General features: G+C 60.2%; 60 protein-coding genes and 2 pseudogenes (1 of these 62 running past the window's edge). 47 read left to right on the forward strand and 15 right to left on the reverse strand.

Annotated features, from left to right (window positions below):
• From NKI95_RS24265 to NKI95_RS24280, 4 genes and pseudogenes are all read left to right on the forward strand, one after another.
• The coding region (locus NKI95_RS24265) for a transporter substrate-binding domain-containing protein (protein WP_352719758.1) at positions 1-754 on the forward strand (754 nt) is incomplete at its 5' end.
• Between the two features lie 69 nt (positions 755-823).
• Positions 824-1540 carry an amino acid ABC transporter permease gene (locus tag NKI95_RS24270; RefSeq protein WP_352719760.1) on the forward strand — a complete coding sequence of 239 codons (717 nt, stop codon included), beginning with the start codon at positions 824-826 and terminating at the stop codon, positions 1538-1540.
• An 18-nt stretch (positions 1541-1558) separates the two neighbouring features.
• Positions 1559-2251 (forward strand): amino acid ABC transporter permease, encoded by a 693-nt coding sequence (locus NKI95_RS24275; RefSeq protein WP_352464095.1) that lies wholly within the window; start codon positions 1559-1561, stop codon positions 2249-2251.
• A gap of 180 nt (positions 2252-2431) precedes the next feature.
• A pseudogene (locus NKI95_RS24280) lies at positions 2432-2738 on the forward strand (hypothetical protein); the annotation flags it as partial.
• A 315-nt stretch (positions 2739-3053) separates the two neighbouring features.
• Here the strand turns inward: NKI95_RS24280 and NKI95_RS24285 are convergent.
• From NKI95_RS24285 to blh, 5 genes are read right to left on the reverse strand one after another with little or no spacing between them, the layout of a single operon-like run.
• Positions 3054-3836, reverse strand: coding sequence for a sulfite exporter TauE/SafE family protein (locus NKI95_RS24285; protein ID WP_352464093.1), 783 nt, complete (start codon positions 3834-3836; stop codon positions 3054-3056).
• Positions 3833-4240: a DUF6691 family protein gene (locus NKI95_RS24290; RefSeq protein ID WP_352516579.1), complete on the reverse strand. Its 408-nt coding sequence runs from the start codon at positions 4238-4240 to the stop codon at positions 3833-3835. Before NKI95_RS24290 ends, NKI95_RS24285 begins: the two co-directional genes overlap by 4 nt.
• A gap of 20 nt (positions 4241-4260) precedes the next feature.
• Entirely contained in the window at positions 4261-4671 is a 411-nt protein-coding gene (locus NKI95_RS24295) for a YeeE/YedE family protein (RefSeq protein WP_352464092.1), read from the reverse strand.
• A complete protein-coding gene (gene bigR / locus NKI95_RS24300; protein ID WP_352719939.1) occupies positions 4668-4979 on the reverse strand; it encodes a sulfite-sensing transcriptional repressor BigR in 312 nt (103 codons plus the stop codon). The genes NKI95_RS24295 and bigR overlap by 4 nt, the downstream gene beginning before the upstream one ends.
• Positions 4980-5005: 26 nt before the next feature.
• Complete coding sequence (gene blh / locus NKI95_RS24305; protein WP_352719762.1) at positions 5006-6301, reverse strand: bifunctional sulfur transferase/dioxygenase Blh; 1296 nt, start codon at positions 6299-6301, stop codon at positions 5006-5008.
• 696 nt (positions 6302-6997) lie between these two features.
• Between blh and NKI95_RS24310 the strand changes: the two genes are divergently transcribed.
• The 4 genes from NKI95_RS24310 to NKI95_RS24325 all read left to right on the forward strand — a co-directional run bounded on the left by NKI95_RS24310 (position 6998) and on the right by NKI95_RS24325 (position 10339).
• Positions 6998-7966: a helix-turn-helix domain-containing protein gene (locus NKI95_RS24310; protein ID WP_352464088.1), complete on the forward strand. Its 969-nt coding sequence runs from the start codon at positions 6998-7000 to the stop codon at positions 7964-7966.
• A 144-nt stretch (positions 7967-8110) separates the two neighbouring features.
• Positions 8111-9628 (forward strand): aldehyde dehydrogenase, encoded by a 1518-nt coding sequence (gene adh / locus NKI95_RS24315; RefSeq protein WP_352719764.1) that lies wholly within the window; start codon positions 8111-8113, stop codon positions 9626-9628.
• Between the two features lie 65 nt (positions 9629-9693).
• A complete protein-coding gene (locus NKI95_RS24320) occupies positions 9694-10032 on the forward strand; it encodes a DUF779 domain-containing protein (RefSeq protein ID WP_352719766.1) in 339 nt (112 codons plus the stop codon).
• A gap of 91 nt (positions 10033-10123) precedes the next feature.
• Entirely contained in the window at positions 10124-10339 is a 216-nt protein-coding gene (locus NKI95_RS24325; RefSeq protein ID WP_352719768.1) for a DUF1858 domain-containing protein, read from the forward strand.
• Here the strand turns inward: NKI95_RS24325 and NKI95_RS24330 are convergent.
• The gene (locus tag NKI95_RS24330; RefSeq protein WP_352719770.1) at positions 10336-11040 is read right to left on the reverse strand and encodes a Crp/Fnr family transcriptional regulator; all 705 of its coding nucleotides are present in this window, start codon (positions 11038-11040) and stop codon (positions 10336-10338) included. The genes NKI95_RS24325 and NKI95_RS24330 overlap by 4 nt on opposite strands.
• A gap of 252 nt (positions 11041-11292) precedes the next feature.
• Here NKI95_RS24330 and NKI95_RS24335 point away from each other — a divergent pair, with 252 nt between their 5' ends.
• From NKI95_RS24335 to NKI95_RS24360, 6 genes are all read left to right on the forward strand, one after another.
• Entirely contained in the window at positions 11293-12495 is a 1203-nt protein-coding gene (locus tag NKI95_RS24335; RefSeq protein ID WP_352719772.1) for an NnrS family protein, read from the forward strand.
• Positions 12496-12644: 149 nt separating this feature from the next.
• On the forward strand, positions 12645-13091 hold the full coding sequence (locus NKI95_RS24340) for a pseudoazurin (protein WP_352719774.1): 447 nt from the start codon (positions 12645-12647) through the stop codon (positions 13089-13091).
• A gap of 249 nt (positions 13092-13340) precedes the next feature.
• On the forward strand, positions 13341-14444 hold the full coding sequence (nirK, locus tag NKI95_RS24345) for a copper-containing nitrite reductase (protein WP_352719776.1): 1104 nt from the start codon (positions 13341-13343) through the stop codon (positions 14442-14444).
• A gap of 73 nt (positions 14445-14517) precedes the next feature.
• Positions 14518-15387: an SUMF1/EgtB/PvdO family nonheme iron enzyme gene (locus NKI95_RS24350; protein ID WP_352719778.1), complete on the forward strand. Its 870-nt coding sequence runs from the start codon at positions 14518-14520 to the stop codon at positions 15385-15387.
• Between the two features lie 39 nt (positions 15388-15426).
• On the forward strand, positions 15427-15906 hold the full coding sequence (locus tag NKI95_RS24355; RefSeq protein ID WP_352719781.1) for a group III truncated hemoglobin: 480 nt from the start codon (positions 15427-15429) through the stop codon (positions 15904-15906).
• A 44-nt stretch (positions 15907-15950) separates the two neighbouring features.
• Positions 15951-16382 (forward strand): potassium channel family protein, encoded by a 432-nt coding sequence (locus NKI95_RS24360; protein ID WP_352719783.1) that lies wholly within the window; start codon positions 15951-15953, stop codon positions 16380-16382.
• Positions 16383-16394: 12 nt separating this feature from the next.
• Here NKI95_RS24360 and hemN read toward each other — a convergent pair whose 3' ends face one another.
• Entirely contained in the window at positions 16395-17744 is a 1350-nt protein-coding gene (hemN, locus tag NKI95_RS24365; RefSeq protein ID WP_352719786.1) for an oxygen-independent coproporphyrinogen III oxidase, read from the reverse strand.
• A 154-nt stretch (positions 17745-17898) separates the two neighbouring features.
• On the opposite strand from hemN, the gene NKI95_RS24370 reads away from it, so the two are divergent.
• Entirely contained in the window at positions 17899-18627 is a 729-nt protein-coding gene (locus NKI95_RS24370; RefSeq protein ID WP_352719788.1) for a Crp/Fnr family transcriptional regulator, read from the forward strand.
• On the opposite strand, the gene NKI95_RS34495 is transcribed toward NKI95_RS24370, so the two are convergent.
• Positions 18624-19040 carry a hemerythrin domain-containing protein gene (locus NKI95_RS34495; RefSeq protein ID WP_502909239.1) on the reverse strand — a complete coding sequence of 139 codons (417 nt, stop codon included), beginning with the start codon at positions 19038-19040 and terminating at the stop codon, positions 18624-18626. The genes NKI95_RS24370 and NKI95_RS34495 overlap by 4 nt on opposite strands.
• 241 nt (positions 19041-19281) lie before the next feature.
• Here NKI95_RS34495 and ccoN point away from each other — a divergent pair, with 241 nt between their 5' ends.
• The 8 genes from ccoN (at position 19282) to ccoS (ending at position 27364) form a co-directional block, all read left to right on the forward strand.
• Entirely contained in the window at positions 19282-20892 is a 1611-nt protein-coding gene (gene ccoN / locus NKI95_RS24380; protein ID WP_352719792.1) for a cytochrome-c oxidase, cbb3-type subunit I, read from the forward strand.
• Positions 20893-20903: 11 nt separating this feature from the next.
• Entirely contained in the window at positions 20904-21635 is a 732-nt protein-coding gene (ccoO, locus tag NKI95_RS24385; protein WP_352464066.1) for a cytochrome-c oxidase, cbb3-type subunit II, read from the forward strand.
• 11 nt (positions 21636-21646) lie between these two features.
• Positions 21647-21796 carry a cbb3-type cytochrome c oxidase subunit 3 gene (locus NKI95_RS24390; RefSeq protein ID WP_352719794.1) on the forward strand — a complete coding sequence of 50 codons (150 nt, stop codon included), beginning with the start codon at positions 21647-21649 and terminating at the stop codon, positions 21794-21796.
• Positions 21797-21798: 2 nt separating this feature from the next.
• A complete protein-coding gene (ccoP, locus tag NKI95_RS24395) occupies positions 21799-22662 on the forward strand; it encodes a cytochrome-c oxidase, cbb3-type subunit III (RefSeq protein ID WP_352719796.1) in 864 nt (287 codons plus the stop codon).
• Between the two features lie 217 nt (positions 22663-22879).
• Positions 22880-24439, forward strand: a complete 1560-nt coding sequence (gene ccoG / locus NKI95_RS24400; RefSeq protein WP_352719798.1) for a cytochrome c oxidase accessory protein CcoG — start codon at positions 22880-22882, stop codon at positions 24437-24439.
• On the forward strand, positions 24436-24933 hold the full coding sequence (locus NKI95_RS24405) for a FixH family protein (protein WP_352464062.1): 498 nt from the start codon (positions 24436-24438) through the stop codon (positions 24931-24933). Before ccoG ends, NKI95_RS24405 begins: the two co-directional genes overlap by 4 nt.
• Positions 24930-27212 carry a cation-translocating P-type ATPase gene (locus NKI95_RS24410; RefSeq protein ID WP_352464061.1) on the forward strand — a complete coding sequence of 761 codons (2283 nt, stop codon included), beginning with the start codon at positions 24930-24932 and terminating at the stop codon, positions 27210-27212. Before NKI95_RS24405 ends, NKI95_RS24410 begins: the two co-directional genes overlap by 4 nt.
• Positions 27209-27364, forward strand: a complete 156-nt coding sequence (ccoS, locus tag NKI95_RS24415) for a cbb3-type cytochrome oxidase assembly protein CcoS (protein WP_292656569.1) — start codon at positions 27209-27211, stop codon at positions 27362-27364. The genes NKI95_RS24410 and ccoS overlap by 4 nt, the downstream gene beginning before the upstream one ends.
• 219 nt (positions 27365-27583) lie before the next feature.
• Here ccoS and NKI95_RS24420 read toward each other — a convergent pair whose 3' ends face one another.
• The 3 genes from NKI95_RS24420 to NKI95_RS24430 all read right to left on the reverse strand — a co-directional run bounded on the left by NKI95_RS24420 (position 27584) and on the right by NKI95_RS24430 (position 28778).
• Positions 27584-27853, reverse strand: coding sequence for a DUF6455 family protein (locus tag NKI95_RS24420; RefSeq protein ID WP_292656670.1), 270 nt, complete (start codon positions 27851-27853; stop codon positions 27584-27586).
• 134 nt (positions 27854-27987) lie between these two features.
• On the reverse strand, positions 27988-28470 hold the full coding sequence (locus NKI95_RS24425) for a universal stress protein (protein WP_352464060.1): 483 nt from the start codon (positions 28468-28470) through the stop codon (positions 27988-27990).
• On the reverse strand, positions 28467-28778 hold the full coding sequence (locus NKI95_RS24430; RefSeq protein ID WP_352719801.1) for a hypothetical protein: 312 nt from the start codon (positions 28776-28778) through the stop codon (positions 28467-28469). The genes NKI95_RS24425 and NKI95_RS24430 overlap by 4 nt, the downstream gene beginning before the upstream one ends.
• A 295-nt stretch (positions 28779-29073) precedes the next feature.
• On the opposite strand from NKI95_RS24430, the gene NKI95_RS24435 reads away from it, so the two are divergent.
• The 7 genes from NKI95_RS24435 to NKI95_RS24465 all read left to right on the forward strand — a co-directional run bounded on the left by NKI95_RS24435 (position 29074) and on the right by NKI95_RS24465 (position 35532).
• Entirely contained in the window at positions 29074-30561 is a 1488-nt protein-coding gene (locus tag NKI95_RS24435; protein WP_352719942.1) for a PAS domain S-box protein, read from the forward strand.
• Positions 30551-31165 (forward strand): response regulator FixJ, encoded by a 615-nt coding sequence (gene fixJ, locus NKI95_RS24440; RefSeq protein WP_352719803.1) that lies wholly within the window; start codon positions 30551-30553, stop codon positions 31163-31165. The genes NKI95_RS24435 and fixJ overlap by 11 nt, the downstream gene beginning before the upstream one ends.
• A gap of 494 nt (positions 31166-31659) precedes the next feature.
• Positions 31660-32106, forward strand: coding sequence for a pyridoxamine 5'-phosphate oxidase family protein (locus tag NKI95_RS24445; protein WP_352719805.1), 447 nt, complete (start codon positions 31660-31662; stop codon positions 32104-32106).
• 162 nt (positions 32107-32268) lie between these two features.
• Positions 32269-32718, forward strand: coding sequence for a thioredoxin TrxC (trxC, locus tag NKI95_RS24450; protein ID WP_352719807.1), 450 nt, complete (start codon positions 32269-32271; stop codon positions 32716-32718).
• A gap of 2 nt (positions 32719-32720) precedes the next feature.
• Positions 32721-33977, forward strand: a complete 1257-nt coding sequence (locus tag NKI95_RS24455) for an MgtC/SapB family protein (protein ID WP_352719809.1) — start codon at positions 32721-32723, stop codon at positions 33975-33977.
• Between the two features lie 154 nt (positions 33978-34131).
• A complete protein-coding gene (locus NKI95_RS24460) occupies positions 34132-34722 on the forward strand; it encodes an NAD(P)H-dependent oxidoreductase (protein ID WP_352719811.1) in 591 nt (196 codons plus the stop codon).
• A gap of 363 nt (positions 34723-35085) precedes the next feature.
• Positions 35086-35532 (forward strand): pyridoxamine 5'-phosphate oxidase family protein, encoded by a 447-nt coding sequence (locus tag NKI95_RS24465; RefSeq protein WP_352719944.1) that lies wholly within the window; start codon positions 35086-35088, stop codon positions 35530-35532.
• A gap of 219 nt (positions 35533-35751) precedes the next feature.
• Here NKI95_RS24465 and NKI95_RS24470 read toward each other — a convergent pair.
• Positions 35752-35922: pseudogene (locus tag NKI95_RS24470) on the reverse strand (glucoamylase family protein); the annotation flags it as partial.
• A 24-nt stretch (positions 35923-35946) separates the two neighbouring features.
• Between NKI95_RS24470 and NKI95_RS24475 the strand changes: the two are divergent.
• Both NKI95_RS24475 and NKI95_RS24480 read left to right on the forward strand, forming a co-directional pair.
• The gene (locus tag NKI95_RS24475; protein WP_502908397.1) at positions 35947-36207 is read left to right on the forward strand and encodes an FtsX-like permease family protein; all 261 of its coding nucleotides are present in this window, start codon (positions 35947-35949) and stop codon (positions 36205-36207) included.
• A 3-nt stretch (positions 36208-36210) separates the two neighbouring features.
• A complete protein-coding gene (locus tag NKI95_RS24480) occupies positions 36211-37737 on the forward strand; it encodes an efflux RND transporter periplasmic adaptor subunit (RefSeq protein WP_352719815.1) in 1527 nt (508 codons plus the stop codon).
• A gap of 47 nt (positions 37738-37784) precedes the next feature.
• Here the strand turns inward: NKI95_RS24480 and NKI95_RS24485 are convergent, their stop codons facing one another.
• Together NKI95_RS24485 and NKI95_RS24490 are read right to left on the reverse strand one after the other, a co-directional pair.
• On the reverse strand, positions 37785-38171 hold the full coding sequence (locus NKI95_RS24485) for a hypothetical protein (RefSeq protein WP_352719817.1): 387 nt from the start codon (positions 38169-38171) through the stop codon (positions 37785-37787).
• Positions 38172-38570: 399 nt separating this feature from the next.
• Complete coding sequence (locus NKI95_RS24490) at positions 38571-38780, reverse strand: hypothetical protein (RefSeq protein ID WP_352719819.1); 210 nt, start codon at positions 38778-38780, stop codon at positions 38571-38573.
• Positions 38781-39026: 246 nt separating this feature from the next.
• Between NKI95_RS24490 and NKI95_RS24495 the strand changes: the two genes are divergently transcribed.
• Positions 39027-39674, forward strand: a complete 648-nt coding sequence (locus NKI95_RS24495; protein WP_352719821.1) for a helix-turn-helix domain-containing protein — start codon at positions 39027-39029, stop codon at positions 39672-39674.
• Positions 39675-40368: 694 nt separating this feature from the next.
• On the opposite strand, the gene NKI95_RS24500 is transcribed toward NKI95_RS24495, so the two are convergent.
• Positions 40369-40551 carry a hypothetical protein gene (locus NKI95_RS24500; RefSeq protein WP_352719823.1) on the reverse strand — a complete coding sequence of 61 codons (183 nt, stop codon included), beginning with the start codon at positions 40549-40551 and terminating at the stop codon, positions 40369-40371.
• 336 nt (positions 40552-40887) lie between these two features.
• On the opposite strand from NKI95_RS24500, the gene NKI95_RS24505 reads away from it, so the two are divergent.
• The 14 genes from NKI95_RS24505 to NKI95_RS24570 form a co-directional block, all read left to right on the forward strand.
• A complete protein-coding gene (locus NKI95_RS24505) occupies positions 40888-41436 on the forward strand; it encodes a hypothetical protein (RefSeq protein ID WP_352719825.1) in 549 nt (182 codons plus the stop codon).
• A 122-nt stretch (positions 41437-41558) separates the two neighbouring features.
• Entirely contained in the window at positions 41559-44984 is a 3426-nt protein-coding gene (locus NKI95_RS24510; RefSeq protein WP_352719827.1) for an acyl-[ACP]--phospholipid O-acyltransferase, read from the forward strand.
• A 397-nt stretch (positions 44985-45381) separates the two neighbouring features.
• Positions 45382-45624, forward strand: coding sequence for a hypothetical protein (locus NKI95_RS24515; protein ID WP_352719829.1), 243 nt, complete (start codon positions 45382-45384; stop codon positions 45622-45624).
• A 431-nt stretch (positions 45625-46055) separates the two neighbouring features.
• Positions 46056-46256: a hypothetical protein gene (locus NKI95_RS24520; protein ID WP_352719831.1), complete on the forward strand. Its 201-nt coding sequence runs from the start codon at positions 46056-46058 to the stop codon at positions 46254-46256.
• Positions 46253-46468: a hypothetical protein gene (locus NKI95_RS24525; protein ID WP_352719833.1), complete on the forward strand. Its 216-nt coding sequence runs from the start codon at positions 46253-46255 to the stop codon at positions 46466-46468. Before NKI95_RS24520 ends, NKI95_RS24525 begins: the two co-directional genes overlap by 4 nt.
• A gap of 760 nt (positions 46469-47228) precedes the next feature.
• The gene (locus tag NKI95_RS24530; protein ID WP_352719835.1) at positions 47229-48344 is read left to right on the forward strand and encodes a Fic family protein; all 1116 of its coding nucleotides are present in this window, start codon (positions 47229-47231) and stop codon (positions 48342-48344) included.
• Entirely contained in the window at positions 48328-48522 is a 195-nt protein-coding gene (locus NKI95_RS24535) for a hypothetical protein (RefSeq protein ID WP_352719838.1), read from the forward strand. Before NKI95_RS24530 ends, NKI95_RS24535 begins: the two co-directional genes overlap by 17 nt.
• 21 nt (positions 48523-48543) lie before the next feature.
• Positions 48544-48849, forward strand: coding sequence for a type II toxin-antitoxin system TacA family antitoxin (locus NKI95_RS24540; protein ID WP_352592712.1), 306 nt, complete (start codon positions 48544-48546; stop codon positions 48847-48849).
• A 23-nt stretch (positions 48850-48872) separates the two neighbouring features.
• A complete protein-coding gene (locus NKI95_RS24545) occupies positions 48873-49373 on the forward strand; it encodes a GNAT family N-acetyltransferase (protein ID WP_352719840.1) in 501 nt (166 codons plus the stop codon).
• Between the two features lie 545 nt (positions 49374-49918).
• Complete coding sequence (locus NKI95_RS24550) at positions 49919-50965, forward strand: NAD(P)-dependent alcohol dehydrogenase (protein WP_352719842.1); 1047 nt, start codon at positions 49919-49921, stop codon at positions 50963-50965.
• A gap of 343 nt (positions 50966-51308) precedes the next feature.
• Positions 51309-52220, forward strand: coding sequence for a carbohydrate ABC transporter permease (locus NKI95_RS24555; RefSeq protein ID WP_352719844.1), 912 nt, complete (start codon positions 51309-51311; stop codon positions 52218-52220).
• Positions 52220-53119 carry a carbohydrate ABC transporter permease gene (locus tag NKI95_RS24560; protein ID WP_031212286.1) on the forward strand — a complete coding sequence of 300 codons (900 nt, stop codon included), beginning with the start codon at positions 52220-52222 and terminating at the stop codon, positions 53117-53119. Before NKI95_RS24555 ends, NKI95_RS24560 begins: the two co-directional genes overlap by 1 nt.
• A gap of 47 nt (positions 53120-53166) precedes the next feature.
• Positions 53167-54696: an ABC transporter substrate-binding protein gene (locus NKI95_RS24565; RefSeq protein ID WP_352450630.1), complete on the forward strand. Its 1530-nt coding sequence runs from the start codon at positions 53167-53169 to the stop codon at positions 54694-54696.
• Between the two features lie 65 nt (positions 54697-54761).
• Positions 54762-55907 carry the 5' portion of a xylulokinase gene (locus NKI95_RS24570; protein WP_352719847.1) on the forward strand. 384 nt of this gene lie beyond the right edge of the window, so 1146 of the gene's 1530 nt are visible here — the first part of the coding sequence; its start codon is at positions 54762-54764; the stop codon falls past the right edge of the window.

Raw genomic sequence — 55907 nt, forward strand, 5'->3', positions numbered from 1 at the left:
AACCGCAGGGATCAGCTATGGTCAGACCGTTCGCACGATCAAGATCGCGACGTCTGCCGAATCCAAGCCGCTGGCATGGGGCGCGATCGGCGTCGAGCCGCAAGGCTATGAGCCCGATCTTCTGAGAGCGATCAACGCAAAGCTCCCGCAGTACAAGTTTGAAATGGAAGGTGTTTCGGATATCGCGCAGGAAACCGGCCTGGCCACGGGCAAATACGACATCGCGGTCGGTGGCTACTACAAGTCGCCTGAGCGCGCCAAGCAGTTCTTCATTCCGGAAAACCCCATGGGCGCCAGCCTGATGAAGATCTATAGCAAAAAAGGCAGCGGCATAAAGGAAATGAAGGACCTGGTCGGCAAGAGGATCGTTCCGACCACGGCCGGCGGTGGAACATACAAGTTCATTATGAACTGGCAAAAAGAAAATCCACAATACAAGCTTGATGTAACGGCATCTAGCGCCGGTATTCCCTATCCGAACCGACTGGACGAAGTTCAGAACGGCAAATTCGACGCGCTTGTTCTGCCTTCGAATCTCGGTGAGCAGACCGTCATCGAGGAAAAGAAGCTCGATATTGTGGCGTCCGATCCGGTCTTCAGCAACAACACCTACATGCTGATTCACAGGTCGGACGAAAACAAGGTTTTAGCCGACGACGTGAACAAGGTTCTCAAGGAATTAAAAGACGATGGCACGATCGAAAAACTCTCGCAGAAATGGTTCGGCGAGGACATCGTCAAATACATGAAGTAACAGGACATTTCCCCAAAGATGTAGCGATAGCCAGCGGTAAGGCTGAATTGAAAGAAGGAGCGTTTCAAAGTGGATGTTTCTGCTATGATTCCCGAGCTGCTCTCGGCGTTGCCGCTAACGCTCGCCATCACCTTTACCGCTATGGTCGTGGGCTTTTGCTTGGCTCTCGTCGCGACAACACTCCGGGTTCGGAGGATACCGGTGATCAGTCATCTGACTGACCTCTACGTGTCCTATGCCCGGAGTGTTCCCGTCGTCCTGCAGTTGTTCGTCGCGTTCTACGGGCTGCCCTTGTTGGTAATCCTGTTCGGCGCCGAGGATTTTATTTCTGCAACGATCGCTGCGATGGTGGGGCTGAGCCTCTATCATGGAGGGTATCTGTCGGAAGTCATGCGACCTGCATACCTGGCCGTCGATCGCGGCCAGCATGATGCGGCCGACAGTCTGGGATATACCTTCCGACAGAAGATCACCCGCGTAGTCGGCCCGCAAGCGGTGCACTTCGCATTGCCGGGCTATGGAAACTCCATCATCTACCTGATCCATAACGTTGCGCTGGTCATGTACATCGGGGCTGCGGACGTAATGGCGACCGCGCACTTGATCATGGAGCGCGACTATAACCAGTACCAGTTCGAAACCTACCTGGTGCTGGCGGTCATCTATTCGCTGATGTGCCTTGTCGCGTGGCTCATCGTGCGCTTCTTCGAGCTCCGCTCACCAATGCAAGCGCCAGAGGCGACGACAACAGCTCAGATCAAGAACGCGGCCGTCGCGAGCGTGTGACGAAAGGGTAATCCGACCATGTTTGATACCGAAATTCTGCTCCAGGACTCGCAGGAAATTCTGGGCGCCGTACCCGTGACGCTCGGCATGGCTTTCACGATTTTCATCCTGTCCACGATCGTCGGCAGCCTTTTTGCGCTCGTCGAATATAGGCGGATCCCCGTGCTGCGAGAGCTCATCATGGCCTATAAGGTCGTCTTCAAGGGCGTTCCGATGGTGATCGTGATTTTCCTCGCCTATTTCGGTCTGCCCCCGGCACTCCAGTTCCTGCTCTCGTTGCTCGGGATCAACTTCAACGCCCACGAAACGCCCAATTGGGTAATCCTTGTCATTGCAGTCACCGGTTGTGTTGCGGCGTTCCAAGCGGAGATCATCAAAGGAGCCCTCAACGCCTTCGATACCGGTCAGTCGGACGCAGCCCATTCGCTGGGCTATACGGGCGGCCAACTGTTCCGACGGATTCTGTTTCCCCAGGTGGCCCTCACGGCAATTCCCGACCTGACAACCTCGATGATGGTCATCATGAAGGCGCTTTCGCTCGGATTCGCCATCGAGGTTGTCGATATCTTCGCCCAGTCCCAGTTGACCGCCGCGCTGAACTACTACTACCTCGAAGCCTTCGTCATTGCCGTCGTGATCTACATGGTGATTGCCTATATCGTCACACAGATTGCCGACAGGCTGGAGCGGGCGCTGAGGGTGCGGACCTGAGCGGAACCTCCTCGGAATTCTAAAGCATCGAGGTCGGGGGAATTCACCGCGCAGTACGGCCTGCAAACAACTGACGACGAGCATCGGGCGTGTCTGCAAAGGATCTGCGGGCTCATGTAAACGACGACTCCGAACCCTGGCGCAAGCTGCGGCCGAGGGCTTGCTCGACGGCCAGCAACGCCGGGCGGGCGCGGGTCACTGTGGGAGAGCTCAGTGGAACAACAAAAAGCAAAAAATGCGCATGTCGCCGGCCAATCGCAGCAGGACTTCATCAAGCTTCGAGAGGCCCGCGACAGGACATTGCCGATGCCAAAGCTCATTTTGCATGCGCTGCAGGTCAATGTCCGCGGAGGCGAACTGCCCGGGGAAATGGCCGGCGCTGCCTGAAGTCCCGCTCGACGCGCTGCCGGGGTCGAGGCCAGCTCGCAGCGGTCGCTTCGTTCGATGCGTAGGCCGACGAGGAGCCACAATTCGACGGATAGGGTGATTGGCCAGTTCTGTCTGCACGGCTGCCCGTCGTTCATGTTCCGGCAGGATCATACTGTCGCTTCCCGAAAGGCCCGTAGGAATACTCGCCGAACGAAAGCCAGGTGGCGGAGGCGATCAGTATCGGCACCAGCCAATGTCATTTGGGGACCGTTCGGGACGCGGCGCGTCGGACAGTGACGGCCGTGATCACAGACTACTTGGTCTCTGGGCTCATGCTGCAGGGCATACATTACTAGCAAAGACCGGGTGATGAACGCACGAGGCGAAAAAACCTCACCTCCGATCGGCGAATCTATCAAGCTGCAACTCTAAACTATCCGCCTGCCAGTTGACCGACACTCCTGTGGAGAACATAGCCCGCGACGACAATTACAAGTACGGCAAAGATCCGATTGAGCATGTTCTTGTACGAAGCGAGGCGTGTCGCCACAAACATGCCGATCAACCCGCCGCCAATGCCGCCTCCAATAAATTCTGCGGCCAGTTGCCAGTCGACCATTCCCGACAGGGCGTAGTTGAAGGCCGTCGCGAGGCCGAAAGCTGCGACGGCAAGCAAAGACGTGCCGATTGCATTGATCGTCGGCATTCCGGTCGCCAGGATCAATCCGGGAACGATGAGGAAGCCGCCGCCAATTCCGAAGAAGCCAGAGGCCGCACCGGCGACGGCGGCGACTGCAGCAGTCATCGCACACATCTTGGCATCGACAGGTCGGCCTGCTGTCGAAGAACGGCGCCGCGGGCGAAGCATCAGTGCGCCGACCACAAGCATAAGCAGCCCAAAAAAGAAAAGCAGATGCGTCCCGTCGATTGACTTTCCCAAGGTCGAACCTGCGAGCGCCCCAACCGAGCCCAGTCCTGCAAATACGATAGCACAACGCCACCAGACGTGCCCCTTGAGGGCATGGCCTCCAAAGTTCGCCAATGCGTTGGCGGCCACCGCCAGGGCGCCCGTGCCGATGGCAATATGCGGCTGAGCGACACCGACAACATAGAGCAGGAGCGGCGTGGCAAGGATCGATCCGCCGCCTCCGACCATACCAAGAGTGAAGCCCACCAGACTCCCTGAGCCCACAGCAGAAAACAAAGTACCTGTCATGATGCTCTTCGGACAAAGCAGCGGTCATGAGCAACCATCCCCGCCAGCATTAAGGCTACGAAAAGTACCGGCGATAATCCCAGAGACAACGAAGCTACCGCAGGGCCAGGACAGAACCCGCCCAGTCCCCATCCAAGGCCGAAAATCGCCGAACCTAGAACCAGGGGGGCGTCAATCCGCGAACTGACAGGCAAATGGAAGGTCTCCGCCAGAAATGGTCGTGACATCTGCCCCATCCAGGCTGTGCCTCCCGTTGCAACTGCAACGGCGCCGCCCAACACGAATGCGAGGCTCGGATCCCACGCGCCAGAGACGTCGAGAAAGCCCTGTACACGGACAGGATCAAGCATACCCGACAACGCCAGACCGTAGCCAAAGATGGTGCCCGCGGCCAGGGCCGCCATGACCTGTAATTTAGCGTGTCTCACAAGACTGCTCCGTGGAGAAGCGCGACGGCTAGAGCGCCGCTCAGAAGGAACGTCACAACGGCGACAATTGACCGCGGCGATAGCCGCGCCAGCCCCATTATTCCGTGACCACTGGTGCAACCCGAACCCATGCGGGATCCGAAACCGACCAGAAAACCAGCTATCATAACCAGCGGCAGTGACGCAGTGATGGTCGCGGTCGGCCAATGATGAAAAGTTAGGAAATAACCGACCGGGCCAAGCAGCAACCCGACGACGAAGGCAGCGTTTGTCCACCTATTGTTGCCTTGGAGCAACCCGCCAACAATCCCGCTGATGCCGGCAATTCTACCGTTCAGGATCAAGAGCATCATAGACGAAAGCCCGATCAGAGCCCCGCCCAAAAGCGAAGGAAGATAAGAGGTCATGACGGACCGTCCGAACAGAAGATCGTGTAGAGCGCCGAAACCAATTGAGCAGCCTTCTCGGCGGTCAACCGGTAGAAGATCTGTTTTCCGTCGCGCCGGGTTTCCACAATTTTGGCGTCCCGCAACACTGTCAGCTGCTGGGATAGGTTTGGTTGATGGATGTTGAGCTCATCTTCCAATTGGCTAACCGAATGCTCTCCTTCAACAAGGGTGCAGACGAGCATCAGTCGCATTGGATGCGCCAGTGTCTTTAGAAGAGCTGCAACTTCGCCGGCGCGGGATTCCATTGCGGCAAGCGACATCTCCATTTCGGTTTCATCGATAAGGATTTCGCTCACCACACTACTTCTCCCAATGCGTTGAGGGGAAATTTTAGATAGCGCTTACCGTTTGCTTCCGGCTCCGGCAAACGCCCAGCCCGGATGTTGACCTGCAAGGCATGGAGGATCAGCTTCGGCATAGGCAGCATACGGTCTCGCTCTTGACGCAGTGCGGCGAAGCCCTCTTCGGTCATGTCGGCCAGATGTGCATTGGTACGCTTCTGAGTGCCGACCGTGCTTTCCCACTTGGGTTCGCGTCCGCCTGGCTGGTAGTCGTGCCCAGTAAACAACCGCGTTTCGTCTGGAAGCGTCAGAATGGCCTGGATCGATCTCCACAGCGTGCGAGCGTCACCACCAGGGAAATCAGCGCGAGCCGTTCCGCTGTCGGGCATGAAGATGGTGTCGTGAACAAAAGTCGCATCACCGATCACATAGGTGATCGAGGCTAGGGTGTGACCGGGCGAGAACATTACGCGCGCCTCTATTGAACCGACCTTGAAAGTGTCTCCATCCGAAAACAGCCTGTCCCACTGCGAGCCGTCTGTGTGAAGTTCAGGTCGGTTGTAGATGCCTTGCCACAAACGTTGGACGTCGACGACCCTCGCTCCTATCGCAGTTGGCGCGCCGGTCTTCCCCTTCAGGTACTGCGCAGCAGAAAAGTGATCGGCATGAGGATGGCTATCGAGAATCCATTCAACGGACAGTCCCTTTTCGGCAATATAATCAAGCATCGCATCGGCGTTGGATGTTGTGGTCGCCCCGGACTTCTCATCAAAATCGAGCACCGGGTCGATAATCGCGCATTTGCGGGTACTGGGATCCGAAACTACATATTGCGCGCTCCATGTTCGGGGGTCGAAAAACCCCTTCACTACCGGTCGAGTCCGCCTGTGCCCTTCCAACCACCGGCTTGCTGCCGACAGGTCTACCCCGAGATTCTGGCCCATTGCAGTAATCTCGACAGGCGACATTCGGCCATCGAGCGCCTCGCCCAAGGCATATAGGCTCAATGCGCGGGTGCCGGTCTTGCAGTGGGCAAAGACCGCGCCACCAACATTGGCCATAGCTGCCTGGAAGGACCGCACGTCCGCTTCTGTGATGGTCGGCATTGTGACAGGTATGAATTTGTAGGAGATGCGCGCTCGATCGGCGGCCTCTCGTTCAGCTTCGTTTCCGGGCTGGGCGGGCTCTTCCAAATCAGGCCGAACGTTTATCACTCCTGCGAACTTCTGATCAGTAAGCAACAGAATTTCAGATAGTGCGGGCTGCGGACCTACGGAAAGCCTATCGTTCACACGGATCATTCTCATGTCTGCTCCTAACGTCAATATACAATTGCATATAATGTATAATGATATTTGACGCAAGGGTGTCGCGGCGAAAAAGCGAGCGGGCACCTATGGCCACAGCCTTTCCGCCCGTAAGGTCATCGCCGCCCCTGCCGGCATCATCATTTCTATCGATACCTCGCCCCCTGGTCGGCGATGAACGGAGATCTGGAGACCGCCCGCTGGGCAGCTCGGAAGCTCATGGCTGCCCTGCCGAGCTTCACGATCGAGAAATATCGGTCGCTGCCCTTCTTGTAGCCACATGCCGGCGCCCGTGAGGGCTCCTTTTGAACTGGTGCCGGGCGAACATGCTTTGATAGCACTGATCTGTAATGAAGCCGAGGTATCTGATCCTTGCCTTCATGGGCCGGCCAATATCAGAACCTTCCCGCATCGTTCCGCACGGTACGGCGGCTGAACATAGTGGTTCGTCTTTGCCCTCGATCAATGAATTCGTAATTCGTACTTGTAGGCTTTGGGGCATCAACACCGAAAGGTGCACTGGCGAGGAATGACTGTCGATCTGCCAAACATCACTAACTGACGGGAAACATAAGGATGTGCCTTCTGGTGCTTCTGTCGAATTGACAGCGTGGTGATTGAAGGCGGAACCTGGTGCTATGCCAACGTTGCCTCTTCTGAGGCAGGCTGTTCCAGAAGCTGAAAGGGAGGATGGACATGAGCGAGGATCTGTCCGGTCGTCATGCCGACCGCATTCAGGCCGCGATCGCTTCGGACGCCGCCGCGAAGTCCGCGCTGGTCGCCTCTTGGCGACGCTCTTCCAGTTTGCACCGGCTCGATCCCGCCGATTGCAGGCCCCCACGCTACCTGACGGAAATGGAGTTGATCGCGGCCCGGCAACGCATTGAACCGCTCGTCCGGGCGGCCCAATCCAGCCTGGACCGTCTCTATCTCGCGGTGGGCGGGGTTGGCTGCTGCGTGCTTCTTGCCGATCGTGACGGCGTGCCGGTCGAGCGGCGCGGCGCGCCCGTCGACGACGAGACTTTTCATTCCTGGGGCTTGTGGACCGGCTCTATCTGGAACGAAGAAAGCCAGGGCACCAACGGGATCGGCACCTGCCTGGTGGAACAGCGAGCGCTGACAATCCATCGCGACCAGCACTTCCACACGCGCAACACGGGGCTGAGTTGCACCACGGCACCGATCTATGATCACCGGGGAGATCTTGTGGCTGCGCTTGACGTGTCTTCCTGCCGGGCCGATCTGACCGAAGCCTTCGCCAATCTCATTTCGGTGGCCGTGGTCGACGCGGTGCGTCGGATTGAGGCGGAGAACTTCAGGATGGCCTTCCCGAAGGCGCGGATCCTTCTGGCGCCAGTAGCCGACAAGGGCTCCGGCGCGCTGATCGCGGTTGATGCGGACGACCTTGTGGTCGGCGCGACGCGGTCGGCTCGCCTGGCGCTTGGAATTACCCAGCTGTGTCTCGACAAGCCGATGCCCGCGGCCGATCTGCTCGGTTGGACGGAGAGCGGCCCCGCAGTTCTCGCCGAGGCGGAGCGCGGCGTTCTGCAGCGGGCGCTGGCGCGAGCAGACGGAAATGTGTCGGCTGCTGCGCAGGCGCTTGGGATCAGCCGCGCGACGCTTCATCGCAAGCTCAATCGCCTGGACGTCCATAGGTCCCACTGACCATTCGAAAACTCACATGACTGTCGCAATTCTGCGACACACCGCGCCCGGCTACTGTCCTCGCCACGGTGACAATGGCGGCGGAAATCGCAAGTCTCTCCCCTTAAGCGTCGCATCCCGCGGCGTCGACTTTGGGAGGAGAACATGAACAAGGTAGAATTCTCACGTGCGGTCAAGGCGCCGTTCGACAAGCGCTATGGCAACTTCATCGGCGGCAAATGGGCAGAGCCCCACTCCGGCCGCTACTTCGAGAACCACTCACCGGTAAACGGTCAGCTGCTGTGCGAAGTGGCGCGTTCGGACGCCCATGACATCGAGGCGGCGATTGACGCGGCCCATGCGGCCAAAGACACCTGGGCGCGCACCAGCGTAGCCGAGCGGTCGCTCATCCTCAACCGCATCGCCGACCGCATGGAGGAAAACCTCGATCTTCTCGCGTGCGCCGAAACCTGGGACAATGGCAAGCCGATCCGCGAAACGACCGCGGCCGACCTGCCGCTCGCCATTGACCATTTCCGCTATTTCGCCGGCGCCCTACGAGGCCAGGAAGGCAGCCTTTCGCAGATCGACGACGACACCGTCGCCTATCATTTCCATGAGCCGCTCGGCGTGGTCGGACAGATTATCCCATGGAACTTCCCGCTGCTGATGGCCTGCTGGAAACTTGCACCGGCACTTGCCGCCGGAAACTGCGTGGTCCTGAAGCCTGCCGAGCAGACCCCGGCCGCCATCTTGCTGTGGGCCGATCTCGTCGGCGATCTGTTGCCGCCAGGCGTGCTCAACATCGTCAACGGCTTCGGCCTCGAGGCCGGCAAGCCGCTCGCCTCCTCGCCGCGCATTGCCAAGATCGCCTTTACCGGCGAGACCACGACGGGCCGCCTGATCATGCAATACGCCAGCCAAAACCTGATCCCGGTCACGCTGGAACTGGGCGGCAAGTCGCCCAACATCTTCTTCAAGGATGTCATCGCCGAGGACGACGACTTCTTCGACAAGGCGATCGAAGGCTTTGTCATGTTCGCCCTGAACCAGGGCGAAGTCTGCACCTGCCCCAGCCGCGCCCTCATCCATGAGTCGATCTACGACCGATTTATGGAACGTGCCCTCAAGCGTGTCGAGGCGATCGTGCAGGGCGATCCACTCGATCCGGCGACGATGATCGGTGCCCAGGCCTCGTCCGAGCAGTTGGAAAAGATCCTGTCGTACATCGACATCGGCCTTCAGGAAGGCGCGGAAGTGTTGACCGGCGGCACCCGCAACCTTTTGCCGGGTGACCTGGCGGGTGGCTATTACGTCAAGCCCACGGTGTTCAAGGGCAACAACAAGATGCGCATCTTCCAGGAGGAGATTTTCGGACCGGTGGTTTCGGTTACGACCTTCAAGGACGATCAGGACGCGCTGGCAATAGCCAACGACACGCTCTACGGCCTTGGCGCCGGTGTCTGGACGCGTGACGGCAACCGCGCCTACCGCTTTGGCCGCGCGATCCAGGCCGGCCGGGTCTGGACCAATTGCTACCACGCCTACCCCGCGCATGCCGCCTTCGGCGGCTACAAGCAGTCGGGCATCGGTCGCGAGACGCACAAGATGATGCTCGACCACTACCAGCAGACCAAGAATATGCTGGTCAGCTATAGTCCGAAAAAGCTTGGCTTCTTCTGATCGTCTTTTCGTCTACTGCGCGGCCCCGCGAGGGCCGCGCCCCAGGGTAAAAAATCGGAAAAGCCATGCATGCGAAAGTCACGGCAACGCCGGCAGCGCTCGAACTGATCGCGGAGATCGTTGCCGAGCATGGACCGGTGCTGTTCCACCAATCCGGCGGCTGCTGCGACGGCTCTTCGCCCATGTGCTATCCGCGTACCGGTTTCATCATCGGCGATCACGATGTGTTGCTCGGCCACATCCACGGCGCGCCGTTCTACATCGGGGCTTCGCAATTCGAGGCCTGGAAGCATACGAATCTTGTTATCGATGTGGTGCCTGGCCGCGGCGGCATGTTCTCGCTCGACAATGGGCGGGAGAAGAGATTCCTGACGCGATCGACGATCTGCGTCGTTCAGGCGTGAGGTAGGCCGAACTGATTCTTGTTTGCCTCAGCGCAACGAACATCCCTGAAACCAGCAGCAGGATGTCGCTCTCCAAACGCGGACAAGCGGCATGAAACGCAAATTCAGCGACGATGCGGCGATGGACGAAATCATGCGCGGGTCGCCGGCGACCATCCGGGTGGTGCTCCAGCACGGGATGCTTTGCGTCGGCTGCCCGATTGCTTCGTTTCACACCGTTTCCGACGCGGCACGAGAGCACGATCTGAGTGAAGAAGAACTCCGTCGCGACCTGCTGGCGGCGACAAATGCGGGTGACCCGGATTAGGCTTTTTCATCACGCCCTTCCGCAATTACCAGGAGCCGGTGAGGCTCGACCACCATCACTTTCTGGCGTCCGCTTTTGACCAATCCTTGGTTTTCCCATGCCGAGAGCAGCCGGCTGACTGTGTGAAGCGTCGTGCCGGTCATCTCGGCAATGTCCTGACGTGAGATCGGGAAATCTATAAGGATGCCCTCGTTGGTCTTCTTGCCCGACTGCTTGACCAACTTGAGCAGCCCACGGGCGACGCGCTGTTCGACCTGCTCGGTGGACATCTCGATGACGCGCGAATGAGCGTCCTGAAGCCTGCTGCCCACGGCCTTGTACGTATTGGAGCCGAAACTGGGGAAATCGGCGGCAAATGTCGGCCATAAGCGACTCGGCCCGGCAAGAACGATACAATCAACCGCGGCAATGGCACTTGCCGGGTAGGTGGTGAGGCCAAGCGCATGGGCGATGCCCATCAACTCACCCGGACTTATGTATCGCACCGTCACCTCGTGACCATCGGGAGTTGATTTCACCACGCGCACATGTCCGTCGAGCAACAAGAAAAAGGAATCTGCTTCCTGCTCCTGCTCGAACACCGGCTGGTCCTTGGCAATCCTCAACGACCTGGCCTGGCCGATTATGCGGTCGAGATCCGTGGGGGCTATGCCCCCAAAGACAGGAAGCCCGGCAATCAGCGAGCGATCGAGGCTACCCAACGCTGTCCCCTCCCAAGTGCTGTTGCGCCCAATGCATCCAGGTTCGCGCTGGTCAGGGCAGCCCGGTCATAGAATGTGTCATGGGCGGCCCTCGTGCGGCAAGAGGCACGTATTCGCCGCCTTTCCCTGAAATTCCAAATCTCGTTTGCGCTGCGGCAAATTCCGTCTGCCCAGTCACGATAGAAGGACCGACGTGGCGGCCGTCCATGTCGCCTATCACGCCCACCTGTTTTTTCTCTTTGAAGGGAAGTCATGGCAATTCCACGAACACGGCCGAGCACCTATCCGGCTGTTCTCTCCTACGGGTTCCGGCCATTCTTTCTTATCGGCTCATTGTATGGCGGTGCGGCGATGCTGTTCTGGCTGCCTCTGTTTTACGGCAGGCTCGAGACCTCCAGCAGCTTCTCGCCCGTGGACTGGCATATCCACGAGTTGCTGTTTGGCTATGTGGCGGCCGTTGTGACCGGTTTCCTATTGACCGCAATCCCGAACTGGACCGGAAGGCTTCCCGTGCAGGGCCTTCCCCTGCTGGGCCTCGTATTGCTTTGGTCCGCGGGGCGATTCATCGTCTTCTTTTCGGCGCAGGCAGGCTGGCTGCTCAGTGCCGTCATAGACTGCGCCTTTCTTCTCGCAGTCGTTGCGGCTGCCGCCACGGAAATCATCGCGGGCCGAAACTGGCGAAACCTCAAGGTCCTGCTGCCGGTGACGGCACTTCTGGCGTCGAATATGATGTTTCATGCCGAGGCGCACTATCAAGGCATGTCCGACACCAGCCGCCGTCTCGGTCTTGGCGCGGCGGTCGTCCTTGTCATGATCATAGGCGGCCGCATCATTCCTTCCTTCACCCGGAACTGGCTGGTGCGTGAGAGACCGGGGCGCCTGCCGGTCCCGTTCGGCAGGTTCGACGTGGGGACGATCGCACTCTCTGCGGCCGGATTGGCGGCCTGGGCCTTCTTTCCTACCCTTTCAGGCACCGGCGCGGTGCTGATCGCCGGAGCGGTCCTCAATGCGGTCCGGCTTGCTCGTTGGGCTGGGGACCGAACGCTGCGCGATCCTCTGGTGCTGGTCCTGCACGTGGCATTCGCCTTCGTGCCGATCGGCCTCCTGATTGCCGGCCTCGCTGTCTTCGTGCCCGAGAGAGTGCCCGCGGTGGCCGGCATTCATGCGTTCGGCGTCGGAGCGCTGGCCTGTATGACGCTGGCCGTCATGACCCGCGCCACGCTCGGACACACGGGCCGTGAACTGCGAGCAAGTACAGGCACATGTGGGATCTTTGCCGCGGTCGTGCTTGCGGCCATTTTTCGGATCGCAGCTGCGTTCGCGCCCACCGAGGCAGTACTCCTTCATATCTCTGCGGCACTGTGGATCGCATCCTTCGTTGGCTATGCGGGCCTGTTCGGCGGCATACTGGTTCGACCACGGTTGCAAGTGCGGCAGTCAAGAACCGCAGCTTGAAGGCGGGCGGGAGCCGGCTCGCCGGGCAAGACGGGCTCTCCCACGCATATTTCGCACGCCAATTTGCGCCAGCGCAAATCACCACGTCTGCCGGTCCAGTAGAAGAGCGCAACGGTTAGTGCCGTGACGAAGTCAAGAAAGGAATTCCAATGAAACTGCCCCTGATTGCCGCCGCTATCGCCCTGCTCTCCATCGCCGGTACGGCAAATGCCGAAGAACATGTCGTGCAGATGCTGAACAAGGGAGAGAAAGGCTCAATGGTCTTCCAGCCTGCCTTTGTTCGGGCGGCGCCCGGAGACACGATCAAGTTCGTGCCCACCGACAAGTCCCACAACGCCGAAAGCATCAAGGGCATGATTCCGGACGGAGCTGAAGCCTTCAAGGGCAAGCCCAGCGCGGAAATTGCCGTGACCGTTACGCAGGAGGGGGTCTATGGCGTGAAGTGCGCTCCACATTACGGCATGGGCATGGTTGCGCTGATCGTCGTCGGCAAGCCCGTCAACCTGGCGGCGGCGGAAGCCGTCAAGCAGGTCGGGAAAGCCAAGCCGGTATTCGCCGAACTGTTCGCCGAGGCGACCAAAACCGCTTCTAACTGACCTTCATTCAGATCTCGCAGATCCCCTCCGCTTCGGCGGCCGGGGGAAGGCCGGGTGGACCGAGGGGGAGGTCCAGCCCGGCCTATTTGATTCCCGATTTCATGCAGCAAAGCCGATGCCTTCCGTCGGTACATTAGTCTCCGAAACACAGAAAACTGAATGACGCGATGGATTTGCGCTAGCGCAAAGACTTGGCTGAAGCCGAGGCTATTCTGATGACATCGAATGGCCGACACCAAGGAGATGGAAATGCTTACGAGACGCGAAGCTTTGTTGGGTTCTGTTCTTACCGCAGCCGCGGTCGCCACCATTGGTGCAATGCCGGCAGTGGCAAGCGTCAAGGATGTCGCCGGGCTGCCCCGTGAAAAGATAACGCTGGTCCCGCCGCCATTCGTGCATGCTCACGATCAGGTCGCCAAGGGCGGTCCAAAGATCGTTGAATTCACCATGACGATCGAGGAGAAACCGATGGTCATTGACGCCGACGGCACGCAGCTCAATGCGATGACTTACAATGGTTCGATCCCAGGCCCTCTGATGGTCGTGCATGAAGGCGATTATCTTGAGCTTACCCTCATCAATCCAGACACCAATACTCTCGCCCACAATATCGATTTCCATGCTGCCACTGGCGGGCTCGGCGGCGGCGAGCTGACGCTGGTCAATCCGGGCGAGCAGGTTACGCTGCGCTTCAAGGCCACGCGGGCTGGAACGTTCGTCTATCACTGCGCACCCGGCGGCGCGATGATCCCGTGGCACGTCGTATCGGGGATGAGCGGCGCGGTGATGGTGCTGCCACGCGACGGCCTCAAGGACGAGAAGGGCAACCCCGTTCGGTATGATCGCATCTACTACATCGGCGAGAACGACTTCTACATCCCTAGCGACGAGCAGGGAAAATTCAAGAAATATGAAACCGCCGGCGACAATTACGACGATACCCTCAAGGTGATGCGCGGGCTAATCCCGACGCATGTGGTGTTCAATGGCAGGGCTGGTTCGCTGACCGGCGACAATGCCATGAAAGCAAGGGTCGGTGAAACCATGTTGCTCGTTCATTCCCAGGCCAACCGCGACACGCGTCCGCACCTGATCGGGGGTCATGGCGACTTTGTCTGGGAACACGGCAAGTTCGCCAACCCACCGGCCAAGGATCTGGAAACCTGGTTCATCCGTGGCGGGTCGGCAGGGGCGGCGCTGTATACGTTCCTGCAGCCTGGCATCTATGCCTATGTCAACCACAATCTGATCGAGGCAGTCGAACTCGGCGCGACCGCGCATTTCATGGTCGAGGGAAACTGGGACGACGATCTGATGATGCAGGTCGAAGCGCCCAGGGCTATCACCTCGTAGAGCGGAGATCCGATCCTCGGTGCGACCCCGCGGCGGAGCCAAAGGGGTTGCGCTTGCGGCCGGAGTTGGCACCATGTCCTTTGACCCCGTCATTACCTTCGGAACAACTGCGGCCGTCGCATTGATCGGTTGGGGCGTAAGCCATGCGCTCGACACGCGCCCTTTTGGCCTCCCCCACCAGACCGCAGTGAGCGAACTGGTCGTCCTGGGATCCGGCTCGTTCGAGCACCCACAGGCTGGGGAGTTCCTCAAGGGGAACCATCCCGTCGCAGCGCCCATCGTGCAGCAAACCATGGAGGCGCCGCTGGAGATCATGAAATATCAGGTAAGCATTTCGGAATACGGACGCTGCGTAGCGGACGGCGCCTGCAAGCCCGCCGACTCACGCAAGAGTGGCGACATTCCGGTCACCGGTGTCAGCCACATAGATGCGGAAGTCTATGCGACCTGGCTGTCAGCCCGCACGGGACAGGCATGGCGGCTGCCAACGGACGTCGAGTGGGCTTATGCGGCCAGCGAACAGTTCCGAGGTGACATTGAGGGCGAAGGCGACCCGAACAACCCGGCGCGGCGGTGGCTCACCCGGTATCGGCTCGAGACTGCGCTTGGGCGGAAACCTGATCCGGAACCGAGGGCTCAGGGGTCCTTCGGCACCAATTCAAAAGGCGTGGCAGATATTGCGGGAAATGTCTGGGAATGGACCTCGACATGCTATTCCCACGCCATAATAGCGATTGATGGCAAGCGGATCGAGAGTTCTATCGACAATTGCGGCGTACACGTTGTCGAGGGATTTCACCGCACCTACATGTCCAACTTCATTCGGGATGGAAAAAGCGGCGGTTGCGCAGTCGGGACGCCGCCTGACAATTTGGGTTTCCGGCTTGTCCGCGACCGACCCAGCCCTGTGCAGGCTGCCCTTCGGCGCCTAGGATTTTCCTGACGCACAAACACATTTTCCTGACGCATACAAGAGTGCATGATGACATTGAAATCAGCTTCTGCCGATCGGGCGGGTCCCGTCGCGGAACGGCCGCTGGACCATACCGGCGTCGAGCGCACGACGATCGGAAGATTGGTCCGCGAATTCTATGCAAAGGTCAGGAAGGACAGGCGTCTTGGACCGATTTTCGCGCGCGAAATCACCGGCGATTGGGAACCTCATCTCGAGAAAATGACGGATTTCTGGTGTTCCGTTATCCTGAAGAGCGGCGACTACCAAGGACGACCGGTGCCGGCGCACCTCAAACTCAAGGATGTCACCGAGGCCGATTTCGATGTCTGGCTGGCCTTGTTCCGGCAGACGGCGGTCGAACTCTTCGCCCCGGAAACGGCTGCGGTGTTCGTCGACCGCGCTGAACGGATCGCGACAAGCCTGAAGCTGGCGATGTTCTTTCGTCTCGCTCCCGTTGTGACGGGCGATGGCGAACCGGCAGGCATCGGCGAAACCCGGCCGGATTGACTTCGCGCAAGGAATGCTTCCTTCGAATTTCGTAATTTCCTTGGATGGCTCTCAACCTCTTCGTCGGTACGATCGTCATAAGCCTGACGGTAGTAATTCACACTTTTGGCCTTATCGCAGTCACTCGCGCGATGGGACATCTGGTGGCGCGATTTCGCATGCATGGGCACCGCAGCCGAACAGTCGCGATGATCAGCGTGGTCATGGGGCTCTTCGCCGTGATGACAGCGGAGGTCTGGGTTTGGGCCGGACTTTACCGGTTGCTCGATATCTTCGCCGACTTCGAAACCGCACTCTACTTTTCCACCATCACCTTTTCGACGGTCGGCTACGGTGACATCGTACCCGCTCACGCATGGCGCGTATTGGCGGCACTTGAGGGGGTGAATGGATTCCTGCTGATAGGCTGGTCGACCGCGTACCTGATCGCGGCGGGGACCCGGATCGGCCCGTTCAAAGCCGGCGAGCATTTCTGACCGCGGCAGCGCTCAAACTGCCACCGAATGCCTGCCCTTGCCGCTCTCAAGATAAGCGTCGAACATTGCTGCGATGCTGCGAACAAACGGGCGACTTTCCGCCGGGACGACGAAATTGTCGCCATCGAGCTCCAGCAACCGGGCCGGATCGTTAATCGCCAGGGAACTTGCCTTGAAAAGGAGCCGCTGGCCACGCTCGCCGAAGCGCTCTACCAGTTCGATCGCCGAAAAGGCGAAATCGCACATCAGTCGCTCGATGATCCAGCCCCGGACGCAGTCATCATCGGAAAATGCGATGCCGCGGACCGCGGCCAGTCCGCCCCCTGCAACCATGCGACCGTACTCTGCCGTCGCCGGCATGTTCTGCGCGTAACCCTGGCGAAAACGGCTGATGGATGAAGGGCCAAGCCCGATCAGTGTCTCGCAGCGATCCTCGGTGTAGCCCTGGAAATTGCGATGCAAGGTGCCTGTACGGGCTGCTTGCGCCAACGCATCGCTTGGCTTGGCGAAATGGTCGAAGCCCACCGCTTCATACCCTGCCTTCAGTACGAGGTCGGCGGCAATTTGCGATTGAGCGTACCGCTCCGCACGGCCAGGCAGCCACGCTTCGTCGATCATCGTCTGGTGCTTCTTGAACCAGGGCACATGCGCGTAGCCGAACAGCGCCATCCTGTCTGGTTCCAGGGTCAGCGCCTGCGCTACGGTGGAACAGACGCTCTCGCTGGTCTGGTGCGGCAAGCCGTAGAGCAGGTCCAGATTGACGGAACCGACGCCGCGTGAACGAACTCCGTCGACAACCGTCTTGGTCTGCAGGAAGCTCTGCTCGCGGTTGATCGCCTTCTGCACCTTCGGGTCAAAGTCCTGCACACCGAGGCTTGCCCTGGTCATGCCGATTTCGCACAGTGCATCGAGGCGCGCCTCGTCCATGTCGTTGGGATCGATCTCGACGCTGATTTTTGCGTCCTTAACAAAATCGAAGCTGTTCCGTAAGGCAGTCCCCAACGCCACCATATCCTCGGGCTTCAGCATGGTTGGCGAACCGCCGCCGAAATGCACGGCGCGGACATGGCCCTTGCTGGCGACAAAACCCGCAACCGTCGCGATCTCCGCATGCAGCGAACGAAGATATGCAGTCACCGGTTCGTAATGGCGTGTCTGCTTGGTATGACACGCACAGAACCAGCAGAGTCTATCGCAATAGGGGATGTGCAGATAGAGCGAGATCCCGCCGCCACTTTCGAGCGCCTCCAGCCAGCCACGACAAACGGCGGCATCGACGCCCGCGTGAAAATGCGGCGCGGTAGGATAGCTGGTGTAGCGGGGCACATTCTCGCCGAGTCTGGCAGCCAATTCCGGTCGCATGTCGCCTTCCGTCATCCTTACAAAGTTGAATCCTGGCTGCAGGTCCCCATCGCCGCCTTGATTTCGGTCAAGGCCCTTTGCGAACAAACTGCCGCAAGAGATTTGCAGCCGCCGGTGCTATCGTGCCGGTACTTTGAATGTTCGGACAATCATGATGACAGTGCGCCAAGATGTTCACAGTTCCGGCAGTCCAGTACTTTGCCAGTCTTGTGAGGCACGGCATCGCGGTGTCTGCGGTGCGCTCGATCCCGACCAGTTGGTCGCACTCGCCAAGACGTCATCAAGACACAGCGTTGACCCAGGGTTCGAACTGATCGGCGACGCAGAGACCGTCGACAGCTATTCGAACGTGCTTTCGGGTGTGGTGAAGCTGACAAAGAGCCTTTCCGATGGTCGCCAGCAGATCGTCGGCCTCCAGTTTGCGCCCGACTTTCTGGGACGGCCGTTCAAGGTGGAAAGCGCAATCAACGCGGAAGCCGCAACGGCAGTTTCCCTATGCTCATTTCCAAAAGCGGCTATCGAACGGATGATGAAGGAATCACCAGAGCTCGAGCATCGCCTGCTCAAGCAAACGCTGAACGAGCTCGACCATGCACGCGACTGGATGCTGACGCTGGGGCGCAAGACCGCTTCGGAAAAAGTGGCGAGTTTTCTCTTGATGATCGCCAAGAACATCGATCCCACGATTGATCCAGCCGCTAGGTCGGCGAGTTTCGATCTGCCGCTGACACGCGCCGACATCGCCGACTTCCTTGGCCTGACGATCGAGACGGTTAGCCGCCAGTTGACCAGGCTGCGGACCGACGGCGTGATCCGGATCGAGAACAATCGGCACGTGAGGGTGGACAACTTGAGCCGGCTGGAGCGGCGTTCAGGCGCCTAGTGCTCGTCGGTCATCGCGATCATGGGCAAGACATGCTCGCGTTCGAACGCGATATGCCGGCGCATGCTTTCGAAGAACCCGCGCAGCATGAACCCGACGGCTTCCGGGTTGTGCAACCTCTCGCCATGGCCGATCGCCAGCAGGATTTCGGTCACCTCACCGGCAAAGCATTCGTCCTCGACATGCTCGGCGCGCAGTCGTCGGACTGAGGCAAGGTTGGCATCGCTGCCAGCGACAGAAGCCTCGTAGGCGGGAAAGATGATCGTCTCTTCATATTGATGAATGTTGCGCAACAACGGGACGATCGCGTTGGCTGTGCCAAGGCATTTCAGGCGGTCGACACTCGGCAAGGTGTCGGCGATTCTTTCCAGGACATCACAGAGCTGCAGTTTGTCCAGATGCGCGCGTTTCATCAACGCCGCTGGGACCGCCTCTCTGCCGGATGTCGAACTGTCGCGGCCTGTTTCGAACCGCGACGATTCCCGCTCCCTCTCCCTGTTCAATGACAGCCTCCTGACCGTTTGCGAGATCAAAGCTGCCCAATCCAAAAGCAAATGGCTTTGACATGGATCAAGGCGGCGATCGGGAGACTGCTGAATTGGTGTCGATGCGGATTGGCGTCCGCGCATCGGAATCCGACCTCGGGGACATGTCATGAAGTTCGGCACAGAAATCGTCGCTTTGGGCCTTTTCGCCTTTGTCGCGCTGGTAGCTGCCGGCTTCGGTGTGGACGAACCTTTTCGGCAGCACATGTGGGTGCTGCTCATCGTGCTGCTTGGCTTTATCACCATCCTTCTTCGCAACACGAGCTTCGCAGCGCCCGCGGCAATCGATCCGTCCGCCTATATGGATGGGCCGATCCGCTACGGTGCCATCGCCACTATGTTCTGGGGCGTGGTGGGAATGCTGGTCGGCGTGGTGATCGCGCTGCAGCTTGCCTACCCGGATCTTAACATCGAGCCCTGGTTCAACTTCGGCCGCTTACGGCCTTTGCATACTTCCGGCGTGGTCTTTGCCTTCGGCGGCAATGCGCTCATTTGCACGTCGCTTTATGTCGTGCAGCGGACCTGTCGTGCCCGGCTGTTCGGCGGCGATCTCGCCTGGTTCGTATTCTGGGGCTATCAGCTGTTCATCGTCATGGCTGCAACCGGCTACCTGCTCGGAATCACCGAGAGCCGCGAATACGCCGAGCCCGAATGGTATGTGGACCTGTGGCTGACCATTGTGTGGGTCGCCTACCTCGTCCTGTTCCTCGGCACCATCCTGAAGCGCAGGGAACCGCACATCTACGTCGCCAACTGGTTCTATCTGTCCTTCATCGTGACGATCGCGATGCTGCATGTGATCAATAATCTATCGATGCCCGTCTCGTTCGTGGGTTCAAAGAGCTATTCAGCTTTCTCCGGCGTCCAGGATGCCTTGACGCAGTGGTGGTACGGCCACAATGCCGTCGGCTTCTTCCTCACCGCCGGCTTCCTCGGCATGATGTATTATTTCGTGCCCAAGCAGGCCAACCGACCTGTCTATTCCTACAGGCTGTCGATCATCCACTTCTGGGCTTTGATCTTTCTCTACATCTGGGCCGGTCCGCACCACCTCCACTACACCGCTCTGCCGGACTGGGCCCAGACGCTCGGTATGGTGTTCTCGATCATGCTCTGGATGCCTTCGTGGGGCGGCATGATAAACGGCCTGATGACGCTCTCGGGCGCCTGGGACAAGCTGCGCACCGACCCGATCATCCGTATGATGGTCATGGCCATCGCCTTCTACGGGATGTCGACCTTCGAAGGCCCGATGATGTCAATCAAGGCCGTCAACTCGCTCTCGCACTACACCGACTGGACCATCGGTCACGTCCATTCGGGCGCGCTCGGATGGGTTGGCATGATCTCGTTCGGCGCGATCTATTTCATGGTCCCGAAGTTATGGAACCGCGACCGGCTTTATTCGCTGCGGCTCGTCAACAGGCACTTCTGGCTGGCGACGCTTGGGATCGTCGTTTACGCCGCGGTGATGTGGGTCTCCGGCGTCATGCAGGGCCTGATGTGGCGCGAATACGACGAGCAGGGCTTCCTGGTCTACTCCTTCGCCGAGACCGTCGCAGCCATGCATCCCTATTATGTCATGCGCGCTCTGGGCGGCGCGATGTATCTCGCCGGAATGCTGATCATGGCGTGGAACATCGCGATGACGATCCTCGGCTACCAGCGCGAGGAGCAACCGATGCCGGATCCTGTTCCCGCCCTCCAGCCTGCCGAATAAGGAGCCAGAAAATGGGCTTGATGGACAAACATGCCGTGATCGAGAAGAACGCCACGCTTCTTCTCGTGGGCTCCCTTCTGGTGGTGACGGTCGGCGGCATAGTCGAGATCGCGCCGCTCTTCTATCTCGACAATACGATCGAGAAAGTCGAAGGCATGCGGCCCTATTCGCCGCTCGAGCTCGCCGGCCGCAACATCTATGTGCGCGAGGGCTGCTACCTCTGCCATAGCCAGATGATCAGGCCGTTCCGCGACGAAGTCGAGCGCTATGGGCATTACAGCCTGGCGGCCGAGTCGATGTACGACCACCCGTTCCAGTGGGGATCGAAACGCACCGGACCGGACCTCGCGCGGGTGGGCGACCGTTATTCGAATGGATGGCACGTCCAGCATCTTACCGACCCGCGCTCTGTGGTGCCGGAATCGATCATGCCAAGCTACGCATTCCTGAAAAATACACCGATCGAGGTGAAGGACTTCTCGACACATCTTATCGCCAACAAGCGTGTCGGCGTCCCCTACTCCGATGACATGATTGCTAATGCCAATGCCGATCTCATGGCACAAGCGGATGCCAACGTCGACACGTCCGGCCTCGAAGCACGCTATCCGAAGGCCAAGCTCGGTGATTTCGACGGTAATCCGCAGCAGGTCACCGAAATGGATGCCCTTGTCGCTTACCTCCAGATGCTCGGCACGCTGGTCGACTTCAAAAACTATGATGAGGCCGCCGGCTACCGCTGAGGAAGATATCGATGAATTACAATCTGATGCGGGAATTTGCCGACAGCTGGGGCCTGCTCGCCATGGCGCTTTTCTTCGTCGGATGCAGTGCCTTCGCGCTTCGCCCCGGCGGCCGCAGGCAAGCTGACGAAGCCGCCCGGATACCTCTCAAGGACGATTGACAATGAGCAACGAGCATATCGATGAAGTCTCGGGCATTTCAACCACCGGCCATGAGTGGGATGGCATCCGGGAGCTCAACAATCCGCTTCCGCGCTGGTGGATCACGACCTTTTACATCACCATCCTCTGGGCGATCGGCTATACCATCGCCTATCCAGCATGGCCGATGCTGAGCTCCGCGACCAAAGGCGTAATCGGCTATTCGAGCCGAAATGATGTGAAGAACGAGCTCGCCGCAGCGGAAATCGCCAAGGGCAAGTATGTTGCGGCTGTACAGTCGAAAACTGTCCTGGAGATTGCCGCCGACGATGCGCTGCGCGAATTCGCGGGTGCGGCCGGTGGCGCCGCGTTCAAGGTCAATTGCGTGCAGTGCCACGGCTCCGGCGCTCAAGGGTCCAGCGGCTTTCCCAATCTCAACGACGACGATTGGCTGTGGGGCGGAAGTGCCGAGCAGATCCAGCAGACGATCACACACGGCATCCGTTTTTCATCGGACCCGGACACACGCCTATCCGAAATGCCGGCCTTTGGCGACATTATCACAGCTGACCAGATCAGGAAGGTCAGCGCCTATGTCGCCAGCCTGTCGGGACCTGTTCAAGACGAAAGTCTGGTCGAGCCGGGTGCCAAGGTCTTCGCGGAGAATTGCGTGGCGTGTCATGGCGAAAATGCAAAAGGCAACATGGAGTTTGGCGCGCCCGACTTGACCGATGCCATCTGGCTTTACGGATCCGGGGAAGCATCGATCGCTGCCCAGGTTCGCGCGCCCAGACAGGGCGTGATGCCAGCCTGGGGCGAACGTCTTGGCGACACCAAAGTCAAGGAGCTCGCCGTCTACATCCATTCGCTTGGCGGTGGGGAATAGAGGGGGGTTCTATTCCCGGCCCTCCGCCGGCTAAGCGACGGGCCCGGCTTGCGCCGGGCCTCGATCGTATTTGAGGCATCGGCGATTGACTTGCATCAACGCGGCGCGGCCCATCATGCGGCAAAGCTTGGCTAGCACGCTGCATTCCGGACGTCGCTCCACATCAGAGATGTCCGGTTGCACGGCAAAATGATCGGCTGCGCGACTGGAGATATTGGTGCTGGACAACATTCAGGTAGAGCGACTTGAGGCCGAGGCGGTCAACTCGGCCAAAACGCGTCAGCCGCTCTATGCCGCACGCAAGAAGATCTTCCCGAAGCGCGCTTCAGGCAGCTTTCGTCGCTTCAAGTGGCTGGTGATGGCAATCACGCTGGGCATTTACTACCTGACGCCTTGGCTGCGTTGGGATCGGGGGCCGTTTGCCCCGGACCAGGCTGTGCTGATCGATCTCGCCAATCGCCGCTTTTACTTCTTTTTCATCGAGATTTGGCCGCAGGAATTCTACTATGTTGCCGGACTGCTGGTCATGGCCGGCATCGGCCTTTTCCTGGTCACTTCTACGGTCGGCCGGGCCTGGTGCGGCTATACCTGCCCACAGACCGTATGGGTCGACCTGTTTCTGGTGGTCGAACGCGCGATCGAGGGCGACCGCAACGCGCGCATGAAACTCGATGCCGGCCCCTGGGCCGCGCGCAAGCTTGTGCTGCGTGCATCCAAACACGCTATCTGGCTGGTCATAGGCGCGGCAACGGGGGGTGCCTGGATCTTCTATTTCGCCGATGCGCCAACTTTAATTCGAGAGGTCTTCACCGGGACCGCAGCGCCCATCGCCTACATCACCATCGCGGTGCTGACGGCGACCACCTACACGTTCGGCGGACTGATGCGCGAGCAAGTCTGCACCTATATGTGCCCATGGCCGCGCATCCAGGCGGCCATGCTCGACGAGAATTCGCTCACCGTAACGTACAATGATTGGCGCGGCGAGCCGCGTTCGCGCCACGCCAAGAAGGTGCTTGCCGCGGGGCAGCCGGTTGGAGACTGCGTCGATTGCAATGCCTGTGTCGCCGTCTGCCCGATGGGGATCGACATTCGCGACGGCCAGCAGCTCGAATGCATCACGTGCGCGCTCTGCATCGACGCTTGCGACGGCGTCATGGACAAGCTCGGCAAGGAGCGGGGACTGATCTCCTATGCGACGCTGTCCGATTACAGCGCCAACATGGCGGTAGCCACCGCAGGCGGCTCTTGCTCGGTGAACCCGTCGCTCGTGCGGACCGACGGCGGCGCTTTCTCCGATAGGTTGGCCCATTTCCATCTCCGTAAAATCTTCAGGCCACGCACCTTCGTCTACATGGGCGCGTGGTCGGCGATCGGCCTTGCCCTGCTCTATTCGCTGCTGACGCGCGACCGGCTCGACGTCAGCGTTCTGCACGACCGCAATCCGCAGTTCGTGACGCTGTCCGATGGTTCGATCCGCAATGGTTACACCGTCAAGCTGCTCAACATGATCCCCGAGCCAAGGACGATTGTCGTCACCATGCAGGGCTTACAACGCGCCGAAATGAACGTCGTCGGGATCGACCTGCCTGCAGATCGCTCATTTGCCATCGCCGTCGAACCAGACCGGCTGAAGATGCTGAAGGTTTTCGTCCGCCAGCCGGCTGAACAGCTCAAGGGGCAAGCGCAGACATTCAAGTTCCGGGTCGAAGACAAGGCAAGTTTCGAAGTCGATGAATACACGGCCACGTTCAACGCACCGGAGATCCTTAGATGAGCGTCAATATGCGAAGGCCCCGCGAATTTACCGGAAGGCATATGCTGCTTACCATTCTCGGCTTTTTCGGCGTGGTTGTTGGCGTGAATGTGACCATGGCGACGCTGGCCAGCACGAGCTGGACCGGTCTTGTCGTTGAAAACACCTATGTGGCGAGCCAGCAGTTCAACAAGAAGGCCGAGGAGGGGCGCGCGCAGACCGCACTCGGCTGGACCAGCAAACTCACCATCGCATGGGGCGAGGTCCGCTACAGCCTCAGCGATGCCGCCGGCAAGCCCATTCCCCTGCATTCTGTGAAGGTTCTGTTTCGCCACCCCGCTTACGAGGCGGAGGACAAGTCCCTCACTCTGGCCTCAACTACAGGCCAGGAATTTGCGACGCAGCACACGCCGAGAGATGGCGTCTGGATCGTCGAAGTCGATGCCGATGCTGGTCTCGCCGAACCCTACCGCGATGTCCGTCGGATCATGATTTCCCAAGGAGCGCTGCAATGAGCTGCTGCGCGCCGGGCGCTGAAATGGCGCTGGCCCTCGATAGGGTCACACCCGTCTTGCCGTCGAACCATGAAGTCAAATTGGCGAGCCGCTCGCTTGGCGATGATCTTCACCAGACCGATCTCTCAGTGCCGACTGTTCACTGCGGCGCCTGCATACAGACGATCGAGACAGCACTCGAAAAGCTCGATCGCCTCGAAGACGCAAGGGTCAACTTGTCGACGAAACGGGTTTCGATCCGATGGCGTGGGAATGAGGCACCGCCATTCGTCGCTGCGCTTGAGCGGCTGGGCTACCCAGCGCATCTTTTGGAGCCCGAGGTTGATGAAAAAGACAAGACGCTTTCGGAACTGATCCGCGCCGTCGCGGTTGCCGGCTTTGCGGCGGGCAACATCATGCTGCTTTCGGTCTCGGTCTGGTCCGGCGCTGAAGGTCCGACCCGCGACCTGTTCCATTGGATCTCGGCGCTGATTGCCATCCCTGCCCTCGCCTTCGCCGGCGGCATTTACTTCCGCTCGGCATGGAACGCGTTGCGCCACGGCCGCATGAACATGGATGTGCCGATTGCTGTTGGGGTCTCACTCGCCTACGCGATGAGCCTCTACGAAACCATCAACCATGGCGACCACGCTTACTTCGACGCATCGGTATCGCTGCTGTTCTTCCTGCTGATCGGCCGCACGCTTGATCACGTGATGCGGGAGCGTGCCCGGACCGCGGTGAACGGCCTGTCACGGCTCGCGGCGCGTGGCGCCTTGGTGATGCGTGATGATGGCACGCGCGACTACCGGCCGGTTGGCGAGATAGAACCCGGCATGCAGTTGCTGATCGCGGCGGGTGAGCGGATTCCGGTCGACGGCAAGATTATTCGAGGCTCCTCGGATCTCGACTGTTCGCTGGTTTCCGGTGAGAGCGCTCCCAGAACCGTGGCGTCAGGAGAAGCCGTACAGGCAGGCATTCTAAATCTCACGGGCCCACTGACGGTCGAGGCGACAGCCGCCGCAAAAGACTCTTTCCTGGCAGAGATGGTCCGACTAATGGAAGCGGCCGAGGGCGGTCGCGCGCATTATCGCCGGATCGCCGACCGCGTTTCGGCGCTCTATGCGCCGGTGGTCCATCTGACCGCCTTCGTGACGTTTCTCGGCTGGATGGTGGCCATCGGCGACTGGCACCGGGCAACGACGATCGCCATCGCCGTCCTCATCATCACATGTCCCTGTGCGCTCGGCCTTGCCGTACCGATCGTGCAGGTTGTTGCGGCGCGCCGGCTGTTCGAAGCTGGCGTCATGGTCAAGGACGGTTCCGCCATGGAGCGCTTGGCGGCAATCGACGTCGCGGTGTTCGACAAGACCGGCACGCTAACGCTCGGACAGCCCCAACTCGTCAACGCACCATCCATCCACCCGACTATGCTGGCAATCGCAGCCGATATGGCCTCGCATTCCCGTCACCCACTTTCAAAGGCCATTGCCAACTTTGCAGGTTTCGCCGGCCAGCCAAAGCTCGAGGCTGTCAGCGAGCACCCCGGATTCGGCATCGAAGCCACTGCCGCGGGCAGCACCTGGCGGCTGGGTAGGCGCGGATGGGCCGGGTGGAAGGCCCGAACCGGGGGCGAAAGCAGATATGGCGGAACGGTTCTGACGAAAGATGGGATCATTGTGGCTTCCTTCGTCTTCGAGGACGCGTTGCGTGCAGACGCCAGAGCGGCCATCGAGCAATTAAACAACGCGAGGGTTTCCGCGCAAATGCTGTCGGGCGACACCGCCGCTGCCTGCGGCGAGGTGGCGGCGGCGTTGGGCATCCATCACTTTGTTCCGGCGCTGCTTCCTTCGGGCAAGGTAGAACATATCGAAACGCTGGCGAAGGACGGCCACAAGGTGCTGATGGTTGGCGACGGCCTCAACGACACCCCTGCGCTAAGCGCGGCACACGTCTCGATAGCTCCAGCCACGGCCGCCGATGTCGGCCGCAAGGCAGCGGACTTCGTGTTCCTGCGCGAAAGCCTTTCGGCCGTACCCCTTGCCCTCGACGTCTCGCGCAAGGCCGGACGACTGATCCGGCAAAACATCGCCATCGCGATTATCTACAATGCCGTCGCCGTGCCGATCGCCATTTCGGGGCACGTCACACCGTTGATCGCCGCAATCGCCATGTCCGCCTCGTCGCTGCTTGTCATCGGAAATGCATTACGCCTGGCGTCCTTTGCGACGAACGCACCGGAGACGGTGGGCAGGCGCGGCAACCGGTCCGCCATCGGCGCACTGGCGCGATCGTCATGACGACGCTCGTCTATCTGATACCTGTGGCCCTGTTCCTCGGTGCTCTTGGGCTATCTGGGTTTCTGTGGGCTTTGAGGAGCGGGCAATACGAGGACCTCGACGGAGCCGCGGAGCGCATCCTCATCGACCGAGATGACAGACCTGAAAGCTGACTGGCTCCGCGGTGCCGACATGATGGCGATGCCGCCGGCAGTACCCGTTGAAACTGATGAAGATCAGGGCGCGGATGAGGGCTTGAAGAGGTGATCCTGGGCGCATCGCTGGCCGAGGTGCCGTGAGTGACAATCTCTTATGGTCTCGTGTTGGTTGACCGCCATGAGGCGGCCAGCGCGACGTTAGTGACGCAAACTGCCATTTGGCCGGAGACGCTCCTATCGCTGACCGGCCGCATGCTGCAGCCGCGCGATCAGGTCGCGATTGCGGCAATAGTCTGGCGGATCGTCGGCTTGCTGCTGCTCGTCGAGCCAGGTCGAGCATTCGTCCTGGTGTCCGCAGGCGCGGCAGCGGTCCACCGCCCGATTGGTGACGGCTATATTGTCTGGAACGATCTTCAATTGTTTGTCGACGCCCAGCTTCCGCATCATGCGGCCCATCAAGGCTGTCCTAGCGTCAACTGAGATCAGGTAGTCGAGAAAAGTCATGTCGGTCACTCCCGTTTCCCGCCATATCATTGTCATCTCGGCGACCGCTGCATTGATCTCGGTCAACGGGCCGTCTGCGGACGATGACCCTCGCGTGAATGCCGCAACTGGCGGACTTGCGATGCGGCCGGGGGTCAATACGACATGAGTCGGTTGATGCTGCTTTCTTCGATCAACGTGCGCGTGACTCCACCGAATGCCCATTCGCGCAGGCGGCTGTGGCCATATGCGCCGGAAACGATCAGATCGGCGTTGATTGAGCTCGCAAATGCCAACAGATGCTCACCGTCAGCGTCGCCGCGGATGAACTCGGTCCGCGCCATGATGCCGTGATGCTCAAGAAAGACTGCGACATCAGCGAGGCTGTCACGGATGCCGTCGTCGCGCTCGCTGTCGATTGTGGCGATGACGACGTCGTTGGCCTTGGCCAAGAAGGGCAATGCGTCGGTCAGCGCCCGTCGCGCCTCCCTGGTGTCCTTCCAGGCGACCAGCACGGTATTTGCCATGACATGTTCGATATGGCTTGCAGCGGCGAGTACTGGCCGGCCTGTGCCGAGTACAAGGCTACCGATATCGACGGTGCGATAGACATTTTCTCCTTTGTCGCCGCCGGTCACGATGAGGTCGCCGCACGGGCCCAAACGCTGAGGAAGCGCGTCGGGCTGCAGACGGCTTGACCCCATTCGCTTGAGATCGAGGCAGGAACCAGCCTCTCGAAGTCGGCGCGCAGTTCGGCGAGCCGTTTTTCGATTTCCGTTCGCTGGATCTGCATGATCTCGCCTTCGTAGACCATACCGTCGCCAGTCGCGACCAGAGGCGGGACATCCGCAGCCGCGAGGCCGATAAGGTGAGCGCCGAAGTTTTCAGCAAGTTCAACCCCGAGGCTCACCATGGCCGTAGGAGGTGCATCGATGGCGAGGTTCACGGCAATTGATTTGTAGGACACTGGAGGCGCCTTTCGCTGGAGCAGTTGAACGCAGCATGGGGTGCATTGGCCTGCGGCGCCTTGATGCGCGTCAAAGTGCATTAGCAACCGGCTTGATCGCGACTATTTGGCATCATGGTTTTGCGTGTGCAGAAAGAGCGATGAATGATAACTAGACTGCGTTGCGGGTTCCCTGATCAAAGGACTTGATTTGGACGACAGACAAACACGTGACTTGTCGACCGACGTTCGCGGCCAGGGGCAGACCACGGCCGAACACGACCGGCTGGCCCAGATGTTCGAGCAAGCCCCCGGTTTCATGACATTGATGCGTGAGCCGGGTCATGTCTATGAGTTGACCAACGCCGCCTATCAGCGCCTGATCGGCCAAAGGCAAGTGATAGGAAAGTCGGTACGCGAGGCCCTGCCCGAGCTCGAAGGTCAAGGTTTCTACGAACTGCTGGACCAGGTGTGCGAAACGGGCGAACCCTACAGGGGTCAGGGCGTGAAGGTCGCCCTTCGCAACAGCCATGACGAGCCGGTCGAAGAGCGCATCCTCGATTTCGTCTATCAGCCCATCAAGGCCGACGACGGTCGCGTCACGGCTATTTTCGTCGAAGGCACCGATGTTAGCGAGCTCTCCTTTGCGAACGCCGCCCTGCGCTTGCGCGAAGATCATTTGCGTTCGATCCTGGCAACGGTGCCCGATGCAATGGTCGTCATCGACGAACAGGGCCGTATTCAATCCTTCAGCACCGCTGCCGAAACGCTGTTCGGCTACCAGTCGAGCGAGGTGCTCGGACAAAATGTCAGTCTGCTGATGCCGTCGCCCTATCGCGAAGAGCATGACGCTTATCTCCACCGCTATCTGACGACCGGTGAACGCCGCATCATCGGGCTCGGCCGCACCGTCACTGGAATGCGTAAGGATGGCTCAACCTTTCCGATGGAACTTGCCGTCGGTGAAATGCATCCTGGGACCGGCCGCTTCTTTACCGGCTTCTGCCGGGATCTGACCGAACGCTACAGAGCGGAAGCAAGAATACAGGAGCAGCAGCAGGAGCTTCTACACATGGCGCGGTTTACCGCGCTGGGCGAAATGGCTTCGACATTGGCGCATGAGATCAACCAGCCTCTCACGGCAATCACGAACTACCTTAAAGGCAGCCGCCGGCTTCTCGAAAAAAGCACGGAAGAGAACGCGCCGATGTTGAGGGAGGCCGTGGAAAAGGCAGCGGAACAGGCCTTGAGGGCCGGAGACGTCATTCGCCACCTTCGGGACTTCGTCGCAAGAGGCGAGAGCGAGCGCCAGGTCGAACGCCTGCCCACACTGATCGAGGAAGCCTCGTCCCTGGCCCTGGTCGGTGCAAGAGAAGTAGACGTGCGCGTCAGCTACAAGCTTGATCCCGCCGCCGAACTGGTCTTGACCGACCGCATCCAGATTCAGCAGGTTCTGCTCAACTTGATGCGCAACGCGATAGAAGCCATGCAAGGCGTGCCACGCCGCGAGTTGCAAGTCATGACCGTGGCCCGTGACGACGGCATGGCAGAGGTAAGCGTGATCGACACAGGCACTGGTCTAGCGCCCGAAGTCTCCGCACAGCTTTTCCAGCCATTTGTCACCACCAAGAAACAGGGCATGGGCGTCGGCCTCTCTATTTGCCGTACAATCGTTGAGTCGCATGGGGGCCACATCTGGGCCGAGGCAATACCGACTGGAGGAACCGCGTTCCGGTTCACCTTGCGCATCGTGGAGAAGGAAGAGGTCGCCAATGACCGGTAACCATCTTGTGCACGTGGTCGACGACGACGTCGACGTTCGCAAATCGCTTGGTTTTCTCCTGGCGACGGCTGATTTCGCCGTTCGCCTGTACGAATCGGCGACAGCTTTTCTGGCTACGGCCACGGGCAATCTCGACGGCTGCATTGTGACCGATGTGCGCATGCCGGGCATTGACGGCATCGAGTTCCTGCGACAGCTCCGGACCCGCGGGCATACGCTTCCGGTCATCGTCATGACGGGTCATGCCGATGTGGCCCTCGCTGTTCAGGCGATGAAGGAAGGTGCCGCCGACTTCATCGAAAAGCCGTTTGACGACGAGCTGCTGATCGAAGCGATCCGCTCCGCATTGGACAGTCGCAATCGGACGGAGACAACACACCCCCAAGGCGTGGAAATCCGTGGTCGTCTGGCGGCCCTGTCGGAGCGGGAGCGACAAGTGCTGGACGGCCTTGTGTCCGGCCTGCCCAATAAGACGATTGCCTATGACCTCGGCATCAGCCCGCGCACGGTCGAGATCCATCGCGCCAATGTCATGAGCAAGATGGCCGCGAGCAGTCTGTCGCATCTCGTGCGCATGGCGTTGGTTGTGGAATCCAAACGTTAAAGCGAGTCGCGGAGAGACTTCCCGTCGTTTAGCGGAACCCTATCCGGCACCCAGTCTCGCCAGTGGGTCGGGTGAACGTCGATGCGTGCGCGGGTGGCGGCGTTCTTCCAGCCTTCTCGCTCCTTTATGCAAGGAAAGATAAGCGCATGTTCGCCATCCTCATCGAGGACGGCGAGTTCCAGCTCACGATCGAACGGAGCGCTTGAGATCGGCTTCCACATCATCCCCTATGATGGGTGGGAGCAGCAGGCCCCGCCTTGATCTGGATCATTTTCCGAATCCCCACTCCGGTATGGACCCTGACACTGACATGGGCCGCCATGCGAGTCACCGGCGGCCTAGCCACGGTTGTCGATTCATCTGTCGGCCGACCGACTCCTTGATCGTGATCAATGACCTCCCTGGCGGCAGGGCTACGATCCGCGATGCCGAATATCAGAGTCGATGGAGCACCGGCGACACCGTGCTGTCACGAAAAACAGGAGATCGCGCCGATGCTGATCCGCACGCTTTCTGCTTTGGAATGTACAAAATTGCTGACGGCCAACCGGATCGGCCACTTGGCATCCGCCAAGGATGGACACCCCTACGTCGTGCCGTTCTACTATGCCCACGCCGACAATCACCTCTATGCATTTTCCATGCCGGGCAAAAAGGTCGACTGGATGCGTGCCAATCCGCTGGTGTGCGTCCAGGTCGATGAACGCGGCCAAGGACGGGCATGGAGAAGCGTGATTGTCGACGGTGTCTATGAAGAACTGCCTGACCGGATCGGCTACAAGGTTCAGCGCGACCATGCGTGGTCGGTGTTGAGCAAGCACATCGACTGGTGGGAGCCTGGCGCTCTGAAGCCGGTTACGCCTCCTGTTTCGGACAGCACTCCGCATGTTTTCTTCAGGATCATTATCAAGCAGGCGTCGGGTCGGGAAGCAAAGGAATAGCGTGCTTTCCCGTCCGAACACCGCGGGCGCACAGCCGCCGTGGATTGTGCCGGGCAATCCGTTTTCACGCTAAAACCGTCCATCGCGCAAAAAAACATTGGAAGTTCGAGCCAGCTTGGGGATAGGCACTCTGTGGCGCATGTATACCAGTGGTGAAGGGCGATGGCGCAGGAAAATCTGGTGGTTTGCAGCAAATGCGGCGGGATCAATCGACTGCCGCCAGCGCGCGATGCCAAAAACGCAAAATGCGGAAAGTGCGGGAAAAAGCTGTTCTCCGGCCACCCCGAGGACGTCGACGCACGAACCTTCGATCGTCAGGTCAAGCGAGGCACCCTTCCCGTTGTCGTGGATGTCTGGGCGCCATGGTGCGGGCCCTGCAAGATGATGGCGCCCGCATATGAAGCCGCAGCAAACGAACTGGAACCGCATGTTCGGCTGATCAAGCTCAACTCCGATAATGAGCAGGCCGTTTCAGCCAGGCTCGGCATTCGCGGCATCCCGACCATGATCCTGTTCCATGGCGGACATGAGGTTGCACGCACATCCGGCGCAATGAAGGCGGGGCAGATCGTCAGGTGGATCCGCGACCACCTGCCTGTGGCCGGCGCCTAATCGTGGATCCGCTCATCGCCCGGCTCGGACTTGCACTAACTATAGGCCTGCTCGTCGGACTGGAGCGCGGCTGGCGAGAGCGGGAAGCGCCCGATCGTAGCCGGACGGCCGGAATTCGAACCTACGGCATATCCGGTCTGCTCGGCGGCATTCTCGCAGCTCTGGCCGATGCTCTCGACGCAGTGTCCGTGCTGGTCGGTGGTTTCATCGCCTTTGCGGCAATCTTCGCCTGGTACAAGGCGCGTGAGGCAGCCCATGATGAGGATTTCAGTGTTACGGCGGTAATAGCAGCCCTTTGCGTATTCGCGCTCGGTGCATTGTCCGTCGCTGGCGATTACCGCGCCGCTTCTGCAGGAGGAGCAGCACTCGCGGCCATCCTTGCCAGTCGGGAAATCCTGCACGGCCTCCTGAAGCGACTGACTTGGATCGAGCTTCGTTCCGCGCTGATCCTGGCTGTGATGAGCGCGATCATCCTGCCCTTGCTGCCAAACCGGACGATGGATCCATGGGGCGGCTTCAATCCATGGGAAGTCTGGTTCCTCACGGTGCTGATGGCGTCGATATCGTTCGCCGGCTATGTCGCCGTTCGCGTCCTGGGGACCACCCGCGGCCTGCTCGTCAGCTCGCTCGCCGGCGCGATCGTCTCTTCCACCGCCGTAACCGTGGCGCTGGCCCGCAACGCCGTGTCGGCAAGCAATCCTCTGCCGCTCGCTGGCGCGGCGTCGCTGGCCGCAATGGTTTCTTTGCTACGCGTCTGCGCTGTGGTTCTGATCGTTGAGCCAAGCGTGTTCCCTTCGGTCGGCATTCCCGCAATTGTCGCGGCGCTCTCCTTCGCTGTTTGCGGAGCATTGCTCCTGGCTCGGAACAGCGGGGATCGCAAGGGTGCCGGCGTCGCGCGCAATCCCTTCGACCTAGGCCCGTTGCTGCTCTTCGCCCTGCTGTTTGCGATCGTCGCGACCGCGAGCGCTGCATTGGCTGCTCAATTCGGCGGACGCGGCTTGCTGGCGAGTTCGGCGCTTGCGGGCACATTCGATGTCGATGTCTCGGTGCTCAGTGCCTTGCGCCTGGTCAAGCATTCGGTCCCTGTCGAGACCATTGGCCAGGCGGTGCTCGCGGCGCTGGCAGCAAACGCGATCTGCCGCCTGTCGCTGGCCGCATTTGCCGGCCCGATCAGGTTCTGGTTGCCGCTCGCAGGTGCAACCCTCGTCGCCGCAATAGCCGGCTACGGCACGATGTTGCCGCCCTCGACCTTCTGGTAGCGCCGAGATCCGGCCTCTTTGATGCCGATCAAGGGCCAAGCCGGACAGCCGTTTTATGAAACTCCACGAAGGAGTAGGCCATGATCAGCTTGAAGGGTCACGCCCCGAAATTACGGCACGTCCGGTTGCTGCCAAGCCGCCTCGGAGGTAACCCATGCCGCGGCGCATCTTGATTGTTCTCGGCCATCCCGATCCGTCGCCACACCGGCTTTGCCGTAATCTCGCCAGGGCCTATGGCGAAAGTGCAGAACTGGCGGGGCATATGGTCCGCCGGGTCGACCTCGCGGCACTCGATTTTCCAATGCTTCGGACGTTGCAGGAGTTCGAGCACGGCGCGATTCCCGACAGCCTAGAGGACGCCGCTGAAGCGATAGTCTGGGCGGAGCACATTGTATTTGTCTTTCCGCTGTGGCTCGGGACCGTACCGGCTCTGCTCAAGGCTTTTCTGGAACAGGTGATTCGGCCGGAAACTGCCTTTGCCTACCCGGACAAGGGTGGCGGCCTGCCCAGGAAACTGCTTCGCGGCCGCTCCGCCCGCGTCGTGGTCACGATGGGCATGCCTGCCATCCTTTACCGGCTATGGTTCCTCAGCCACGGCATTGCCGGCATGCGGCGGAGCATTCTGCGTTTCGCCGGCGTGAGCCCGGTGCGCGAAACCTTGTTCGGCATGGTCGCGGGTGCCACCGATACGACACGGGCGAAATGGGTCGAACAAATGCGCAGGCTCGGTAAGCGGGCGCTTTAGCACGGTTGTCTTCAACCGGAACAGCAAAGCTCCCCTTTCGCACGAATGCAAAGGTGGCCGACCATGAGAATTGGCACGGCTTTGCGAAGCGCCGGTCAGCACTGCAACTTTGTTTGACCCGCATCAAAGCGCCGGCCCTTGTTTCCCGGTTCATTGCCTCCCATCGAGATCTTCAACTCAGGAGAGCATCCATGACGACGGCCGGAATAGATGTCCCAAGCCTGAAGCTACCGCTGCCATTGGCGCGCGCGCATTCCGAGGGGCGACCGAGCCCTGCCGACCAAGCGGACGCAGCAGTTTGATCCACGTCATTGCGAGTGCGGCTGCCAAGATGTGAAATACAAAAAACAGGAGATCGCATCGATGCGGATCCGTACACTTTCCAGTTTGGAATGCACGAAATTGCTGGCGGCCAATCGCGTCGGCCATCTGGCATGCGCGAAGGACGGACAGCCCTACGTCGTGTGCTTCAACTACGCCTACGCTGACACTCACCTCTATGCGTTTTCCTTGCTAGGCAAGAAGATCGAATGGATGAGAGCCAATCCCTTGGTGTGCGCCCAGGTAGAGGAACACGGCCAAGGCCGCGGATGGAGAAGCGTCGTTGTCTACGGCCGCTATGAAGAACTGAGTGACCGGATCGGCCACGAGTATCAGCGCGGTCATGCATGGTCAGTGTTGAGCAAGCACGCGGACTGGTGGGAGCCTGGTGCCCTCAAGCCAGTCATACCTCCCGTGTCAGACAGCTCGCCGCCCCTCTTCTTCCGGATTCTCGTTGAAGAGGTGTCGGGCCGTGAAGCAAGCGAATAGCTGTTTCCGCCGTTCGATGCATGCGCCGAACGGCGAGCGGCACCCTGCAGTCGATTGCGCCGGCCCGATCGTTTTTGCCTGAATTGTCAGCGCGCCGTCATCGCGGCTTGCCGGCCGGGGCCAGCGCCGAATTGTCCGGGAACGCTTCGCCAAAGGAAAGGTCGTGACTACGACGCTCCCCTGTTTCTCGGCCTGTTCATTCCTCCGCGGCCAAGCCGATCAAGCAGTTGGCGTCGGGCCTGGTTCGAGCTCCCTCAACCAGCCGCCCTCGAACCCCGCCCGTTGCAAGCCGCTGCGGATGTACCGGCACGAGCGCATCAGCCGCCACAAGAGGCCGCTGCGGTCGTTCTCGAGCATCAGGACAACCGGCCCTTCGTTGAGGCCGAAGTGCCAAGGCGAAACACTCGGGGCGAAGTGTTGCGCATCCTCCTACTCGAACTCGCCCTGCTCACGCTGATCGCGCAGCCGCCCGGATGGCTGATTGGCTATGGCCTTGCCTGGATCATGCAGAAGAACCTGGCAGGCGAACTGATGCGGGTGCGCCTGATCGTCGAGCAATCCACCTATGTCTTCGCCAGCGCCATCGTGCTCGCCGCAGCCGTGCTTTCCGCTGTCGTGGTTCGCCGAAGGCTCAACGAGCTGGACCTTGTCACCGTTCTCAAGACGCGAGATTGAACCATGCGCGCAATCTGGATGAAACGAATTTTTGGGATCGCGGCTGTGACGCTGTTGGGGGCCGGCGCGGTCTGGTTCGCATGGCCGCGGCCCATTGCTGTGGACCTTGCGACGGTGACGAAAAGTCCGATGGAGGTCACGATCGAGGACGAGGCGAAAACGCGCGTGCGCCACGTCTATACAGTGTCGGCTCCTATCGCCGGCAAAGTCCTGCGCATCTCTCCGCCGCGTCACGTGGGAGATCAGGTCACCAAGGACGAAACCGTCATGGCTGTGATGCAGCCGACGCTGCCGGGCTTTCACGACGCACGCACCCATGAGGAGCTGCGGGCGGCACTGGCTGCGGCCGACGCGGCCGTGAACCTTGCGGCAGCCGAAACCCGTCGGATCGAAGCCGCGCTTTCATTTTCGCGAACGGAGCTCCGGCGGGCCGAGGCGCTGGCGCGCACAGAAGCGATCTCCCTAAAGGTTCTCGACACAGCCAAATTCAACGTTGAGACCAATGAAGCAGCTCTTGCCAGTGCGAAAGCCCAACTCGAGGTCCGCCGAAACGAGCGTGACAGCGTTGCAGCGCGACTTGGCGAACAATCGGGTGCCGCGCCGGAGCTGAATCCCGCCTGCTGCATACAGTTGCGCGCCCCCGTAAGCGGCAGCGTCCTAAAGATCATGCAGGAGAGCGAAGGTGTGGTCCAGGCTGGTGCCCCGCTGATCGAAATCGGTGACCCGCTCGATCTCGAAATCGTCGCGGACCTGTTGTCGACCGACGCTGTCCGCATAAAGCAAGGCGCGCCAGTCTGGATCGACAACTGGGGTGGACTGCCGGTCCAGGGCCGCGTCTCCCGCGTCGATCCGGCGGGCTTCACCAAGGTTTCAGCCCTTGGCATCGAGGAACAACGGGTCCGCACGACGATCGACTTCACCGACCCTCCGGCGAAGTGGTCGGCGCTAGGACATGATTACCGCGTGATCGTGCATGTCACGATCTGGAAAGGCCATGACATCCTGGCCGTCCCGGTGGCTGCCCTGTTCAGACAAGGAGACGACTGGGCGGTATTCGCGGTAAGGGACGGCCGTACACGGGTATCCATCATCAAGATCGGTCAGCGAAACAGCCGTACGGCGGAGGTTCTGTCGGGCCTTGCCCCAGGCGATCGCGTGGTACTGCACCCGAGCGACAGGGTCACGGACGGCGTGACCGTCCAGCGGGAACTGGCGGGTGGACAACAAAGGAGACAAGATCCTGGCCGCGCATGGGGTACGGCCGCGCATCCTGATCGAAACGCCCTACGGCCTGACCATCGCTATCCTTGCAGCGAAGGGCATGGTCAATCCCTCCGTCGTTGCGGACGGCATGATCGGCGGTATTTTGGCCAGGCCATTCGAGCCAGCCGTCAATTTCCGCGCGCTACTCCTGCGCCCGCCGGACGGCATCAATTCGACCTTGATCACCGACTTCATTGGCGAACTCTATGCCGCTCGCAATATGCTATCGAGCGAGGCATAGGCAACTGGCTCGACGCCTGGTTCTAGCTGCACACGAATGGCATCGACGAGAAGCAGGACACGCAATCCCGGTCCTATCCCTCCCCCATCGTCGAGCGGAGAAGAGCTTGCATATGCTCTGCCAAGTCGAGCTCACCGCGCGCCTCGATCTTCAAAAGATATCGGGCCTTGGACCGGCGATCACCTTCCCTGACCGCAGGATAGGCGCATACAGCCAGCAGCGCCCTTTCCTCAGCCCGGCTGGCTCTGTCGTGGTCGCGGTTACTGCCGCCCATTTCGTGGATCGCCTTGCCGAATGCCGCGTACGCTGCCTTGTGCGCATTGATCAGCGCCCGCAGATCGCGGGACGGTTCCCGGTCCTCCCGTCGCGGCTTTGTGGCGAAAGCCGATGCCGCAACCGTCGAGGCGACAACGGCGTTGGCGGAGTTGAGAAGCAAGGCGCGGCGATTCCTCCTGGACATGGTGAACTCTCCTCTTCACTTCATGGCAGGCTGCCAGAACGATGTCGTAGGATCGGCCAGCTGCGCTTCCACAGTAGCATGACTGCCGGCGCGTTCATGTCAGGATGGATGGTAACGTTGGATGCGTTGCAGCCAGAGCATAGTTGGCGCGACTGCGCGAATCGGCATCTCGCGAACTGTTCGATCAATTGTCCCTCGGCCTCGCCACCAAAGAAAGGATCGCCATTCCCGAAAAACTCCATAACTTCGAAGAATTGCGATCCCTTTCGGCGCGGTTCACCAGGCGTCCTCGGCGGTGATGGCTTTCATCACCAGTTCGTCCACCCATCGTCCGGGCCTCGTTAAGATGGCGGTGCCAAGTGCCTTGCGACGACGGCGACCAGCGAAAGCCGTTGGCTTTCAGCGCCCACCGGTCGCCTCGTCGGGCTTACCCGGGAAGATCATCTGAATGCGAGCCATGTCGACGTCGATGATGTCGACGGCTCTGATTCCGATCTTGGCGATCTGGCTTTCATTTGCCCACTCCTGCATCCTCACCAGTGATTTCGGTTGCGATTGCAGGCGGCGGATTTCGGCCCGGTTGCCGACGTGTCGAAACCGCGTTTCCATTGCCAGTCTGCCAGTATGACGGCTGTCGACCGACGCTGATGATTGCGTGCTCCGACAATTTCAATGCGGCACAAGTCGGCAGAAGCATACGCAAGTTCCCGAGAAGGCGAGCGCCGCGTAGGCACGCTGCCGGCCTTCACCGCTTTCCCAGCCAAGCACTAGGTAGTTTCCCGTAGGGATAGAACCGAATTTCGCGACCTGCTGATTCGCGCGATTGCTGTGTTACGGATCAACCGGGAAACAGCCATGCACGCCCAATCGAGCTCCAGAATTTCACTGCCGTTGCACGCCTTACAGTCGAGCCTGCCTACGGCATTCGATCCGACACCGCTACAGTCGGTCAGCTTCTTTCGCTGCGGTTCGGAAATCTATGCGCAAGGTGAAAAGGCCGGAGCCTTCTATCAGGTCGAGTTTGGCGCCGTGCGTGTTTACCGCCTGCTTGCGGACGGTCGCAGGCAGATAAGTGCCTTCCATCTGGCCGGAGAGACATTCGGTTTCGAAGCCGACACCACCCATCATTTTTTCGCCGAAGCCATCAACGCCGTGGGTGTCCGCGTCTTCCGCTTTGCCACTGGTGCGGATCTCTCCCGTCAGCTGCTGCCGTTGGCTCTCAAGGGCCTGACGAGAGCGCAGGAACATCTCTTGGTTCTCGGCCGTCAGAATGCCATCGAACGCGTCGCCGCGTTCCTGGTCGACATGGCGGAGCGACAGGGCGGCTTGCGACAGGTCGAACTGCCGATGTCGCGCATGGATATCGGCGATTATCTCGGCCTCACCATCGAAACCGTATCGCGGGTTTTCACCCGGCTGAAAGACAAAGGCGTCATCCGCCTGCTCAATCTGCGCAGCATCGAGATCATCAAGCACGACGTGCTTCATGCGATGAGCGAGTGAGGCTACTTGGTCACTTGCCGCGCGTGGCAGACCGTAAGCGTTGCCGCTTCAAGCCCAAACGCTTGCGGAAGGGTCAGCAATAATACACAGGCACGGGATTTCAGTTCGTTGGCGGTGCGGGCCAGCGGCTCGGTAGCCGATCTCGTTGTACTCAACAACGCGACATGAAAGCGGTGCTCGCAGCTGCCAACGAGGCTGCCGGCGTTTACGAGCCGGCCGGCTGATTGGACAGCCCGCGAAGCGCGGTAACTCGCGTGCGCGCTTGCCGCTCGACCCCTGATGAGGATCCCACTGGGACGCCGATTCAGATGGCCTGTCTTTGAAGGCCGCCAAGCAGGCCTACGACCGCTTCAACCGGGCAACCGCAGCCGACCCGCTGCAGATGATGGATACCTTCGTCCCAGCGGAGGTGGGTGACGTCGAATTGCCCTCGCATTTTCGGCAAGCATCCCGGCAATTTCGCCGTGATGAGGGCTCCGAGTTTGGACGATGCAGGCGCTGTCAACCTTCTGCAAGCCAGCACCGTCGTCTGTAACAAGGACGCCGCAACCACGAGGGCGCGGCCGCCATCGAAGCGAGTTATCTCAGCACTCGCGGTGAAACCGCAGCCCTCTTGTGCCGCTCAACGGCTAATTTCAACCGACTTTGGTCACTCGGGCTTCAATTGCCATGCGGCTTTGGGCCAAGCGCGCAGCTAGGCGGCCTGCTTGATCTCCGCGACCTGAACGCCCAGCCGGAATGCCTGACCGTCTGCAAACGAGCGCGCGTAGCTCTCTGATGTAAAAGGGACCGTGGTGGTGGTGCCGCTGACCGTCACGCGAACCGACCACCCGTTGTCCCTAACGATTTCAACGACATGTTGCTCATGCGCAGCCATGCACTCCTCCCAGAATCTTCCGTTGAGGATGGGAGGATAGCGTCGTGAAACTGGTTTGCATGCAAATAATCCGACACCGCGACGTCGAAATGTCAAAACACGCACAGCTATACTCAAGTCGATGGCATCGCCTTAACCTTGGTCGATGCAAGAGGACACCACAGCGGCGAACTCACCTCAAGGGCGACTGCGCAGTTCACGCCCCTGTCTGGGGAACACGCGGATTGCCAGGCGGACAAAAAAAGCCCCAGCGCTGGGTCGATGCGCCGGGGCTTTGGGCACGTACAAGCTACACCAACATGTCCGCATATGAACGTGCGCTAATAAAGTGAAGGAATGGTGAACCACGCATATGCCGAAGGGCGCACGCTAAAAGCTGGGGTGAAGCGCAGTATCAGTAATGACAAGTCTGCGCACCCTGATTGTCCCACCTTACTTTCGACCAAACGACGGGGTGAGGATGCGGGCAGTCTTATTGCTTTGATGACGTATGCCGTCACCGCTCATGCCGATGAAGCGAGCCGGCTCACTGACGCCGTCCTCGACCGGCTGCGAAGACTGTCGCAAGACCGGCTGATTGTATCGAACCCGGAAACAGACCAACGCCGGCGCAACCTCACCCTGAAACCAAAAGACAATATCGATGATCTCCAACAGCTATGCTCCCGAGGGTTCAAGCGCCTGCAAACGTTGACCACGCCCACTTTCGCTATCGCCGCCTGGATGATGACGGCCGCATCAATTTCATGGGGCAAGCATAGCGGCCCAGGGTTCTGCCCGATGGCCGCGACCAGGCTCGTGGATACCTCGAACCATCACCAAGACACCGCGAGACGCGGAAGAGGCAAGCTGCTTCATCAACCGGCAACACCGAAAAGCTGCTGATCAATGTGAGCCGCAGTAACGAAGCGTAATCGGGTTCCCACTACAAAAAGGCTCAAACCGCGCAAGACCGCTGATCGATCCGACCAGGATCTTCAACGGTCTGCCCAATGGAAGTCGCCGCTATGGAAATCGTCACGAACAACCATACGAACAGTCATCTGATGAGTTCACGGCGTTTTGCGCCTCTCTTCTGGACGCAGTTCCTGTCCGCCTTCAACGACAATTTCCTCAAGAACACGCTGGTTTTCCTTATTCTGTTCACCCTGGCGGCGGACAAGGCGGCATCACTGGTCACCCTGGCGGGTGCCGTCTTCATGGCTCCTTTCCTGCTCCTGTCCGCCCTTGGTGGCGAGATCGCCGACCGGTTCGACAAGGCGCTCATCGCCCGTCGGCTGAAATTCGCCGAGATCGCCGCCGCTGCTGTCGCAGTCGTTGGGATCGCGCTGTCGTCGATCCCGGTGCTGATTATGGCGTTGCTCATGTTCGGCATCATCTCGGCACTGTTCGGACCGATAAAGTACGGCATCCTGCCGGATCATCTCGAGCGCAAGGAATTGCCCCGCGCCAATGCCTGGATCGAATCGGCAACCTTCGCCGCCATCCTCGGCGGCACTATCGCCGGAGGCGTTGTCTCGGCCGATGGCATAGGCGTCTCGGTCTTTGGGCCGATGATGATGATCCTCGCCATCGGTTGCTGGTTTGTCAGCCGATACATTCCGTCAACCGGTTCTGCGGCTCCCGACCTGGTCATCGACAAAAACATCTTTCGCTCGACGTGGCGACAGGTCAACAGCTTGCGTGCCGACAAGCGGATCTGGCGCGCCGGACTGATGACGTCGTGGTTCTGGCTGATCGGGGCCATTGTCCTTTCGATCCTGCCTACGTTGGTCAAGGATTCGCTCGGTGGCGGAGAAATCGCTGTCACCGCCTATCTCGCGGTGTTCGCCGTCTCGATCGCGATTGGCTCTGCCATAGCCGCATGGATGTCGCAGGGCCGCATCGTGCTCTTGCCAGCCCCGGTTGGCACGGCGTTGATGGCACTATTCGGCTTGGACCTGGCCTGGACCATCTGGAGCATGCAGCCTTCGCTTAGGGCCGAAACGCTCGCAACATTCTTCGCCGGACCAAACACGGTCCATGTTGCGATCGACCTTGCCGGCATGGCTATTGCCAGCGCCTTTCTTGTCGTGCCGACCTTCGCCGCCGTGCAAGCCTGGGCGCCCGAAGCCAGCCGCGCCCGCGTCGTCGCCGCCGTGAGCATCGTCAATGCAGGCTTCATGACGGTGGGCGGCATACTCGTCGCCGCGATTCAAACAGCGGGCGTCTCCACTGGAGGTATCCTGTTCGGCCTCGCCGCACTCAACGTGGTCGCCGCCTGGCTGATGCTGAGATATCTGCCAACCAACGCCTTCCGCGACTTCGTTTCCATTCTGTTCCGAGCCTTCCATCGTCTGGAGGTGGAGGGGCTGGAAAACCTCAAGGCGGCCGGCCCGGCACCCATCCTGGCGCTCAACCATGTCAGTTTCCTCGACGGCCCGCTGGCTTTGACTCTGACCGATGAGGAGCCGGTGTTTGCCATCGACTACACCATCGCCCAGGCCTGGTGGATGAAGCCGTTTATGAATCTCGCCCGCGCCCTGCCGCTCAATCCGGCCAAGCCGATGTCGACCCGCACGCTTATCAAGGTCGTGCAAGGCGGCGATCCGCTGGTCATCTTCCCCGAAGGCCGGATCACCGTGACCGGCGGCCTGATGAAGGTCTATGACGGTGCCGCCATGGTGGCCGACAAGACCGGCTCGATGGTCGTGCCCGTGCGCATCGACGGCCTGGAGAAGAGCTATTTTTCGCGGCTGACCTCGCAGCATGTTCGTCGCCGGCTGTTCCCGAAGGTCAAGGTGACCATTCTGGAGCCCGTCAAACTTCAAGTAGCGCCGGATCTGAAGGGCCGGAAGCGCCGCGCAGCGGCGGGCGCTGCCCTCTACCAGGTCATGTCGGACCTCCTCTTCCGCACCCAGGACATCAAGAAGACCGTGCTGGAGAAGATCATCCAGACGGCGAACGAACGCGGCATGAAGCAGCTGGCCGTGCAGGACCCGGTCACCGGTTCGCTGAGTTACGGCAAGCTGCTGACAGCGGCTGCCGTGCTTGGCGAGAAATTCGAACATCTCTATGCCGGCCAGCAGACGCTCGGTATCATGCTGCCCAACGCTAATGGCGCCTGTGCGACACTGCTCGGCGTCATGTCGGCCGGCAAGGTTCCCGCGATGATGAACTTCACTGCCGGCGCGGCCAACATCCTCTCCGCTTGCAAGGCCGCCGAGGTGCGCACCGTGCTGACCTCGCGCGCCTTTGTCGAACAAGCGAAACTTGGCGCCGTTGTCGAGGAACTCGGCCGCTCGGTCGATATTGTGTGGCTTGATGATCTGCGGGCCACTATTGGCCTCAAGGATAAGCTGCTCGGCCTTTTGCGCAAAAGCGCACCCCGGGTCGCCCGCAAGTCTGAAGATCCGGCGGTGATCCTGTTCACCTCGGGATCCGAAGGCACGCCCAAGGGGGTGGTGCTCACCCACCGCAACATCCTGGCCAATGCCGCGCAGGCCGCCTCGCGTATCGACTTCCATTCGGGCGACAAGGTCTTCAATGTGCTGCCGATCTTCCATTCCTTCGGCATGACGGCGGGCACGGTGCTGCCGCTGATCTCGGGCGTGCCGGTCTATTTCTACCCCTCGCCGTTGCACTACCGGATCGTGCCGGAGCTTGTTTATGCCTCAAACGCAACGATCATCTTCGGCACCGATACGTTTCTTGCCGGCTATGCCCGCACCGCACACCCCTACGACTTCCGCTCAGTGCGCTACTGCTTTGCCGGCGCGGAACCGGTCAAGCCTTCGACCCGCGCGACCTATATGGAAAAGTTCGGCCTGCGCATCCTCGAAGGCTACGGCGTGACCGAAACCGCGCCGGTGATCTCCATCAACACGCCGATGTACAACCGCTCCGGCAGTGTCGGCAAAATCATGCCGGGTATGGAGTATCGCCTGGACCCGGTGCCTGGCGTCGAGGATGGCGGGCGGCTTTTCGTGCGCGGGCCCAATGTCATGGCAGGCTATCTGCGCACCGAGAAGCCGGGCCTGCTCGAGCCGCTCGAAGACGGCTGGCATGACACCGGCGATGTCGTCGCCGTCGACGATGTCGGCTTCATCACCATTCGAGGCCGCGCCAAGCGCTTTGCCAAGATCGGTGGCGAGATGATCTCGCTGGCCGCCGTCGAGGCGCTGGCGGGCGAATTGTGGAAAGGCTCGCTCTCGGCGGTCGCCGCCGTGCCAGATGCGCGCAAGGGCGAAAAGCTGATCCTCATCACCGAGGCCGTCAACGCCACGCGTGCCGAATTCCTGGCCTTCGCTAAGGCCAACGGCGCCATGGACCTGATGGTGCCCGCCGGAGTGCGCGTCGTTGCGAAAGTGCCCGTCCTCGGCTCGGGGAAGCTCGACTTCGCCGCCGTGACAAAGATGGTGCTCGGCGCAGAGATGAAGATTAACGCCGCTTGAATGGCCGACGAACCAAGCTGCCCGCTTTCCCGCGCAGTCCCCTCCACTTGCCGCCCGCGTAGTAACGCCGGTACTTCACTAGGTCCCGCAAATCACAGGATGTGAGGCGGTCGTCTCTGTCTGACCTTTGGAAACTTAAACATATAGCTATCCCGATTGCCGAACTCAGGGCGAGCAGTTCTGGACCTCGCAGAACGGCAAGCGGGGGTGGTGACGCCGCCAGCGTGCTCGGACGCTGATCAAGCTTGAAAGCCAGGGCAAACTGCCCTGTCGCTTCCTCGCCGGCGCGGATCCAATCGCCACGGCGCTGAACAGTCAATGACCACGGACAGCTTGCCGCGGCTCTTAGCGGCTGCGACCACGGGCCTGGGCGAGTCCTCGACGAGGCGCGCGCGGAATGTTCAGGGTTCAGGCTTATCCGTTCAAGAATATCCGTGGCGTTCCGGTCTCAATGAGCATTCTTGAGCACGGCAGCGCTGGTGAACCTCACGGCGCGCTCGATCGGCCTGTTTCGGAACTTGCCTGTGGCGAGAAACAGCGGCTGCAAATCGGTCTGGCGCTGACAACAATCGGTTGGCCTGCTCCTACTCGACGAGCCGCTTGCCGGCACGAGCCCGCGACGCACTATGATCATCACTGACCTCGCTTGGATTCGCTCGAGCTGGTTGAGAAAGTAAACGTCCTGCAGGAGGGCAGGAAGCTGGTCGAAGGCATGCCGGGTGAGATCCGACCGCTGCAAAGGATGATGCGGCTCGAGGAGCGGAGCCTCACGCAGCTCTCTGCCGTTGAGATGGAGGAGGTTGAATGCGTGGAAGACCTTGGGCGGTTTCTCTACCAATGTGGGCATTTGGAATCAGATAGAGAACAGCCGGCCAAGGCCCGGCTCCGTAAGCATGCACGCGCACTTCAAGCACCGCGATCGCATCAAGAGGCATGCCGAATAAATTTTCACCAATATTGCGGGCTGAACGGCTAAGCAACGGTGAGCAACCGTACGTTTTTTAAATTCAATTGAAGCCAATTAGGAATAGACTATTATCCCACCGGGGCGTGTTTTTTGGGGTGGGTTGGATGAGCAATGTGCAAAGGGTAACTCCAGTTCTAGAACAAGCAATCGCTGCACTTCTAAACAGGGCCGAGTATGGCAACACAGTTTCGATCAAAGCAGCACTGAAGGAAATTAGGCAGGCTGCGCCTTATTTGGTCGCATCCGACGAAGAGCTAACCGAGGCGGTCGTCGAAGTATCTGCTGCCATGGGCCTGTCTCAATGAGTGGCATAGCCTATCCTGGCGATTTGGCTTTGTTGAAACAGGTCTTTGATCGTGTCTGCGCCGAGGCAGGTATCTCGGTTAGTAGCGAGCAGGCGGAGCGCCTGAGCGTGACCGCAATGGCACTCTTCTCGGACGGTGAGTTCGACGAGGCTGTTCTTTATGAACGCCTTCGGCTTGTTGCCCGCTCTCTGCCGAGAAAGGACCGAGCATGACTCCCATCATCGGGAAGCCCTAGCGAGCGTTGTCGCTCCATATGAACCTTTGTCGATCGACGACGTGGGCCGATCAGGGCAAGCGATCCGGCAGCAATACTGTGAGGCGAAGGGTATGCTGCGTGCGCCGAACTTCCCTGTGCGCCGGTGTTCCACCGCGTGAAAAAAGCCCGCCGCACGGTTGGGTGCGGCGGGCCGGACGGGCGCTGTTGCACCAAGCGGGGGACTAGGGTGGGCGGGCTTGCCAGGTGCGCGCGGGCCGTAGGCAAACTTAGGCGCATGAGTTGCTATACGTCTAGCAACCGCCAGTTGGACTGGCCCGAAATCAGGGTTCCAGTGCCAAGGGACAGGACACTTCCCGGAGCCCAGCCCCAAGGCCCGTCGGGGCCGGCTCCGTGCTCCAGCCTACCGGTTCAGATCCGAGCCGTGCCCACATCTTGAACAGGCAAAGCCGCGAGCGCCTGTGAGGTACGAACCGCCGCTGACTTCCATAATGACGCTACACGTGTCGGCCCTTGATAGCTGCGTGAGGGGAGCCGTGCGAAAGACCGGTTCTCGGGGCGCCTCAAGCTATGTCCTTCAACGTTTCCAGCGGCCCTTTCGGAGCCGGCCTGGGTTGGATCAACTCCGGCGCAATCAGGAAAACCTGCGGTGCCGCCGGGGGGTGTTGACCTATCCGACAGGACCTTGAGGCATAGCGAGGATTGCTATAGCTCACCTTTCGTGGCATCATGAGTTATAGAAAGGTGCTCTATAACTCATGGTATGGAATTGGGAGCAGGCTGACTGGCCGCATTTTACCTACGATAAGAAGGTATTGGAACCGCTGGAAAGCGAGTTCCTGTTGCGATCGGGCGAGTTCCTGGGCGTCTTTCGTCATGTCGGTGCCAACGATCGCGACCAGATCCGCATCGATCTTATCAGCGAAGAGGCCTTGAAGACATCCGCGATTGAAGGGGAATACCTCAACCGCGAGAATCTGCAATCATCCTTACGCCAGCAACTTGGCCTGGGAAGCGAGATCAGGCACATTCCGCCGGCCGAGCGCGGCATCGCTGAAATGATGGCCGATGTTTACTTGCGTTTCGCCGATACACTCTCGCACCGCACCCTCTACGCCTGGCACAAGATGGTGATGTCGGGTGAGCGGGGTATCGGGACCATCGGCAGCTACCGCCAGCATGCCGATGCTATGCAAATCGTTTCCAATCGGCTGGATAAGCCCAAAGTGCATTTCGAAGCGCCGCCGTCGGCCCGGGTGAAGACCGAAATGGACGCCTTCGCGGCTTGGTTCAACGAAACCGCGCCCAAAGGCAAGATACCGATTCCGGCGTTGACGCGTGTCGGAATCGCGCACCTTTATTTCGAGAGCATTCACCCATTCGAGGATGGCAACGGGCGCATAGGGCGTGCCCTCTGCGAAAAGGCGTTGGCGCAAAGCCTGGGTGAGCCCAGTCTCATCGCTTTGGCGTACACGATTGAACGCCACCGCAAGGCCTACTACGACCATCTGGAGGCCAGCAACAAGAGCAACGCGATTACGGATTGGCTGCTCTACTTCGCTAAAACGATCCTTGAAGCGCAGCGCGTAACGCTTGCCCGTGTCGAATTCTCCGTCGCCAAGGCCAAGTTTTACGAACGCTACCGCGGTCACTTCAACGAGCGCCAGGAAAAGGTCATCACCCGGATGTTCCGCGAAGGTATAGATGGTTTCAAGGGCGGTCTCAGCGCCGAGAATTACATCGCCATCACTCAGGCATCTCGCGCGTCAGCGACAAGAGATTTGCAGGACCTCGTTGCCAAGGGTGCACTGATTAGAACTGGCGAACGACGATACACACGTTACGCATTGAACACTCTTGCTGGCCGAGCGTAAACCACAACAGGGCAGAAGAAGCGGGCTGTCGAAGAGCCTGCCTGCCTGGCACCGTCAGCACCCAGTAGAAGCCGAACAGCGGGCGAAGCTGATGTTCGACCACCGGCGCGTGGATGAAGGGCAGAAATCGGACGTTGATTTGTTCGTCTATGTGACGTACATTGTTTGCGAAACATAGACCACGACAGGAGTGATCCCAATGGCGCGCAAACAGCCCCAGATCGAACGAGAGACGCCCAACCGCGTCGAACGCCTCGGATTCCGGTTGGATGAAGAGACTAAGGATCTTATCGAGCGGGCAGCGCATCTGTCACGACGCAAAGTCAGCGACTTCTGCGTCACTGCGCTCACTGACACCGCGCGCCGGACGATCGCCGAGCATGAGACGTTGGTGCTGTCCGATCGCGACCGCGCGGCATTCTTCGACGCGCTGGTCAATCCGCCAGAGCCGAGTGAGCGGCTGGTCCGCGCCTTGGCCGAGCACAAGCGCCGGGTCGCGTCCTGAGCATGGCGGCGTCTCGGCCAGATTTGAAGATCGAGGCGCTCGCGTCGCATCACGACCGGGACGGCTTTGCCTGCGGCGTCGACAGACTCGACCGTTATCTCCGGACGCAGGCAAGCCAAGATGTGCGGCGCAAGGCGAATGGGGTCTTCATTCTCGTGGAGCCTGATAAACCGGATGTCGTGCTGGGCTATTATACGCTTTGCGCAACCGGCGTTGCACAGGGCGACGTGCCGGCCGCCGCGCGCAAGCACATCCCGCGCTATCCGCTGGTCAGCGCCACGCTGATCGGACGGCTGGCGGTCTCGGAAGCCCGTCAGGGCGAACGCCTGGGTGCGATGCTTCTCGCCGACGCCGTGCGGCGCGCCTATGCGAGCGCGGCCACAGTCGGTTCCTCGATGCTGGTGGTGGATGCCATCAGCGAGCGCGCCGCTGCCTTCTATGAGGGAAACGGCTTCGTGCGGCTGCCGGACTCCCTCCGGCTGGTCCTACCGATGCACGCAATCCAGCAACTGGTGGAGCCATGATCGACGCAGCACCTACATCGCCTAACGCGCAGCCTTCGCCGTCGGACCGCGACGGGTTCGGCCACCCTGTGCTTTGCCGAAGCCCTCAGAAGCATCTCGCAGACCCAATAAAAAGGACCCTCTTTCGTCGTGCTACGGCGCCCTGTCAGGTGCTCTGTCGCTCGGGCAGCCGAAGCCGGGCGACAATCTCTCAAACATCGCGTCACAGCATGCCCTGTTGCGCCGCTTCGCCAAAACAGAACCGAAAGATGGGAGAACTTTGTGTGCAGCAAGTGTGCACGTCGCCCTCTAAACACTGGTTCCCATCCTGATGCCGAATCTATCACTGGATACCTCAGAGCACCCTGAATGATCCAAACGCAATCGGCAGCGGCATGGTCGGCCTTCAAAGTCCCTTGGCCGGGTTGGTACGGATAGTCGGAATCTTGCCACACCCGTTTCCGAACTGGATTTTGAAGCCGTGAATGAGCGGCTATGATGAACGTGCCGAGTGCAAGCAAGGTCGAGGAGGCCTCGAACAATCGGCATTAGAGGAGATTACGTCGATGACGAACGTTCGCGCCCTTGTCCTTGAACGCCAGCACGAACTCAAGCTGCGTGAGATCGATCTGCCACAGACCGTAGGCGCGGGCGAAGTTCGCATCAAGATCCATACGGTGGGCATCTGCGGCTCGGACGTGCACTACTACACGCATGGCCGCATCGGCCCGTTCGTGGTCGAAGCGCCGATGGTCTTGGGCCACGAAGCCGCCGGCACTGTCGTCGAAACAGGGAAAGGCGTCGAGCATCTGAAGGTCGGCGACCGCGTCTGCATGGAGCCGGGTATCCCCGATCCCAATTCGCGGGCGAGCCGGCTCGGCCTATACAACATCGATCCGGCGGTCAGGTTCTGGGCAACGCCGCCGATCCACGGCGTGTTGACACCCTATGTCGTCCACCCCGCCAACTACACTTTCAAACTGCCCGACAATGTCAGCTTCGCCGAAGGCGCCATGGTCGAGCCCTTCGCCGTCGGCATGCAGGCGGCTGCCAAAGCAAAGATCGCGCCTGGTGACACGGCGGTGGTGATTGGCGCCGGGCCGATCGGCACGATGGTGGCGATCGCGGCACTCGCCGGCGGGTGCGCCCGCGCCATTGTTGCAGATTTCGCCCAACCCAAGCTCGACATCGCCAGCGGCTATCAAGGCGTGATCCCGGTCAACATCCGCGACAAGAACCTGGCGGCGGAGGTAAAGCGCCTGACCGATTGCTGGGGCGCCGATGTCGTTTTCGAATGCTCGGGCTCGTCCAAGGCATGGGAGACCCTGCTCGATCTGCCGCGGCCCGGCGGCGCGGTGGTGGTGGTCGGCCTGCCGGTGGCGCCGATCGCATTCGATGTCGCCACCGCCTCGACCAAGGAAGTCCGCATCGAGACTGTGTTCCGATATGCCCACCAATATGAGCGGGCAATCGCGCTGATGGGGTCGGGTCGGGTCGACCTAAAGCCACTCATTTCGGCGACCTTCCCCTTCGAAGATTCCATCACCGCCTTCGACCGCGCAGTCGAAGCCCGGCCGGCGGACGTAAAGCTTCAGATCCTGTTGCCGGATTAAGGGGAGTTCCAAAAGCCCCCGGCTGTCCTCCCGATCTCCTCGATGCTTTCGTAGCTTTCCTTGGGCTGCCAAAGTTGGCGGCGGCCCTGAGCGCGTTTGAGGCTGGTGCACGGCATTTACCGGCGGCGTTTCCTCCAAAAACAACTCCATACCCGGCGATGACGGCATCCTCTGGGACCACGAGCAAATCCCTTGAGCGCTGACGGAACCGACTTGACAAATCGGCGGCCGTCCGACACGTTCCTAACAAAAGGCACAACAAACTTACAAAAGTTCAAGTTGGCACAATCTGGCCGATAGGGAGAAGGCCGATGCGTCTCTGTGACCGAGCGGAGATTTGCACGTGAGCAGCGCTATCCTCACGCGGCCGACTTCCAGGTGGGCCCTGCCCCGGTTCATGACGGCCGAGCATCCTTTTCCCTGGCTCGCGCCGATCACGGTGATGCTTCTCGTTTTCGGCATCTACCCCCTCGCCTATTCAGTCTGGCTGTCGTTTCACAAACGCAATGTCGTTTCCCGGCAGCTTGACTTCGCAGGGCTCCACCAATGGACGCGGGCCTTCTCGGATGCGCGTATGTGGCATTCGCTGGAAACCACGCTGATCTACACCTTCGTCGCGCTTGCGGTTCAGCTTGCGCTCGGCATCCTCATTGCCCTTCTGCTTGACACCGATCGCAAAGGTTACGGCGTGCTGCGGGCGCTGATGACACTGCCGCTGGTGGTGCCGCCTGCGGTGACCGGAATGATGTTCCTGCTGATGCAGGACGGCTCTTTCGGCGTCCTGTCGTTCTACCTCTATGCCCTCGACCTGATCTCGCCGGCACAGCCGATCCTGACGCAGCCCGGAACCGCATTGGCGGCGATCCTGCTGGCAGACATATGGCAATGGACGCCGTTCATGGTGCTCATCATCCTGGCAGGACTCAGGGCGCTGCCGAAGGAACCTTTCGAAGCCGCGGCGATCGACGGCGCCAACGGCATCCAGACATTCTGGCGGCTCACATTGCCGATGCTGCGCAAGGTGATAGCGGTCGCGGTGCTGATCCGCGGCGTCGATCTCTTTCGCATCTACGACTACGTTTACATCATCACCGCCGGCGGGCCAGGCACGGCCACCGAGACACTTTCATTCTACGCGGGTCGAATCTACTTCACCGGAGACTTTCCCTATGCCGCGACCCTGTCGCTGATCGTGCTCGTCGTCTTGATCGTCGTGTCGAACCTGTTCGTCAGGCTGTTCAAGGTGAGGTTCTGATGGAGTCGTCGCGCGCCCAAACGATCGCCCGTGACGTGCTCGCCGTCCTGGTGGTGGCGATCTTCATGTTCCCGATCGCGTGGTGGGCTCTGTCGTCCATCAAACCCTATTCGGCGATTTTCGACCGCAGCGGACCAGTCTACACCGGTTTCACGCCGACGCCGGACAATTACCGTGTGACGTTGCTTGGCGTTTCGCGCGTCGACATCGGCATGGAACAAGGCGGCGAGGCGGCCGGGGTCATCAAGGGTGGCGCGAGCTCCTACGATTCCCGCCAGTCGTTGCTCGACAGCGCCATCATAGCCGTCGGATCGACGGCGCTGACGCTGCTGCTGGCCACCCTGGCTGCCTATTGCCTGTCGCGAATGCAGTTCAGCGGCCAGCAGTCCTTCCTGTTCTGGATTCTCTCGCAGCGCTTCATGCCGCCAATCGCGATCGTCATTCCGATCGTTTTCATGTTCCGCGATCTCGGCTTACGCGATACTTATACGGGCCTCATCCTCGTTCACAGTTTGATCAACCTGCCGCTGGCAGTTTTGCTTTTGAAATCGTTCTTCGACGATGTTCCGCGCGAGGTTGATGAGGCGGCGCTGATTGACGGCGCGACGCGCTGGCAGACGTTCCGACGCGTGGTCCTTCCCATGGTCAAGGGCGGCATCGCTGCGACGGCTGTGCTGTGTTTCATCTTTTCGTGGACCGAGTTCCTGCTCTCACTGTTCCTGACAACGTCGATCCGCACCGTGCCGGTGAAGATCTCGACCTTTGTCACCTCGACCGCGACCGAGTGGGGCTACATCACAGCGCTCGGCACGTCCGCGATCATACCCAGCTTCATCTTCATCCTGCTGGTTCAACGGCATCTGGTCCGCGGCCTCACCCTCGGGTCCCTGAAGGAGTGAGGCGCAGACGAGAAGAACGACGACAAAAACGCAATGGAGGAACGATCATGAGCTTCAGTGAACACGACAAGAAGACATTCGTCGCCGATACCTGCAACGATTTTACGGCGCGCCGAATAACCAAACGCGACTTCATGAGGAAGATGGCGCTCGCCGGTGTCGGCTTTTCTGCCTTCGGATCGGCCATGCTAGGAGGCGGCCGCACCAATCGGGGGATGCTGGGGCTTGGGGTTGAAGAAGCCCGCGCCCAGGACGCCGACATGCTGAAGTGGCTGGCCGATGTCGGCAAGCCATATGCCGGCACCAAAATCCGCTACACTTCGGAAGCGACGCCGCCAACGATCGTGGCCAACCAGCTTGTCGCGGGTGAATTCACCAAGGCAACCGGCATTGAGGTGGAAGTCGAGATCGTGCCGCTGGAGCAGGTTCTCGCCAAGGCGACGCAAGACGTACAGGGCCAACTTGGCACCTACGACGTCTACTATCTCGACCAGTCCTGGATGGCGACATTTGCCCAGGATGTCGTCGATCCGCGCGAGTATTACGACCAGAACAAAGACCTGGCGATGCCCAACTTCGACTGGGACGATTTCTCCAAGCCGCTGGTCGACGGCATTGCCATGTACAACGGCAAACAGTGCGGAATTCCATTCGATATTCCGATCTTCATCCTGATGTACCGCAAGGATCTATTCGACAAACACAACATTGCGCTGCCGACAGACCTCGACGCCTACCTCAAGGCCGTTCAGGCGCTCACAGAGGCAGAAAAAAGCAACGGCATCTTCGGCACCGCGTGCCAGGCGAAGTCCGGCCACTATTCGCTCGAATGCGACTGGACCTTCGCACTGTGGGGCCATGGCGGTTCGGTCTTCAACAAGGACAAGAAGTTTGTCGGCAATGACGAACGCGGCGTGGCCGGGCTCAAATTCTATCAGGAGTTGGTCAAGAATTCGCCGCCGTCTGCGACGACTTGGACGTGGGACGGTCAGGGACAGGCGCTGACGCAGGGACAAGCCGCTATGGCAATCACCTGGGGCGAGGATTTCCCCGGCTTCGACGCCAATGATTCCAAGGTCAAAGGCCTGTTCGAGGCCCTGCCCGCGCCCAAGGAGGTTCCTGGCCGCCGCGCCGCCGCCGATTGCGGCTTCAACGAAATCCCGGCCGTCGGCCACCAGGGCGGCTCGACGATCTCGCTGTCGCAATATTCCAAGAACAAGGAAGCAGCATGGCTGTTCATGCAGTGGGTCTGCTCGAAGGATGTGATGGCGCGGGTATCGACGCTCGGCGGCGGCGCCTCGCCGATGCGCAATTCCTCTTTTACGGATCCTCGGGTCAAGGCAAAGGCCGTTGTCGGGCCCGGAACGACACGCCACTTCGACGCGATCAAATACACTATCGACAACCAGATGGGATCGGAGCCGGACATGCCGATCTGGGCGGATTTGTCGAACAACGACATTCCGGTTGAACTCGGCAAATTGCTTACGGGCCAAGACTATGGCGGCGACGCCAAGGCATGCCTGGATGCTATTGCCGGCATTGTCGACGGCAAAGTCAAGGACGCCGGTCTTTAGCGGCTAATCGGTGATTTGGGCGAAGGCGGCTTCGGCCGCCCTCGCCGTTTGGCAATGTGGCGGCAATGGTTCCAGATCTCGTCATCGGCATTGATTCCTCGACCTCGGCAACCAAGGCGATCGCCTGGGACCGCAATGGTCTGGCCGTGGCTGAAGGCCGTGCACCGCTTGCAATGTCCAACCCGCGTTCGGGCTATTTCGAGCAGGATCCGGCCGAATGGTGGACCTCGACGGTCGCAGCGCTGCGCGCTGTCGCGGCAACGGTTTCGCCGGCACGCATTGCAGCCCTTGCGATTGCCAACCAACGCGAGAGCTTCGGACTTTTCGATGAGCAGGGCCAGGCAGTCGGGCCTGCAACGCTCTGGCTCGATGAGCGCGCCCGGCGGAAGGCACGGCGCTTCGGCGAGAGCTTCGGCGCGGCACGCGTCCACGCAATATCCGGCAAGCCGCTGGACGTCATTCCTTGCCTTTACCGCATGATCTGGTTTCGCGAGGAAGAGCCCGAGATTTTTGCCCGGGTGGAGCGAATGGCCGAAGTTCACGGCTATCTGGTGTTTCGCTTGAGTGGCCTGTGGGTGACGTCCACCGCATCCGCCGACCCGATGGGCATACTCGATATGCGAGCTATGGACTGGTCGAACGATATACTGAACGCGGCAGGCGTCGCCCGGCGCATGATGCTTGACCTGGCGCGGCCCGGCGCCGTTCTAGGCCAACTAACGTCGGAAGCGGCCATGCTGACGGGCTTGCGGGAGGGCACACCGATCGTCGCCGGCGGCGGCGACGGTCAATGCGCCGGCACGGGCGCGGGTGTGTTGCAGCCGCGATGCGCCTACATCAACCTCGGTACGGCTGTCGTCTCTGGCAGCTTCGGCATCGACTACGTGCATGATTTGGCCTTCCGCACAGAGACGGCGGTCGCCGATGATGGCTATATCTACGAGACGTGCCTTCGCGCCGGCACTTTTCTTGTCGACTGGATGGCGCGCGAAATGCTTGGCGTCGATCTGCATGGCGCAAGCGACGCCCTGGAGGCGCTCGAGGCCGAAGCCGCTACCAGCCCGATCGGCGCAGGCGGCATAATGCTCCTGCCCTACTGGCAGGGCGTCATGGATCCGCACTGGGACAGTGCTGCCCGTGGTGTCATTGCCGGGCTATCCGGCTCCAGCCGCCGCGGCGACATCTATCGCGCCGTGCTGGAAGGCATAGCG

The organism is Mesorhizobium sp. M0306 (assembly GCF_040321655.1).
Classification (GTDB): domain Bacteria; phylum Pseudomonadota; class Alphaproteobacteria; order Rhizobiales; family Rhizobiaceae; genus Mesorhizobium.

Coding starts and splice junctions, on each gene's coding strand:
- NKI95_RS24310 (WP_352464088.1), top strand. CDS start 6,998: ATGAGCGAGGATCTGTCCGGTCGTCATGCCGACCGCATTCAGGCCGCG.
- NKI95_RS24290 (WP_352516579.1), bottom strand. CDS start 4,240: ATGGCGGCCCTGGCCGCGGGCACCATCTTTGGCTACGGTCTGGCGTTG.
- NKI95_RS24510 (WP_352719827.1), top strand. CDS start 41,559: ATGGAAATCGTCACGAACAACCATACGAACAGTCATCTGATGAGTTCA.
- ccoP (WP_352719796.1), top strand. CDS start 21,799: ATGAGCAACGAGCATATCGATGAAGTCTCGGGCATTTCAACCACCGGC.
- NKI95_RS24370 (WP_352719788.1), top strand. CDS start 17,899: ATGACAGTGCGCCAAGATGTTCACAGTTCCGGCAGTCCAGTACTTTGC.
- NKI95_RS24460 (WP_352719811.1), top strand. CDS start 34,132: ATGCCGCGGCGCATCTTGATTGTTCTCGGCCATCCCGATCCGTCGCCA.
- nirK (WP_352719776.1), top strand. CDS start 13,341: ATGCTTACGAGACGCGAAGCTTTGTTGGGTTCTGTTCTTACCGCAGCC.
- NKI95_RS24525 (WP_352719833.1), top strand. CDS start 46,253: ATGAGTGGCATAGCCTATCCTGGCGATTTGGCTTTGTTGAAACAGGTC.
- NKI95_RS24435 (WP_352719942.1), top strand. CDS start 29,074: ATGTTCGAGCAAGCCCCCGGTTTCATGACATTGATGCGTGAGCCGGGT.
- NKI95_RS24410 (WP_352464061.1), top strand. CDS start 24,930: ATGAGCTGCTGCGCGCCGGGCGCTGAAATGGCGCTGGCCCTCGATAGG.
- ccoS (WP_292656569.1), top strand. CDS start 27,209: ATGACGACGCTCGTCTATCTGATACCTGTGGCCCTGTTCCTCGGTGCT.
- trxC (WP_352719807.1), top strand. CDS start 32,269: ATGGCGCAGGAAAATCTGGTGGTTTGCAGCAAATGCGGCGGGATCAAT.
- NKI95_RS24420 (WP_292656670.1), bottom strand. CDS start 27,853: ATGACTTTTCTCGACTACCTGATCTCAGTTGACGCTAGGACAGCCTTG.
- NKI95_RS24565 (WP_352450630.1), top strand. CDS start 53,167: ATGAGCTTCAGTGAACACGACAAGAAGACATTCGTCGCCGATACCTGC.
- NKI95_RS24485 (WP_352719817.1), bottom strand. CDS start 38,171: ATGTCCAGGAGGAATCGCCGCGCCTTGCTTCTCAACTCCGCCAACGCC.
- NKI95_RS24275 (WP_352464095.1), top strand. CDS start 1,559: ATGTTTGATACCGAAATTCTGCTCCAGGACTCGCAGGAAATTCTGGGC.
- NKI95_RS24295 (WP_352464092.1), bottom strand. CDS start 4,671: ATGACCTCTTATCTTCCTTCGCTTTTGGGCGGGGCTCTGATCGGGCTT.
- blh (WP_352719762.1), bottom strand. CDS start 6,301: ATGAGAATGATCCGTGTGAACGATAGGCTTTCCGTAGGTCCGCAGCCC.
- NKI95_RS24550 (WP_352719842.1), top strand. CDS start 49,919: ATGACGAACGTTCGCGCCCTTGTCCTTGAACGCCAGCACGAACTCAAG.
- bigR (WP_352719939.1), bottom strand. CDS start 4,979: ATGGAGATGTCGCTTGCCGCAATGGAATCCCGCGCCGGCGAAGTTGCA.
- NKI95_RS24540 (WP_352592712.1), top strand. CDS start 48,544: ATGGCGCGCAAACAGCCCCAGATCGAACGAGAGACGCCCAACCGCGTC.
- NKI95_RS24480 (WP_352719815.1), top strand. CDS start 36,211: ATGCGCGCAATCTGGATGAAACGAATTTTTGGGATCGCGGCTGTGACG.
- NKI95_RS24530 (WP_352719835.1), top strand. CDS start 47,229: ATGGTATGGAATTGGGAGCAGGCTGACTGGCCGCATTTTACCTACGAT.
- NKI95_RS24335 (WP_352719772.1), top strand. CDS start 11,293: ATGGCAATTCCACGAACACGGCCGAGCACCTATCCGGCTGTTCTCTCC.
- NKI95_RS24285 (WP_352464093.1), bottom strand. CDS start 3,836: ATGACAGGTACTTTGTTTTCTGCTGTGGGCTCAGGGAGTCTGGTGGGC.
- NKI95_RS24500 (WP_352719823.1), bottom strand. CDS start 40,551: ATGGCTGCGCATGAGCAACATGTCGTTGAAATCGTTAGGGACAACGGG.
- NKI95_RS24355 (WP_352719781.1), top strand. CDS start 15,427: ATGACATTGAAATCAGCTTCTGCCGATCGGGCGGGTCCCGTCGCGGAA.
- fixJ (WP_352719803.1), top strand. CDS start 30,551: ATGACCGGTAACCATCTTGTGCACGTGGTCGACGACGACGTCGACGTT.
- NKI95_RS24390 (WP_352719794.1), top strand. CDS start 21,647: ATGAATTACAATCTGATGCGGGAATTTGCCGACAGCTGGGGCCTGCTC.
- ccoN (WP_352719792.1), top strand. CDS start 19,282: ATGAAGTTCGGCACAGAAATCGTCGCTTTGGGCCTTTTCGCCTTTGTC.
- NKI95_RS24495 (WP_352719821.1), top strand. CDS start 39,027: ATGCACGCCCAATCGAGCTCCAGAATTTCACTGCCGTTGCACGCCTTA.
- NKI95_RS24405 (WP_352464062.1), top strand. CDS start 24,436: ATGAGCGTCAATATGCGAAGGCCCCGCGAATTTACCGGAAGGCATATG.
- NKI95_RS34495 (WP_502909239.1), bottom strand. CDS start 19,040: ATGAAACGCGCGCATCTGGACAAACTGCAGCTCTGTGATGTCCTGGAA.
- NKI95_RS24505 (WP_352719825.1), top strand. CDS start 40,888: ATGGTGAACCACGCATATGCCGAAGGGCGCACGCTAAAAGCTGGGGTG.
- NKI95_RS24515 (WP_352719829.1), top strand. CDS start 45,382: ATGTTCAGGGTTCAGGCTTATCCGTTCAAGAATATCCGTGGCGTTCCG.
- NKI95_RS24490 (WP_352719819.1), bottom strand. CDS start 38,780: ATGGAAACGCGGTTTCGACACGTCGGCAACCGGGCCGAAATCCGCCGC.
- adh (WP_352719764.1), top strand. CDS start 8,111: ATGAACAAGGTAGAATTCTCACGTGCGGTCAAGGCGCCGTTCGACAAG.
- NKI95_RS24465 (WP_352719944.1), top strand. CDS start 35,086: ATGCGGATCCGTACACTTTCCAGTTTGGAATGCACGAAATTGCTGGCG.
- hemN (WP_352719786.1), bottom strand. CDS start 17,744: ATGCGACCGGAATTGGCTGCCAGACTCGGCGAGAATGTGCCCCGCTAC.
- NKI95_RS24320 (WP_352719766.1), top strand. CDS start 9,694: ATGCATGCGAAAGTCACGGCAACGCCGGCAGCGCTCGAACTGATCGCG.
- ccoO (WP_352464066.1), top strand. CDS start 20,904: ATGGGCTTGATGGACAAACATGCCGTGATCGAGAAGAACGCCACGCTT.
- NKI95_RS24445 (WP_352719805.1), top strand. CDS start 31,660: ATGCTGATCCGCACGCTTTCTGCTTTGGAATGTACAAAATTGCTGACG.
- NKI95_RS24325 (WP_352719768.1), top strand. CDS start 10,124: ATGAAACGCAAATTCAGCGACGATGCGGCGATGGACGAAATCATGCGC.
- NKI95_RS24560 (WP_031212286.1), top strand. CDS start 52,220: ATGGAGTCGTCGCGCGCCCAAACGATCGCCCGTGACGTGCTCGCCGTC.
- NKI95_RS24350 (WP_352719778.1), top strand. CDS start 14,518: ATGTCCTTTGACCCCGTCATTACCTTCGGAACAACTGCGGCCGTCGCA.
- NKI95_RS24520 (WP_352719831.1), top strand. CDS start 46,056: ATGAGCAATGTGCAAAGGGTAACTCCAGTTCTAGAACAAGCAATCGCT.
- NKI95_RS24340 (WP_352719774.1), top strand. CDS start 12,645: ATGAAACTGCCCCTGATTGCCGCCGCTATCGCCCTGCTCTCCATCGCC.
- NKI95_RS24360 (WP_352719783.1), top strand. CDS start 15,951: ATGGCTCTCAACCTCTTCGTCGGTACGATCGTCATAAGCCTGACGGTA.